The organism is Kaistella chaponensis (genome assembly GCF_900156725.1).
In the GTDB taxonomy this organism is placed as follows: domain Bacteria; phylum Bacteroidota; class Bacteroidia; order Flavobacteriales; family Weeksellaceae; genus Kaistella; species Kaistella chaponensis.
This window is the reverse complement of sequence record NZ_FTOI01000010.1, coordinates 57,672-115,342: the sequence shown is the minus strand read 5'-3', so window position 1 is coordinate 115,342 and position 57,671 is coordinate 57,672. Positions and strand designations below refer to the sequence as shown.

Genomic DNA, 57,671 nt, shown 5'->3' with positions numbered 1-57,671 from the left:
TTATTTAAAATCTCAACGGATATTTTACATTTTTGTAGGACTCTAAACTTGCTTTCAAAGAACCAACGGCAAGTTCTGCTTTTACAGCAATTGGGATCAGGTTTTTATCATTGCTCACCCAAAGTGTTACACCTTCTTTATCTTTAAAAACACGACCACTAATCACTTGGGGAACGATTTTTAAACAATTGATTGTTCCAAATTTGGTATTTACATTTTCTGTTCCTACCACTTTGAGCTGGAAAGGAAATAATTCATCATCAATCCAAACTTTTAGTTTTTTTACATTTCCCACTTTTAAATCGGTAGAATCTAAACTTCTTAAATAATAAAAAGCAGAAAGCATGTCTTGAACATCTTTTACAGATTTTACAACTTTCGACGTATTTTTTTCTTTATCACTTAAGATCAAAGTATTATTGTCATGATTAAATGCAGTTTCAAGATGCTGCGTGTATGAACCTTCTTGCACATTTCGCACATAAAAACTTGGCAATCCAGTATTGTAATTAATGAAACTTTCGTAATTATCTTCTACCTTAAAAAACGCACGAACTGCGCCGGATGTTCTTCCGTATCCTTTAACATAAAAATGGGGTTTTCCTTGGTAAGTGGTTTTCAAGGTTGTTAAAGTTGCGGTTCCAGCATTCAGAAATCCGTAATGAATTCGGTAATTCAAGACTTCCCCAGATTGTATATTATCCAGTTTTTGAGCATGACCCCAACTAAAAAATAAGATGATGAATAAGCTAAAAATATTTTTCATGGCTTTCCTTTTACAAAAATTTTGCCACAAATATAAAACATAGATTTTAGAAGCATCTAAAATGATATTTGTCACTATTATGCAATCCGCTGTTCTTTTATTTTTCTTAAATTTGTGCAACTAATTTTGTAAATAAATCATCGAATGATTACAACCGATATATTGATCATAGGAGCGGGACCAACAGGACTTTTTGCAGTTTTTGAAGCCGGTTTACTTAAAATGAAATGCCACTTAATTGATGCTCTTCCGCAAATTGGTGGACAGTTGACCGAATTGTATCCGAAAAAACCTATTTTCGATATTCCGGGATTTCCATCGATAAACGCCGGAGAATTGGTGAATAATTTGATGGAGCAGATCAAGCAGTTTCAACCTGGATTTACTTTAGGTGAAACCGCTCAAACGCTAACCAAACTGGAGGACGGAACTTTCGAAGTAATCACAAATAAAGGAACAGTGCATCGTGCAAAAGCAGTCGCAATTGCAGGTGGATTGGGAACTTTTGAACCTCGAAAGCCTACCATTGAAAATATTGGCGACTATGAAGAAAAAGGCGTAGAATATTTTATTAAAGAACCGGAACATTTCAGAAATAAAAGAGTAGTAATTGCCGGTGGTGGCGATTCTGCCTTAGATTGGAGTATTTTTCTTGCAGAAATTGCGAGTGAAGTAACCTTAATTCATCGGAGAAATGAGTTTCGTGGCGCTTTAGATTCTGTGGAAAAAGTGCAGGCTTTAAAAGATCTGGGAAAAATTAAAATGATGACGCCCGCTGAAGTAACAGGAATTAAAGGAGATGGAAAGTTATCTGCCATTACGATTGAAAAAGATGGCGAAACATTTGATCTGGAAACCGATTATTTTATTCCCCTTTTCGGACTTACTCCGAAATTAGGCGACTTGGCAAATTGGGGACTCGAAATTCAAAAAAATGCGATCGTAGTGAACAACGCGTTGGATTATCAAACCAATATTCCGGGACTTTATGCAATTGGCGATATCAATACCTATCCGGGAAAACTTAAACTTATTTTATGTGGCTTTCATGAAGCAACTTTGATGTGTCAAAGTGTTTATAATCGATTGAATCCTGGTAAGAAATTTGTCTTAAAATATACCACTGTAAGTGGAGTAGATGGTTTCGACGGCAGCAGAAAAGAAGCAGAAAAAGCAGTCGTTAAAAAAATTGATTAAAGAATGTAGAGCCACGAGCAAAAAATAAAAAAATGCAGGATATTAATTTAAAAATCACCGACAGAAACGGAGCAATTCATGAAGTTCTTGCACCAACAGACATGTCGATGAACTTAATGGAAGTCATTCGTTCCTATGAACTCGCAGATGAAGGTACGATTGGAGTTTGCGGTGGAATGGCGATGTGTGCTTCTTGTCAGGTTTATGTGATCGCAGGTTCGGAAAAATTGCCAGAAATGGGTGATGAAGAAGACGCGATGCTTTCTGAAGCGTTTCATGTAAAGGATAATTCCCGTTTAGGTTGTCAGATTCATATTACGGAAGATATTGAAGGTTTGGAAGTGATCATTGCGCCTTATCCATAAATGATTGATTCTCCTAAAAACGGTAGAAAATTCACAAAAAACTTTGTATAAAAAATAGTAATCCCGAAATTAGTTCCGGGATTTTTTTTTAATGTCGTTAAAACATTAAACCCTTAAAACTCCGCGAAAACCTCTCGAAGCATAATACGATTCGGCACCATTGTGATAAACGAAAACAGTATCATAACGAAAATCTGCAAAAACACCACCGCCTAATTTTCTGATATTTTCCTCAGTTTTCAACCAACTTGAAGTTTTCGTATCAAAATTTCCGAGCGTTTGTAAATATCGGTATTCTTCTTCCATTAAAATTTCTATTCCCATTGATTGAGCGGCTTGAACCGCATTATTCTTAGGTTTATTCTCTTTTCTTTTATCGAGTGCCGCTTGATCATAGCAAAAACTACGGCGACCTTTGGGACTTTCCGCTGCGCAGTCATAGAAAAGATATTAACCAGAGTTTTCATCAAATCCAACCACATCAGGTTCACCGCCACTTTCTTCCATTTGTCGTACTGATTCTAATTTCTTCTTATTTTCCTTTAATTTTTTTTGAATTTCTTCCCATTTCAACCCTTCATGTCGGTGCATATAGGTTTTGAAACGTTCTTTTAAGAGGTGAAGAAGATTGTCGTAATTATCTTTTGAATCCATTTTTCTAATTTTATTTTATTCAAAATTTGATGCGCTAAAATTAAAGTTTTTTATTACAGCAGGTTGATGTGAAGTACAAAATCTTACTCAAAAAGATAATTGCATAATAATTGATACTACTTGCTAGAATAAAAAATAAGTAAAATGAATACGATACAGCAACAAGAAAAAACTTTCAGAGTACTCACCGGAAAAACAGTAGTCATCACCGGCGGAACAAGTGGCGTCGGAAGAGCAGCTGCCGCAGCTTTTGCTTTAGAAGGTTGCAATGTAGTAATCGGCGCAAGAGGACAAAAAGGGCTTGATGAAACCGTTTCTCTTTGCCACGATTTAGGTGCAGTAGCATTGGGTGTTTCTACTGATGTTTCCAATATGGAAGAAGTGAAAAATCTCGCGGAACTTGCCTTACAATTTAATGGAAGAATTGATATTTGGGTGAATAATGCGGGTGTAATGGCCAGTGGAAAATTTGAAGATATTCCCGTAGAAACTTTAGATCAGGTTGTAAAAACAAATCTTTTAGGATTTCTCCATGGTTCGTATGCAGTTCTTCCCATTTTTAAAAGACAAAAAGAAGGTGTTCTAATCAATAATGTTTCGATCGGTGGTTGGATGCCTGCTCCGTATTCTACCGTGTATTCGAGTACAAAATTTGGAATTAGAGGAATGGTTGAAGGTTTACAGGGCGAAGTTTCCGATGAACCCAATATTCATATTGTAGGGTTGTATCCTGGAATTCAGCGTTCTACAGGAAATATGCATTCTGCAAAATATTCAGGGCTCGATTTTAAAATTCCGCCTTTCTCCTCAGATCCGCAAGAATTAGCAGCGCAAATGGTTGAAGCCGCAAAAAATCCGAAAAAAAGCATCATTACTGATGGTTATGCGCGCGTTATGAAAGTATTGTACGGTTTGTTCCCAAGAACGATTATCAACACCGCTTCTGCTGCAATGAGATTAGCAATGAAACCAAATGGTGAAACCGATACCGATGGAAACGTGAAATATCCTTCTGAATCTCCAATGAGAATATATGGTGAATTAGCAATTCCTGTTCCTTCGAAAAAAACCCAAACAGTAATGATGATGGTTTTAGGAGTTGGACTCGGATTTTTATGCACCGCTTCATCAAAGAAAAAAAGTAAAAAGAAAATTGATAAATAAGCGTTTTCGATCGCTAATAATTTTCTCCATTCATCATAAAAAAATATCCAAAAAACAAATTTGCTTTTTGGATATTTATTTTCTAATTAAAGATTACTTCGCCGGAATATTCGCCAGAATTTCTTTCAAAAATCCCCAGAATTTCTGAACAGAAGGAATATTCGCCTTTTCATCCGGAGAATGAGCGCCTCGAATAGTAGGACCAAAACTTACCATTTCCATCTCGGGGTAATTGGCACCAATGATTCCGCATTCCAAGCCAGCGTGGCAAGCAACAACCATAGGTTTTTCCCCGAAATCTTTTTCGTAGATTTTCTCCATTAATTGCACGATTTCCGAACCTGGTTTCGGTTTCCAACCTGGATAAGATCCGCTAAATTCAACTTTCAATCCTGCCAATTCAAAAGCAGATTTTAGCTGTTCTGCAACCGCATTTTTTGTAGAATCTACGGAAGATCGCGCGAGATTCATTAAGGTTAATTCACCGTTTTGTAATAAAACGCGTGCGATATTGTTTGAGGTTTCAACCAGATCTGCAACATCGGGTGACATTCTGTAAACACCATTATGAGCAGCTTTTAATGCTAAAATTATTTTTTTGGAATCTTCAGTAGAAATCGCCATTTCCGGTGTGCTGAAAGTTTCAATATTAATATGTAAATCCTTTTCAACACTCGCAAATTCTTCCAAAATTGAAGCTTTCAAACTGTTGGCTGCCTCGATAAATTCAACCGAATTCCGAACAGATAAAATAGCATTTCCTTCTCGCGGAATCGCATTTCTTAAACCACCGCCATCAATTGAGATCAGCTGAATATTTTGGTTTTCAATCCCGTGGTAGAGAAGTCTGCCGAGAATTACGTTCGCATTTCCGAAACCTTTGTGAATATCCATTCCAGAATGACCACCTTGTAAACCTTTTACTGTAATTTTTACTGTTTGTCCTTTAGCACTTTCTACATTATAGGTTTGAGAAGCGGTTACATCAATTCCTCCTGCACAACCGATATCGATTTCGTCATCTTCTTCGGTGTCAAGATTCAATAAAATTTTTCCGTGAAGTTGCCCAGGTTTTAAACCCAATGCACCGGTCATTCCGGTTTCTTCATCGATGGTGAAAAGTGCTTCTAGAGCCGGATGTGCAATGTCATTGCTTTCTAAAACACTCATAATCGAAGCCACGCCAATTCCGTTGTCTGCTCCCAAAGTGGTTCCCTTGGCTTTTACCCAATCGCCGTCAACTTCCATTTGAATTCCCTGCGTTTCGAAATCGAATTCAATATCGCTGTTTTTCTGACAAACCATATCGAGGTGAGATTGCAAAACAACCGCTTTTCGGTCTTCCATTCCCTTGGTTGCTGGTTTTTTGATGATGACATTTCCAACTTCGTCAACGGCGGTTTCTAAACCGAGATTTTCGCCAAATTTTTTGATAAATTCAATTACTTTTTCTTCCTTTTTTGAAGGTCTTGGAACTGAATTTAATGCGGAGAAATTCTTCCAAATCAATTGAGGTTTCAATTGTGATAATTCCATTTTTTGATATATTTATTTCAAATTTACAAATAAAAAAACGCTCTCGAAAAATTCTTGAGCGCTAATTCATTTTTTTATTGGATTGTTCTCCTTATTTATTTCGGGGCAAATTGTATTCACCATTTATAATTTAGGTAATAAACATTCAATATCCTTTTTTGATTGTCGATAAATGCTATTAACCTCTTGCTCTTTCCAAAAGTACCATCATTAAAAAACTCAAAACAATCAAGGATTCGTCTTCATCGGCAAGGTCGTACAATCGGTCGAGTTGAAACCTTCTACCAATTAAAGAAGGCATTTTCTTTAATCTGAAAATTTCCTTTCCAGAATTGTCAACAACGGTGTAGGATGGATTCAGGAAATAACCTGTAAACATTCCCACTAGTGGGATTTCGCTCACAAAACCGTCCAGAACTTTGGTCCACGCATTGTCTTCATTGATTTGATATTTTGGTTGGTCGTTTTCATCTAAAATATTGTATTGTGATTTCCACAATGAGCGCATTCCTTTTCTGGCAAGTCTGCCAAAATTTTTCTCCTGTACCAAATCGGTGATGGAATAAGAGGCATTAAAATCGATCCATTGATTGGCTTTAATCCGAAATAATTCCTGCGATTTGCTTTCATCATTGAAAACAATGACGTCATCTTTCAGTTTGAATATTTTTTGTCTCACATAGGCTACATAATTTCCGTTTTTGTCGGTAATATTAAAGTCACTGGAGAATGTTGTGATTTTAAATTTAAAATCAAGCGGATAATTGAGGTTTTTTAAAATCATGTTTTTACTTTTTTCAAAGATATTATTTTGAAAGAAGCTCGGCAAGGAAATTTATTCTATTAATTTTGATCGAATTCCCACAAAGTAATTTCGATGAAACTTTACTCATCCAGCAAAAAATTTTGAATATTACTTCTCGAACTCTATCTTTGCTTAATGGATTACCCGAGTAAAGTTTTAGGCAAAGCAGTAGAAGAAATTTCTGGTCTTCCCGGGATTGGCAAGAAGTCAGCATTGCGACTCGCTTTGCATCTCTTGAAGCAGCCCCAAAGTCAGGCAATTGCTTTGGGTGATTCTTTGAAAAAACTCGTCACCGATATTAAATATTGCAAAGAATGTTACAATTTTTCAGATTCTGAAATTTGCGAAATCTGTGCAAATCCCAAAAGGAATGATGAAATTTTGTGCGTCGTAGAAGATGTTCGCGACGTGATGGCCATCGAAAATACAGAAAAATTTCGTGGCAAATATTTGGTTTTAGGAGGTAAAATATCACCCATGGAAGGAATTGGTCCGAACCAGTTGAATATTTCTTCCATTGAGAAAAAATTGGAAAATAAAGAAATAAAAGAACTGATTTTTGCGCTCAGTGCGACTATGGAAGGTGATACAACTGCTTATTATATTTATCGGAAATTCAAAAATTTTGAAGTTAATTTCTCCACCATCGCACGTGGTATTTCGGTTGGTGATGAATTAGAATATGCCGATGAAATTTCTCTCGGACGCTCTATTCAGAACAGATTACCTTATAACGAAAAAGATTAATTGCAAAACGAATTTCCTATTTTAGCAATTGGTTAAAAATATAAAGATTTAAAACACGTGATTTCTGTAATAATTCCAGTTTATAATGCCGAAAAGAGCATTGAGAAATCTTTAATTTCCATCAAAAATCAAACTTGGGAAGGTGTTTTTGAAATTATTTTGGTGAACGATGGTTCTTCAGATCGCAGCAAAACGATTATAGAAAATTATCAGCAAAATCATCAAGATCAAAATATTATTTTAATTAATCAAGAAAACAGCGGAGTCTCCAAAGCGAGAAATGCGGCAATGAAAATAGCGCAAGGTGATTATATTGCGCTTCTGGATTCCGATGATGAATGGCTTCCGGAAAAAACGGAAAAGCAAATGAAATTTTTAGAAAATCAAAATATCGATTTTATCACTTCTCTTTGGAATAACGAAAACATAACCTTTCCTTACAAACTGCACCCACCAAATAAACTGGTCAAAATCACTTTAAAAAAATTATTGTTTAAAATTACAGGGCAAACATCAACGGCGATTTTTAAAAGGAAAATATTTGAAAATACAGGTTTCTTTGATGAAAATCAGAATTATTCCGAAGATGCAAATTACTGGATGAGAATTTCTGAAAAAAATCAAATGTACCTTTTGCCAGAGAAGTTGGTTATTGCAGGAAACGGTAAAAAATCTTTTGGTTTTTCTGGTCTTTCTGCCAATTTAAAAGAAATGGAAAAAGGAATTCAGAAAAATATTTGGGAAATGTATCAAACTAAAAGGATTAACTTCCCAGAATATCTTTTTTATTTTGTAATTTCAAAACTCAAATTTGCAATACGGCCATTAAGAGCAAAATTATGATCGAAAAAATATTTTGGGGATTGAGAGCACTTTTATATGCGCCATTTTTTGGAAAATTTGGAATGCCTTCTTATTTAGGAAAACCCGTTTTTCTGAAGGGAATTCGCAATGTATTCATTGGCAATAAAGTTCGAATTCTACCAAATCTGCGGATGGAAACACAAGATGGAGGAACAATTCATATTCAAGATGACGTTATAATTTCACAAAATGTACATCTTACTTCGGCAGGAAACTTAATTATCGGAAAAAGTTCTCTCATTTTAGCCAACGTTTTTATTACCAATATTGATCACGGTTATAGTGAAATTGGGGTTCATGTGGTTAAACAAAAAATTACGGTTAAAGAGACCCGAATTGGGGAAAACTGTTTTATCGGAATGGGAGCTGCAATCATGGCAGGAACTATTTTAGGAAAGCAATGTGTCGTTGGTGCAAATTCTGTAGTCCGCGGAAATTTTCCCGATTATTGCGTCATCGTCGGGTCTCCCGCAAAAATTGTAAAAAAATATAATCCCGAAACGCACGTTTGGGAAAAAATAAAAGAGCGAAATTGAAAAATATATTAATCACAGGAGGCGCCGGTTTTATCGGAAGCAATTTAGCTTTGAAGCTTGTTGATAAGGGATATTCTGTGACCGTTCTCGATAATCTTTCGGAACAAATTCATGGCAAAAATCCAGAGAATCATTCGTCTTTATTTTTGAGCATCAAAAGTAAAGTCCATTTTATTAAAGGCGACATTACAAATAGAAATGAGGTCGAAAAAGCGATTGAAGGTCAAGATGCGATCATTCATCTAGCAGCAGAAACCGGAACCGGACAATCCATGTACGAAATAGAAAAGTACAACCATGTGAATGTTTACGGTACTTCTTTGCTTTTAGATATTTTGGTCAATAAAAAAAATTCCGTAAAAAAATTGGTATTGGCTTCTTCCCGTGCAGTGTATGGCGAAGGGAAATATGAAAATATCCTGTCAGAAATTGCTTATCCAAAAGAGCGGAATGTTGAATTAATGCAGAAGGGAACTTTTGAAATGACCGATGAAAAAGGAGCGTTTCTAAAACCACTTCCGACCGATGAAAATTCACAACTTCATCCCACTTCTTTTTACGGCATCACAAAACTGCAACAAGAAGAAGTGGTAAAACACGTCTGCAAATCCATTCCTCTTGATTTTGTAATATTGCGTTATCAGAATGTTTACGGAGTGGGACAATCGCTTTTGAATCCCTATACTGGAATATTGTCTATTTTCTCCACTCAAATTGTAAGTGAAAAAAATATTAATGTTTTCGAAGATGGTTTGCCGAGTAGAGATTTCATCAATATTGAAGATACCGTTGAAGCCACGATCAGATCCTTGGAATTGGATACTGCAAATAACAAAATTATCAATGTCGGGACGGGAATTGCGACTTCGGTTTTGTCTGTTGCTGAGCTTTTGAAGAAAAAATATGGAAAGGATACTCAAATCAATGTTTCCGGAGATTTTCGAATAGGAGATATTCGCCATAACTTTGCTGATCTTTCAAACATGAAAAAATATTTGCAATTTGAACCGAAAATTAGTTTAAATCAGGGAATAGAAGCGTTTGCGAAGTGGGTTTTACAACAACCGATTCAGGAAAATAATTTTGACGAATCTCTTGAGGAATTGAAGCAAAAAGGTTTTTTGAAATCATGAATTTAGTCGGTAAAAAAATACTATTCTTATCTGCCAATTTTTTTGGTTACGAAAAAGCGATCACCCAAAAGCTTTTGGAATTGGGAGCCGAAGTAGATTTTTACAACGAAAGACCGTCGGATTCTATTTTTACGAAAGGAATTATCCGTGTTAGAAGAAAGTTTTACCAAAAAAAAATCAACCGTTATTACCGGAAAATATCCGAGGAAATAATTGATAAAAAATACGATTTTCTTCTACTTATCAAAGGCGAAACAATTCCGTTCTTTTTTTTGGAGGATTTTAGGGAAAGAAATCCAAGCGCTAAAATGATTTTTTATTCCTACGATAGCGTTCAAGAATATCCGAGATTTCTTCAATTGTATCTCTATTTTGATTTAAATTTCACTTTTGAACCTGCAGATGCGCTGCAATATAAGCTCTACTTTCGACCACTATTTTTTTTAAATGAGTACGCTGATTCCTCTGATCATTTAGATCGAAGAAAATATGAGGTAGTTTTCATTGGAAGTGCTCATACAGACCGGTATTTGATCGGTCAGAAGATTCGTGAATTGTGCGATCAATTAAAACTGAAATCCTATTTTTATTATTATGCACCGAGCAAACTTACTTTTTTTTTAAAGAAAATTTTCGATAAAAATCTGCAGGAATTTGATCATAAGAAACTGAGTTTTCAAAAATTGAGTCACGCGGAAATCGCCGAGATATACAAAAATTCTTTTGCAGTCTTAGATATCAATAAACCTTTTCAGAAGGGGATTAGTATGAGGACTTTTGAAGCTTTGGCAGCCGGAAAAAAAATATTGACCACCAATTCAGATATTCAGAATTATCCTTTCTATAGTTCAGAAAACATTCATATTTTAGACCGCAATAATCTTTTTATTAATGAAGCGTTTTTTCAGACTCCTTTTCAAAACATAGATGCAGATATTCTTGAAAAAATGTCTCTAGATAGTTTCATTTCTTGTTTGTTTGTTAAACATCAAGAAGATTATTGGAATATTGCCGAAAAAAAGTTCATTTAAAGACATAAAAAAACGGCTTAGAAAATTTCCAAACCGTTTATAATTTTTATTTTTAAAATCCTCTTAGTTTCCTGCTGGAAGTGGAGCTTTAATAGGAGCTGTAGTTGTACTGTTAGTTCCAGGAGCGGTTTGCGGAGCCGGAGCTTCTTTTTTCGCTGGAGCTTGTTGCAAGCGTGAACTAGGTTTTGCAGTCAAAATTACACTTAATAAAATGAGAACAATGATACTTGCACCTAAAATCCAGGTCGCTTTCTCCATAAAATCATTCGTTCTTTGCACACCAAACTGCGCCGAAGAAGTTCCACCAAAAGTTCCTGAAAGACCACCTCCTTTTGGGTTTTGTGCCATTACAATAATGATGAGTAAGATACTCGCAATCATGATAAGGATCATGAATAAGGTAAATATTGTGTCCATTTTTTATTTCAAAGTTTTCGAAGTGCAAATATAATCATTATTTTTAAATATTTATAACTTATGTGAGCATCGACGAAGAATATTTGAATAATATTCTAAATCTTTTCTTTAAATTTATTAATATTTTATTTGAGTGGGTGAGGGATAAATTTTATGTGCTATTTAACATAATTTTTTTTAAATTCGTGCTTATGAAAAAATTTTTGGAGACCAACATAAGTTTGGAACTGCTTACTTCACTTTTTAGTCAGGCACCGGTCGGACTTGCAATTTTAATGGGAGAAACCCACATCATCGCCAATGCAAATACGCAGGTCTTGGAATATTGGGGAAAAGGTGATCATGTTATAGGAATGCCTGTTTTAGAGGCTTTGCCAGAGATTGCAGATCAAGAATTTCCCGCGTTTTTAAAAGAAGTTTTTGAAACCGGAAAAACCATTAAAGGAAATAAAGTGAAAGCTTTGTTAGAAAAAGATGGGGTCTTGATAACCTACTATTTTGATTTTATTTATGCTGCCGTTCGCGCAGATCAGGAAATTGTGGGAGTTTCGGTAGTTGCAATTAATGTTACAGACCAAGTTTTGAGCGAGCAGAAATTGCAGGAAAATGAGCTGCGTTTTAAGGGTCTTACAGAAATTTCAGATTATTCAACCGCTATTTATAGAGGAGAAGATTTGGTTATCGAGTTTGCAAATGATCAAATGCTCAAATCTTGGGGGAAATCCAGATCAGTTATTGGTCAAACATTAGAAAAAGCAATCCCCGAATTACAAGGACAACCTTTTATTCAGATCCTTCAAGATATTTTTCGAACCGGAGAACCTTATTTCGCAAAAGAAGACAAAGTAGATTTAGTTGTAGATGGGGAACTCCAAACTTTTTACTATAGTTTTTCTTACCGACCTATTCGCGACGTGAATGGGGAGATTTATGCAATTTTAAATGTAGCAGTGAATGTTACAGAATTGGTTAATGAGCGCTTAAAAGCACAAAATAGCGCAAAGGAATACCGCGCTCTTGCAGAAGCAATGCCACAAATTGTTTGGACGACAGATAAAGATAATCAGATACAATACTTCAACGAAAATATGTTGAAATTTTTGAATGTTGCTAAAAATGATATTACCAATTTCGATTTTTCTAAAATTATTCATCCCGATGATTTTGCCACTTTAAAAAGAGTGTGGAATAAATCAGCCTTAGATAAAGTGTTTTTTGAATTAGAATTTAGATTTTACGATGCCGTAAATGATAGATACATGTGGTTTCTCAACAGAGCAACTCCTGTTTTGGATGATGATGGGAACATTAAACAATGGATTGGAACAAGCACCAATATTGATGAATTTAAAACTTTGGCGGCACAAAAAGATACGTTTCTCGGAATTGCAAGTCATGAATTGAAGACACCACTCACTTCGCTTAAATTATACGCGCAGGTTTTAGAACGAATGTTGCGTAAAACCGGCGATGAAAAAAATGCAAAATTTGCAAAAAAAATGGATGTGCAAATCATCAAACTAACATCATTGATTGGTGATTTATTGGATGTGACGAAAATTAATGCGGGAAAAATTTATTTGAATGAAGTTTCTTTTGATTTTGAAAAATTAGTCCTAGAAACTGTTGAAGAACAACAAATGTCCACTGTTTTTGAAATTGAAATCCACTCGCAAAAAGTAGGTATGGTTTTTGCAGATAGGGATCGTGTAAGTCAGGTTATTACCAATTTTATTTCTAATGCAATCAAGTATTCACCGAATACAGACAAGATTATTGTAAGAGTTGAAAGGGTTGAAGAGAATGTTCAGTTTTCAGTTCAAGATTTCGGAATTGGAATGCCTGAAGACAAAAAAGATAAGGTATTTGAACAATATTATCGCGTAAGTGGCGATGAACAGACCACTTTTCCTGGATTAGGTTTGGGATTATTTATTTCTTCCCAAATTGTAGAAAGATCGCACGGAAAAATATGGGTAAACAGTATTTTGGGAAAAGGATCTACCTTTTGTTTCACCTTACCTGCTGTTGAATAATAAAAAGTAAAAAAAAATGAATTCAAAGAAAATAGTCATCGTTGATGATGATGTTGCAATTCTAGATTCTTTAGGAACAATGCTGGATTTTGAAGGTTTTGAAGTGAATACCTTCATGCGTGGTTCAGAAATTTTCCGGTTAATCGAAACAGAAAACAAACCGAATCTTATTCTTCTAGATATGTGGTTGTGTGGAGAAGATGGAAGAGATATCTGCAAACAATTAAAATCAAACGAACGCACGAAAAATATTCCCGTAATCATCATGTCTGCAAGTCGTGGATTAGAAAATACAGCTTTGCAATCTGGAGCCAATGCTTTTATTGCAAAACCCTTTGAAATCGATGATGTGGTGAATAAACTGCATCAACTCATCGCCTAAAAACAAAAAAGACAAGCTCCTCAGTTTGTCTTTTTTTTTCTTAAAATTTTAAATGCGTTTCACCTCAAAATTAAAACCGTTTGAGAAATGGAGTTGGAAATTAGAATCCAACCTGAATTTTAATTTCTTCGTTATTTCGGTGAGTTGATCAATATCGTTGAAGGAATTATTTTCCATTTCGGTTGCGATTTTAGAATTTTCATTGGTTTTAATTCCATTTTCATCCAACCTTAAACAATTTAAGCCGAATTGCGAGTGAAGAATTTCTAAAAATTTTAGATCTTCTATGGTGAGTATATTTTCAGACATGGTTTCTTGATTTTTTTGTAATTGTTGAGATATTTACAAGAATTGTGCCTTCTTTTTTCGGTTCTCTTATTAATTTTCTTTAATGATGACTATTCTTCAATACTTATTTTGCTCGCCTTTTCTTTAAATTTTTCCGTAAATTTGAGCCTCAATTAAAGATACGAATGGATTACTTAAAAGGATTAAATGAAGCACAGTTTGAAGCCGTAACTACATTAGAAGGACCACTCATGGTTCTTGCAGGAGCAGGTTCCGGAAAAACGCGCGTTCTCACCATGCGCATCGCACATTTAATCACCAATCTTGTTGATCCTTTCAATATTTTAGCACTTACTTTTACCAATAAAGCTGCAAAAGAAATGAAAGTTCGGATTGCAAAAGTAGTAGGTGACAGTGAAGCCAGAAGTCTTTGGATGGGGACTTTTCACTCAGTTTTTGCAAGAATCTTAAGAAGCGAAGCGCATTATTTGGGATTTCCGTCCAATTTTACAATTTATGATTCTCAGGATTCTTTAAATGTCATCAGAAAAGTATTGAAGGAACTCAATATTGATGCTGATTTGTACAAGCCTAAAAAAGTTCAGGCAAGAATTTCGAATTATAAAAATAATCTGATCACCGTAAAAGCATACTTCAATAATCCCGAATTAATCGAAGCGGATGAACGAGCAAACATGAAGCAAATCGGTGTAATCTACCAGAAATATGTGGAGGTTTGTTTCCGAAACGGTGCAATGGATTTCGATGATTTACTCTTAAAAACCAACGAATTATTAACGCGTTTTCCCGAAGTTTTGGCGAAATATCAGGATCGGTTCCGCTATATTTTGGTAGATGAGTACCAAGATACAAACCATTCCCAGTATTTAATTGTAAAAGCTTTGGCGTCCAAATTTGAAAACATCTGTGTTGTAGGTGATGATGCCCAATCGATTTACTCTTTTCGGGGTGCGAATATTTTGAATATTCTCAACTTTAAAAAAGATTATGCCGACGCTAAAACGGTTTCCCTGGAACAGAATTACCGATCCACGCAGAATATTGTGAATGCGTCAAATGTGGTGATTTCTAAAAACGTACAGCAGTTTAAGAAAAATGTTTTTAGTGAAAATGAAGAAGGCGAAAAAATAAAAGTCTATCGATCTCTTTCTGATGCCGATGAAGCAAATTTCGTCGCCTCCAATATTTGGGAAATGCACAATTCTGCACAGCGGAAATTCACCGATTTTGCCATTTTATACCGAACCAATTCGCAAACCAGAGCCTTTGAGGATGCATTAAGAAGAAAAAATATTCCTTATCGGGTTTTCGGCGGATTGTCTTTTTATCAAAGGAAAGAAGTAAAAGATCTCATTGCATATCTTCGGCTTTTGGTGAATGAGAATGATAGCGAAGCTTTAACGAGAATTATCAATTATCCCGCACGTGGAATTGGTGAAACGACTCAAAATAAACTCATCGTTTTTGCAGATTCTCAAAATATTCCCGTTACTCAGGTTTTAGATAATCTTGGATTTTATGCGCCAAGAATGAGTTTAAACAACGGAATCATTACCAAACTTTCTGATTTTTGGGGCATGATCAAAGCATTTCAGGTGATGCTGAAAACCGAAAACGTGTACAGCGTCACGATGGAAGTTGCCAAGAGAAGTGGTCTCATCAAGTTTCTGAAAGATGACCAAACACCGGAAGGTATTTCGCGCCTGGAAAATGTGCAGGAATTGATGAATTCCATGCAGGGATTTTTGGAAGAACAAATTCAGTTGGAAGATGGCGACGCCTCTCTTTCTAATTTTTTAGAAAATATTGCGCTTTCTGCAGATACACAAACCGACAAAAATGAAGACGGCGACCAAGTTTCATTAATGACGATTCACCTTTCAAAAGGTTTGGAATTTCCGATCGTACATTTGGTGGGTTTAGAAGAAAATTTGTTTCCAAGTTTTATGAGTTCGTCAACCAGAGAAGAAGTAGAGGAGGAACGGCGGTTGTTTTACGTGGCTTTAACGAGAGCCGAAAAACAGGCATTTTTCACCTATGCCATTCAAAGATTTCAGTGGGGGAAAATTACAGATGCGGAACCTTCGAGATTTTTAAGTGAAGTCGATGCGCAGTATTTAGAATTTATAAATCCCGCGATCGAAAGCAGATTTGTCAACCATTCTGGGATCACTTCTAACATTTTTGATGATCTACCGAGCGAACCGAGATTCTATAAAAAGAAAGAAGAAAAGAAAACCATTCAGCGAAATGAGCCATTGGAGGTTCCACAAAATTTAAAACCCGTCGCAACAGCAAGAATTATTAATCCAAGTGGAAATTCTTCCCAAGATATTGAAGTGGGCGACAAAGTTCGTCATGACCGTTTCGGGGTGGGAGAAGTAATTTTTCTGGATGGAACAGATGCGCAGAACATCAAAGCGAAAGTGAAATTTCAACATGAAGGCGAAAAGAATTTGATTCTGAAATTCGCGAAACTGACGAAGATTTAATTCTGTCTCCTTACAGAAAGAGTATTCTTCTTCATTTTATTAGACATTTTTATGGTTTAGAACCGCAAATTTCCGGTCTTAAACCCCCGTCGTTGCGGTTTGGAACCCTGCCATCACGGTTCGGAACCACAAATTCCCGGTCTTGAACCCCGTCGTTGCGGTTTGGAACCCCGACATCACGGTTCGGAACCGCAAATTTCCGGTTCTGAACCCCGTCATTACGGTTTGGAACCACAAATTTCTGGTCTTTAACCCCAAATTTTAGGTTCAGAAGGTCATAGAAGATGAAGCCGAATAATGAGTTGATAAAAAAAAAGAGCCTTTGCAGACTCCTTTTAGTTATTAGTTTGTACCCCAATGTGGATTATTTATTCGATCCTGTCGTTATTGCAGAAGAATTTTTTTGGGTCTCATCAATAGGCGGCAGTTTTACCGCAGACATTTTATCAATTTCAGTCTTCCGAAAGAAGATCAACATCATATTGCATCATTTAAATGCGGAATTAGAAAATGCGAACAAAACAAAAATGCGTTTTTTCGGAATTTTAAACCACGATCTTCGAAGTCCAGTGGTGGGTTTGATCCATTTTTTAAAACTCAAAAAAGAAGCACCAGAACTTCTAGACGAGGAAACAAAAAACCGCCTGGAAAATCAAACTTTTAAGTCTGCAGAAAATCTTTTGGTTCAGATGGAAGATCTTTTATTGTGGAGCAAAGGTCAAATGGATCACTTTCAACCCGAGAAAAAATTGATTTTCGTAGATGAGGTTTTTGAGGACATTAAAGAAAATTTTGGATGGGAAGATCGCGTTCACATTTCATTTGAAAATCCAGATAATCTGCAAATCTTTACCGATAAAGAATATCTAAAAACGCTGACGAGAAATCTCACCAATAACGCGCTGAAAATTTTAGAAAAAATAGAAAATCCGACCATCATCTGGAAAGCGGTCGCTCAAAAAAAATTCGTAGAACTGTCTATAACTGATAATGGAAAAGGCGCTGCTCCTGAAAAATTCCGGGCTTTGTTTGATGAAAATGTTTCAATCGGAATTAAAAGCGGCTTAGGAATGCATCTTATTCGAGATCTTTCAAAAGCCATCAATCCAGAAATCATCGTGAATTCAAAAGAAAATACCGGAACATGTATTTCAATACTCATCGAAAAACCTTCCTGATTTCTTATTTATGGAGAGGTGAATCTGACAATGATAAGGTGAACAATTTTCTTAGTTGATCACCGCATTTATTTTTTGCCATAAAACATCGTCAAAATCTGAAAGCGCAGCATTTGCGTTATCTGCGGCATTTCCCATTCTAATGACTACCAATTTTTTACTGGGAACAACATATATTTTCTGGTCATTTTTTCCTAATGCACAATACATATCTTTCGGCGCACTCGGAATAAGTGAACCCGGAAATTCAAACTGAGATTGTGGGAGATGATAACTGGTTTTGCCATTCAACCACCATAAATAGCCGTAAGAATTATTGATGGTTTGCGAACTATTGGTTGCTTCTTGAAAAAAAGTTGGATTAATAATTGTTGCACCGTCCCAATTTCCATTGTTCAAAGCCAATAATCCAAAACGCGCCATACTTCTTGTGGTACTCCAATAAACCACATTATTGTCTGCGAGAATCCAAGATCCGCTCATTCCAATTTTATTTTTTAATCGGGTGCTGAAATAGTCGTCCCAAGTTTTTCCAGTCGCTTGCGAAACCACATCTTGTAATTTCACAAAAACATTGTGATACGCCCATCTTTTTCCTGCATCGGCTTTATATTTTAGGTTTGCTGGTGAAACATCATCACCCAAAGTATCGTCTAAACCTGAAGTCATGGTTAAAAGATTTTTGCAGGTAATGAGATTTTCTTTTGCTAAAGGTGCGCTCGTCCAACCATTTCCGATATAAGTAGAAACTTTATTGTTGATGTTGATATAACCTTCTTGTGCTGCAATTCCTGTAACAGTAGAGGTGAGTGTTTTTCCTGCACTTGCCCAATACCACGGAGAAGTAGCGGTATGTCCGTCGAAATAATTTTCCATCACGATTTTTCCATTTTGCAAAATCATGAAACTTTTGGTATTTTTCAGCTGAAGATAATCCAATAAATCCTGAACTTTTCCAGCATTCCAATTCAAACTTGAGATGGATTTTGTTTGCCAATCATTTCCGGAGAGCGGAGGGAAGTACATAGCTTCCGTTACCGGATTGTTGTCATCAACTGGTGAAGAATTGCGGTCTGTCTTACAAGCAGCGGTAAAAGCAAGCAATAATAGCAAGGATGTTATTTTCAGTTTCATAGAATGGAGTTTTGATGATAGCTTTAAGATGTAAAAAAGCGGGTTTAGTTAAATTGTAAAAAACTGATTGCAAGTTGTTTTTCGAATTTATCTTACCAATTCCTCAAACAATCTCTCAAAAGTCTCATCCAAATTTTTTGATTTTCCTGGATGTGGTCGAGAAGTTTGCACGACCGAACTTCTGACCGCGGTTAACCAGCGAAATCTTTCGGGAATTTCTAGCTTTGCGATTTCGCCGCCGTCTTTTGCGCCGTTTGCTACTTTTTCGAAACTTTCTAGATTTTGTTGGATGTCTTCGAAATCTATTTTACAGTGCATTACTTCAAATTTTTTCGGACAAATCGCAAATTCGATACGGATATACTTTTCTCTCTTCGAAAACAAAACGAGTCCGATGTTGAAAAATTCTTCCCGCTCCACCTTTGGAACCAAGCGGATTACAGCGTATTCGTATAATTTATCTTCTTGCATTTTCGGCTTCATTTAAAAAGATTTCGGAATTCGCTAATCGGGTTTTCATGAACTGAAAATAAACCTGCCGTATTTCGTCTGGAGTTTCATCGGTATCGTTCCACTGCAGCCATTCATCGGGAATTAGATCGACTAAATTTCGGAAAAATTCGTCGTTTAAATGTTCTTTTGCAAACAAGTCAGCTTCTCTTAATTGGGTCGCTTGGGAAAGCAAAACATAGTCTTTTACATATTTGAAAGGAGTTTTTGCAGCGGCATCAAAATTTTGCCAAGAATGATGAAAATAAAAGGAAGCGCCGTTATCAATCACCCACAATTCTTTGTGCCACATCATCAAATTGGTGTTCTTGAAAGTTCGGTCGATATTGGTAATAAATGCATCCAACCAAACAATTTTTGAGGCCAAAACCGCATCAATTGTAATGGAAGAATCATAAGCAATCGCCCCCGACAGAAAATGCAATCCTAAATTTAAACCTTCGGAAAACTTGAGTAAATCCTGAATTTCTTCATCGGCTTCCATTCGTCCAAAATCGACATCCAGATTAGCGAAAACAAGTTCCGGAATTTGTAGTTCTAATTTTGAAGCGATCATTCCGCCCAATAATTCCGAGATCAGCATTTTTACGCCATGTCCTGCTCCGCGAAATTTGATAACATATTTAAAATCGTCATCTGCTTCTGCCAAAGCCGGAAGTGAACCTCCTTCTCGCAACGGTAAAATATAACGCATCACGGTTACAGTGCGTAATGATAGGTTTTTCATATCTCACAAAATTAAACATTATTACTTTAAGTAGAAAAATTTTTGACTGTTCGTAATTATTGTTAAAACAGGTTTTCTTGGTAATCTAATAAAATTGCGAAGGAATGTTAATTTCTATCAAGCAATAAGTTTCTTAGAAAAATGAAGGTGCGATAGGATGCAGTTTTAAAAGGTTTATTAATGTTTTGTGTTGCAACTATTTCACTCTTTTCTGTTGAAACTATTTCACTCCTTTGGAGTTTGATCAATGGTGTACTATTTCTGTTAGAATCATTTCATTCCTTCGGAATTCCATTTCACTTCTTAGGGATGCCATTTCACTTCTTAGGGATGCCATTTCATTGCTTAGGGATGCCATTTCACTGCTTAGGGATGCCATTTCACTTCTTAGGGATGCCATTTCACTTCTTAGGGATGCCATTTCACTCCTTAGGGATGCCATTTCATTCCTTTCAAATTCCTTTTATATTCCTTTGAAATCTAAATTGATATAAAATACCCAAACACTTAATCATTGTGATACGGTTTCCCCTGAAGAATTTGATCGGCGCGATAAATTTGTTCTACAAAAAACAAACGAATCATTTGGTGGGTAAAAGTCATTTTCGACAAAGACATTTTTTCGTTCGCGCGATCATAAATTTCGGACGAAAAACCATAAGCACCACCAATAAAAAAGGCAACTTTTTTCACAGAGGAATTCATCCAATGGTCAATTTTTGCGGAGAACTCCCGACTTGTAAACTGTTTGCCTTTTTCGTCAAGAAGAACGATGAAATCTGAATTTTCACTTTGATTCAGGAATAATTTTCCCTCTTCTTTTTTCAGCAATTCCGGGGAAAGGTTTTTCGCATTTTTCACATCTGCAATTTCTGTCAACTCAAAATTCCAGTGTTTCGGCAAGCGATTTTGGTAATATTTAATAAGATTTTGGATTTCCTTCTCATCGGTTTTGCCAATACATACTAAATTGATTCTCATTTGTTATCTTTGTGCTGCAAATATAGATTAATGGGTATTAAAACTCCTAAATTCCTCCTTAAAATCCATGAATTTCTTGATGGTATTCATATTCCTTTTTTAGGAATATCACTTTGGAAAATGTTCGAAATATACGGAAAGGGTGTTTTCAAAATGCAGATTGGCAGAATCGCTGCGAGTATTTCTTGGAGTTTTTTTTTAAGTCTTTTTCCTTTCATCCTCTTTCTACTCTCACTTTTGCCCTATTTACCTCATTACGATAAGCTCCAGTTTTATATTTTCGAGGTTTTGATGCACAATGTTTTTCCGTCGCATATTCAAAATGATGTTTCTGGTTATATCAAGGATTTTATTATTCCAAATATGAAAAACATTAGCAATCTGACCATTATTTTTGCAATGATTTTTGCGGTGAATGGAACTCATTCTTTGATTAATGGTTTTAATTTGAATACCAATTTGCAACGCGGAGTAGTAAAGGAATATTTTGTCGCTTTCGGTATTACGATCGCTTTTATATTTCTGATCATAGCCTCTTTACTCGGAATTTATTACAGTGAAGTGGTTCTGAAACTTTTTACCCCGCAAATCAATATTTCTTGGTTTGTAGATAATATGGCAAAAATTATTGGATTTATTTCTTTTCCTATTTTTTACTTTATTCTGCTTGCTTTGTTCTATTGGGTGGGTTGTCTGAAGATCACCACTTTCAAACAAGCGATGCCGGGAGCGATTTTAACCACGGTTTTGTTTATGTTACTGACTTATTTCTTTGCGATTTATGTTAAAGATTTCGCCAAATACAATGTGCTTTATGGTTCTATTGGCTCGATTATTTTGGTGATGGTTTGGGTAAATGTAAATATTATTCTAATTCTTCTGGGGAATGAATTAAACATCGCTATTAAGAAAGTTCGGGTAGAAAAAATGATTTCAGATGAAATGAACGCGAATATCTTGGCTGATGATTCTAATGTTTCACCTGATTTAGATTGAAGAACGTAGAATCTTTTCGAACTTTATAAAGCCATTAAAATTGGTAATGTGGTCAAAAATAGTTGGTGTTTTTCACAAAAATAATTCGTAATATTTGGCGGTTGATTGGAAGAGGAAGTAAGCAATGCTGAGGAGCAACTTACCAGCAATACAATCAGCGCTGTAAACAATAGTTTAGAGGGATGGTTTTTGCCATCCTTTTTTAGTAAATTATTGGAACAGCTTTATGGCTAAAAAAACCTTTTACGACTTTAGATTTTTATAAAAAAGATACCATTGAATAAACTTTTTTCTCCGACTTTTGGTAAGCCCTCGATGAATATTTAGATTGCCTTTCAAATGACCAAAAAAAGACTCTATTCCATTGGTTGTTTTTGGGATTTTATGATTTTGCAGGAAAGTAAACATATTTGGTAAAGCCTTTCTGATAACAGAAAAACATCTTCTCACCATTTTATGGGTGTACCAATATCTTCCGGTTTCCAGACTGTAGGATTTTTCATTCAGAAAGTCTTTATGCTTCTCAAACCAGTCCAAAAATTCTTTGATCCAATATTGCTTTTTAACTTCACTATCAATAAAATGAAGTTTGCAGACAATTTCACGCAACTCAAAACCAGCTACAGACTTTGGATAAGCAGAAAGCCATATTTTGCACATCCTCTGAATATGAACCAAACATCTCTGAACAGGAACTTTCGGACAAACTTTACGGATTGCTTTCAATAAAGACTTGTCGCCATCGCAGGTTATACCGCCAATTTTTATTCCTAAATTCAGAATGTTTTCCAAATCCTCTTTTAGTTCTTCATAATGCTCTCCGTCAGTAATTCTGTAAAGTTGGGTTTGTTTAAAAACATTGTCTCTATATACAACCAAACAGATTTCATTGGAAAAATAAGTACCATCAATCAGCAAATAAACCTCTTTGTTCTGGCTGTAACTGAGTTTTGGAGCTTTTACAAGCATCACATTAAAATACCGTTGAAGAGTGCTAACCGAATATCCCGATTCTGCTGAAATCTGCTCATAAGTTTGTTTTCCAATAATCCATTTTTTGAACCAAATTTCTTTGTTTTTCAAACCCACAGATTTATTTTCCGCAGTAAAATAAATGCCACAATTTTTACATTTAAAACGCCGTTTACCATTTTGCTTTCCCCAGGAAATCACATCCAGACTTTTACAACTCCAACAACGATTTTTTTTAAATTTTCAGTCATAAAAAAAGTTTATTGAAACAAAGTTCAATAAACTTTCTGTATCATCAGTAATAATAGGCAATACAAAGAATTTTACCAACTATTTTTGACTATTAAACCAGAAATTTTTAGTTATCTAAATCAGGTTTATTTCTTTTACGAACAGAGAGATCTTACGAAAGAAGTAGTATAGAATAAAATAGAATATCTTACTAAAATTAAAGGCGTTAGATTTTAATGACTGATTTATATAAATTAATGAACAATAATTATCTCCTATTTGATATCGCATATAAGAAAAGCCCTGCTGAAAGCAGGGTTTAATTTAATTATTTTTTATTTAGATCCATGGATCTAAAACCACCTTTACACAGCCATCCTCTTTTTTGTCAAAGATGTCGTAACCTTTAGCTACTTCGTCTATTGACAGTCGATGTGTGATAATATCGTCTAGGACTACTTTTCCATCTTTTACATATCCTATTAATTCATCGATAATGGCATGTACGGGACACTGTCCAGCCTGTATTCTTAATCCTTTATCGAATATTTGACCGACTTTAAAATTATCATAATTGTAGGGGTAAACTCCAAGAATGGAAACCTTACCGCCTCTGCGAACTGCACTCATACAAGCTTCTATCACTTTAATTGAACCTTTCTCCAAGTTAATAACAGCTTTTGCTTTATCTATTAGATTTCGATCTGGCTCGAATCCCACAGCATCAATACATAAATCTGCACCACGACCATGGGTCAGGCTTCGTATGTGTTCAATTACCTCTTTACCATCTTTCCACAAAATCGTTTCACATCCAGTTAATCTTTTAATTTGGTCTAAGCGATATTGTTGAGTATCCACTACAATAACCTGCCCGGCATTTTTTAGAATAGCACTTTTTGCGGCCATACTTCCTACGGGTCCTGCACCAAATATTGCTACGGTTTCACCTCCTTTTAACTCTCCCCACATCACCCCAGTATACCCTGTTGGAAATATATCTGTTAAGAATAATGCTTGATCATCCGTTAAATTATCTGGAACTACTCGTGGGCCGAAGTCTCCATATGGAACTCGTACATATTGTGCTTGCCCGCCATCATAACCCCCGTACAAATCGGTGTAACCAAACATTCCACCACCTTTTTCGGTCATTATTCCCCCTTCAGGTCCATAATTTTCTTCATTACTATGCTCGCAAGCCCCAGGTAGATCGTGATTACAAAAATAACAGCATCCACATGCTACTGGGAAAGGAACAACAACACGATCGCCCACCTTTAATTTAGTCACTTCGCTACCGATTTCTTCGACTATTCCCATAAATTCGTGACCCATTGTCATTGGTCTTGGTTGAGGAATACCTCCGGAATACATATGTAGATCACTTCCGCAAATTGCTGTAGATGTTACTTTCAAAATTATGTCAGAGGGCTCTTTAATTTTTGGATCGTCTACCGTATCACATGTTATTTTTCCGGGACTGTGAAAAACTGCTGCTTTCATATAGGTTGTTTTTTAGGGTTTAATAAAAAAATTACATCAAATTTTTAGCCATAGAAATGAAATTGAATCAAATATTTAAAGTATCAATAAAAATAAACCGCCTCTGTTGTGAGACGGTTAATAATTCAATGCAAAAATTATCGCTTAAGCGGGTACTTTCGGATTTTCTTCTCTATTCCAAAATCGATGTTTTTTAATTGCGTCCACAAACTCATCCAAATTGCCTGAAGTGGTTACTCCTTCTTGTGGTAGTTTAACATTTGGTAACGCCTTTTGTATTAAATCACTACCATTAGAGTCTGCTCCAATTGGTTTGCAGTGTTTAAAGGCTTCCATAATAAAATGAACTGCATCTGGATTTTCTAAAAGAAGATCAATGTTTTTTCCTCCTGGAACGTAAACGGCATCAAACACAACGGAAGCTGCGGTCAATAGACTATCATCTACAGGATAAAGATCGGAATTTTCCGTACTCACGAATCCATGATCAGGTGCAATTACACATACCACCGCGTCCAATTCTTCAAGTTGTCTTTTAATTTTCGTAAAAGCTTCATCTTTGACACCATCCGCCGTTAACAAGGCAATTTTCCTGTGTTTAATATGATCTACCAATTTCGTAGCCATACTTAAGGAAGGAGCGTCTTCGATTGGTAAGTCATTTTTAAAGGAAAAATAATGTTCCAAATTTCCATCAGCAGGAATACTGTCAGTGATAGGTTGTGGTAGTCGCTCTGTTATTAAACCAAGTTTTTTTGCAACAATATTTGCCAATTCCTCATTAACTTCTAAAAGCATATTTACCATACGCTGTCGAATTGGTACCGTTTTCACCTTTCCTAATTCAAAAGCGAAAGCATTTTGGATATGCCGTTTTTCATGATCAGTCATGCTATTATAGAATAACGCTGGCTGACTAAAGTGATCGAAAAAGCTCTTACTTCTCTTTCGAATTTTTGTAGAATCTATACGTTCTTCATATGATGTAAATCCGCCTTCACTCATTTTGGCCTGAAATGGACAGCCGCCCCCTAAAGAATTAGGGTTGTAAGCTACTTTCCCTTTATTTATTTGCATTCTGTGCATGCCGTCCCTCTGATTATTGGTAACTTCTGGAATAGACTTATTAATAGGGATCTCATGAAAATTCGGACCACCTAATCGCGAAATTTGAGTATCTGTATATGAAAATAAACGACCTTGCAGTAAGGGGTCATTTGTAAAGTCGATACCAGGGACGATGTGTCCAGGATGGAAGGCGACCTGTTCGGTTTCTGCGAAGAAATTATCAGGATTTCGATTTAAGGTCATCTTGCCTATAATTTCTACCGGTACCATTTCTTCCGGGATTAATTTGGTTGGATCTAGCAGATCAAATGGGTACTTATGCTCATCTTCTTCAAGGACTATTTGCACACCTAATTCCCATTCCGGATAATGGCCCGCATCAATTGCTTCCCATAGATCACGACGGTGGAAATCACTGTCTTTACCTGAAATACGTTGCGCCTCGTCCCAAACCAAGCCCATGACGCCTTGTAATGGTTTCCAGTGAAATTTAACGAAGTGAGACTTCCCATCTTCGTTGATAAATCGGAAGGTGTGTATACCAAAACCTTCCATCATTCGTAAACTTCTTGGGATGGCGCGATCGCTCATAAGCCAAAATATATTGTGCATCGCTTCGGGCATCAGTGAGATAAAATCCCAAAACGTATCATGAGCAGATGCTGCTTGCGGTATCATATTATCAGGTTCCGGTTTAACTGCATGCACCAGATCTGGGAATTTTGTAGCATCCTGTATAAAAAATACGGGCATATTATTTCCCACTAGATCATAATTACCTTCTTGAGTATAAAATTTTACAGCGAAGCCCCGAACGTCTCTGGGAACATCGGTAGATCCTTTACTTCCTGCAACTGTTGAAAAACGTGCAAAAACTGGCGTCTTAATTGAAGTCTCGTTTAAAAATTTGGCTTTTGTATATTTTGCCATTGGCTTATACAATTCAAAAATACCGTGTGCGCCAGAACCTCTCGCATGTACGACCCTCTCCGGAATTCTCTCATGATCGAAGTGAGTGATTTTTTCTCTTAGTATAAAATCTTCTAGAAGGGTGGCACCTCGTTCCCCCGTTTTTAGTGAATTTTGATCATCATTAATTTTTAATCCTTGATCGGTGGTCAGAAATTCTCCTTGATTGTCCGTAGTAAACTTCCCTAGCTGTTCTTTTTTAGGATTTGCTCCATTTTCAAATGGTTCTTGTTCATTTATTTTCATGTTGTTAATTTTTTGAATTACTTAAATTAAACGGCATTTAAATCTTTAGACTGGAAATCTTCCGAGTTTGCTTGAGAATTTAAATTAGTATCTGCTATCGTACTTAGTAAGCAATCAGATTTCTTTTCTTCTCCTAGTGTTCTCAATAGTAGATCAAGTGCAGTTCTTTCATTTAGAGTTTTAGCAAAAGCTGCTAAGGTTCCATAAGTGGCAATTTCGTAATGTTCTATTTTTTGAGATGCTGCAATGATACCCGCATCTCTCACTGGACCCGCTTCAGTTTCTTGAACAATTTCGTCTCCTTCTTTGAGTAGTCCTTCCATGGCTAGGCATTTTTTTCCTTCAGCTTTTTCTCCCATAGATTTAAAGGCAGCATCCAGTCTTGTTACTTGAACCTTTGTTTGATCCAAATGATTTTTAATGGCTGTCTTCAACTTTTGATCCGTAACATTTTCAAACATTTTTGGCAGTGCTTTGACTAAGGCGTTTTCTGCCCAATAAATATCTTTCAGCCCATCGATGAAAAGCTCTCGTAAACTTTTTGCTTTGTCGCTACTCTCATTTTGGTTAGTAGTCTTTTTTTTGTCAGTTCCCATAATATTGAATTTTATTGATTTGTTTTATTTTCATTTTTAAGACATTTATAAAGATACTTCTCGTCAAGAATGTTTTGAACCCAAAGCTCCCAGTGAATTTTACTCAATCCAAAAACTCCACCCTTTGCTACAAAAAAGTTTCTGATTTTATCTATAACTGGTAAATTTCTGTAATTAACAATTTCATTTCGTCCGTGGACTTCCGCAACAATTTCTAAATTGTACTTTTTAATACTAAAGTAGTTTTTTGCTTTGTTTTGAAAGAAATGCGCTGTAGTTTGAATTCCTGGTAGGTGCGTAGGACTTACTGTGATAAGATAACTCTCAACATTATTCTCGTCTACCAATTTAATTTCTACAATTTGAACCCAGTCATATCCTTTTCCAGTTTGGTTGGAAGGTCCAGGAATTTTAATCTTAATAAGATTGCCAGGAGCTGGAGGCAACAAGATAACGTCACCATTTTTATCGACAAGGGAGAATTTGGTGGCATTATTAAATAAATGCCCCCATCTAGAAACATTAAAAAAAGTTTCCTTTACATTTTTGAAAAATTGAGTGCATTCTTCTTTAGTGGCAAAGGTTTTAGTTTGACTGGAATCGTGATGGCCTCCTTCAACTTGTAAATCCATTTTTAATAATGTTTTTATAACATAAAGCTACAAATTATCTGATAAAGTGCGATTTATATTTTAATTCAATCCATTTTAAATTTATCTTTATAGAGACAGAATTAACAAAAATTAAAAATCTGAAACATTTCATTGAACCCTGTCGGGAACATTCCATTTATTCAGACTTTTAATTTTGTTTTTCACTCATTATTGTATTTTCTTCACGCTTCAAAAACATTTCCCTACCGCTTTGCTATCGCTCAATTCTTTTTCAGCTAAAAATTAAATACTTTCGGAAAAAGTGCCATCGCTTTGCCCACGCTCAAAAAATTGCAGATTTTAAAAAGCAAATAGATCTAAAAAATTCTGGTTCCCGCCATTTATTTAGACCTATTGCTTTTATTTTTCACTACCTATACTATTTTCTTTACGTTTCAAAAACATTTCCCTGTCGCTTTGCTATCGATCAATTCTTTTTTAGCTAAAAATAATATAGGTTCGGAAAAAATTAAATCGCAATTTTTCTTGCCTCTACTTTGCCCGAGCTCTTCCATTTTGAATTTCTGTTTTGTTTGAAAAATTTTCTACGTACTGGAAAGTTATTTATAGCGTTTTAGAGCATTCCAAAAAACGTAGAACTCATCTACTTTTCTTTCATCCCATTTCTGGTGTTTTTCTGTATGCAAAATTAAAAATGGAAGTCTTCCTAAAAAAATGAATTTGGGAATCCATCAATATTTACTCTTCGATTAATTTAAATATTGACGAACCCACCTAAACCCTTCGGGCAAATTCATTTCCTGCTTCCACGTTGTTTCAGTTTTAGAAATCATTCCATTTTTAAAGTCATTTAGCAAAGAAAAAGACACCTCAATTATACGAATAAAGATAAAAGCAGTGAGTTCTTTGACATTTTCAAAACCCCTAAAACCCTTTAGATAATAGTTCTTTCCAGTCCGCTATAAAATCTTTCAGTTTAAAAAAAACGTGTCCTCATTACCAAATAAATAACTAAATAAGTTTATAACTAAATAAATAATTAAATATTATGAATGCAACAGCCCCCAAAACCCACAGTTCAAAAAGTAAAAAAAATCAGATTTCTAAAAAAGGTGAAGATAAATTTATCTCTAGAATTATTGAGAATTTAGATAAAGTAAAAGCCCAGGATTGGGAACTTTACACCACATATAAATTTCAAGCACCAAAAAATCTATTTAGTCAGAATACCTATAAAGGATTCAATTTATTGACCTTATATATTGATACCCTTACAAATGGTTTTACCTCTAGTTTATACGCAACATTCAACTCAATTTCAAAAGCAGGCGGAAAACTTAAAAAAGGATCTAAAGGAGTTGTTATTGAATTTTTCAGTTTTGTATATAAGCATCGGGAAACTTTAAAAACATATACTTTGGAACAGGTTAAAAATATGAGTTCCGCAGAACTGCAGCAAATAAATAAATATCCGGTGATTAAAAATTATGTTGTTTTTAATTCAAATCAGATTGAAAATTTAGAGGAATTAAATTTGAATATTGATCTCCATGAAGCCCAAGAGTTAGAATTTGTTGATCAAATAAATTGTGAAAATTTCGTGCAAAAGTTAGTTGAAAATGCATCTTTGAAAATTAAATTTGAACAGATTTCACATGGTAGTTACTCTCCAATTTTTGATCATATCAAGATGCCTTTAAAAAAGCATTTCGTTTCAGAAGTGAAATTTTACACTACTTTATTTCATGAAATTATTCATTGGACAGGACACGAAAAAAGATTAGACAGAAATCTTCGTGAAGGATTTAATGACAAAATTAAGTATTCATTTGAAGAACTAATTGCCGAAATGGGTTCAATGCTTTTAGCACTTCAATTTGGAATTACTGATGAACTTTTAAATTCCATCAGGTATCTTAAAGGGTGGTCCGATACCCACAAAGAAAATCGAATTGAAGATATTAAAAATGCTTTCATCCAATCAAAAAAAGCGAAGAAATATTTAGAACAATTTTAAGAAATTAGCCTCTCATTTTATGGGAGGTTTTTTTTGTTTACAGATCGGGAATTTAAAAAATATTCGGAAAAATTGGATGCCAATTTTTCATTATAAGCAACCTGTTTTTTTAAATAGTAGATCGCAATTAGAAGTAGATAAAATCGAAATGTATTGTTGTAGGTTTTTAAATTTATACAATAATACGGGAGATATTTTGTTCAATATAGGAAGCCGATTTCTGGCTCATCTCACCCACCCGCATTTTTTGAAATGTTTTTTCCGACTATGGAAGTAGGGTTTTTTCCTAAAACTGATTGGTAAAAATCAGAGGTAAAGAAAGGAAAGCAAGAGGAAACGTGTCCAAAATGGACAACGTTTGGAAACACAAAGTGTTATGTTTATTTTAATTTATAAATGTGCCACAGATATGGGGTACAAATAGCTTTAACTTTTTGTTTAACAAGTATTTAATCTAGTAAAATGTGGTACAAATGAGTGGTACAATTTCAAAAATTAGAATTTCTAAAGATAATTTGGAAAAATTACGAATTTTAAAAAATAGCTTGAATTTGAATAGCTATGAAAAGGTTATTGACTTTCTAATTGACTTCAATCTTAAAGGGAATTCGGAACTAAACTATCTGGCAGAAATTAAAAAAACACTGGAGGATGGATTATCTTCTAATGAAAAAAGAACGGAGGCTATTCATAAAAGACTTGGTCATTTAGATAAATATTATTTCACTAAAATTCTAGATACGCATCATCTTTTGAAAGAATTTTTAGCGGTCAATTTGAAGGAAAAAACATTGAGTTCTGAAGGAGTCAGCGAGGCTAAAAATACTGAAGAAAAATCATTCGATGAACAAAATTTAAAATTAGAAAAAGAAGTAAAAGAGGTTTGGGAAAGTCATCGCGAAATTGAAGAGATTAATCAAAATTTAATTTCACAGATTAATAATTTAAAAAGCAAATTTAAATTCGAAAGTGGTGCGTTTTCCAAAAATTATAAAGCCGTTTTGAGTATTCAGGAGTTTGACGAAATTTTTAAATAATGCATATTTCTTTTACAAAACACAACCCAGAGATTTCACAAAGTTGTAAAGCGGTGACAGAATATTTGGAAAAAGAAAATTCATCTAGAGAGAAAGAATTTGAAAATTTCATGGATGAATTTCAGAGCCATAAACTGTCAGAATTCGACAAACAAATTGAGAAGCAAAACTTATTTTTTACGACGGATGAAATTGATGATGAGAAATATTTAGATCAAAATACTGCCACAGATTTAATTGACAAAAATTTTTCCTCAAGAGCAAAAGAAAGCGAAAGCAAATTTTTTATTTTAAATATTTCTCCAAGTAAAGAAGAACTTGAACATTTAAATCAGATTATTGATTTGGAATTAAAGTCCAATGGATTCAACCAAAAGGAAATTGATATTTTGAATCAAACTGTAAAAGGAGAGCAGCAATTAGAACTGATAAAGAATGATTTAATGCATCAATGTTTACGTGAGTACGCAAAAGAGGTAATGAAAGAATATGCAGATAATTTCAATCGTGATGTTTATTCTAATCCTGATCAGCTCCCCAATCGTAGGGAAGAAGTTCAAATTAATAGCGAAACAAAAAATGAACTTGAACGATTAGGAATTAATCGCAAAGATCCTGAATACGCTCAAAAATTTCAGATGATTCGCGAACAGAAAGCGGCGGAATTAGGCAAAGATTTATCAGTGAGAAAAATGACGGATAAGGATTTGGTATGGGTCGCTAAAGTTGAAGAGCAGAGAACTTATAAAGCAAATGATAAATGGGTTAGTGATAATAGGAAAATTAATAGGGAAATAAAATTGTTAGAATCTGAAAAAGGTAATAATAGTGGTAAAGTAGACGAATTAAAATCTAAGTTGCATAAGGATAGAACCACTGGTGAAATTGTGAGAGAAGGATTAAAAAAAGGTGGTCAGCAGTATCATATTCACGTCATCGTTTCTAGATATGACAACTGTCCTAATGCAAGATATAAAGGGTCTATATCCCCTTTAGCAAATCATCGAAATTCAAAAGTAGCAGGAAAGAGTGCACAGGTTGGATTTAATAGGGATCAATTTTTCAAGAAGGTAGAACTGAATTTTGATCAAAAGTTTAGATACGATCGCACTCAAAGTTATCAGAAATTTAATGAGCAGAAAAAGATTCGAACAGGGAAAAAAGTACGCATAGAAAATTTAGGAAAAGGATTTAGTTCAGCGATTACGAAACCGATAAAAAATGAATTGTATAGAAATTCAGGTCTGTATGAACTACAAAAATTAAATCTTAATAGTACCATCAGCAAAGAACTTGGTTTCCGAGTGCCTTTAAGTATTCCTAAAACTCCATTAGAAATTGCAGTTAAAACTATAAAGTCAGTAATAACTAAAATTAGTGATGTTTCAAAAGGATATTAATATGAAAATTCTAGATCTTACTTTAAGAAATTGGTTAATTATTATTGTAGGAATTGCGGTAGTAAGTTTCCTTTTTACGATTGCATTTAAATCAAAAAGCAAAAAATTTAAATGTATCCTTCTCCTTTTTTTGGTAGGGTTAGTCGTTTTTGGCAGTTTTAAATTAGGGAATTTTATCTTCATTCTGCTTTACCTTATCGTTCCCAGTCTTATCATTAGTGGTCTTATTTATTTATGGACTTTCGAAAAAAAAGCAGATCCACTTTGGGATGTTGAATTCAATACTTCCCAGGGCAAAAGAATTATTCGGGGCATTCAGCGTGGAATTGCAGTTTTTGGTGCCGCAGGTTCTGGTAAAACGATTTCTATTATTTATAATTTGATGATTCATTTTGGCAAAGCCGACTTTGCAGGGATTATTTATGATTTCAAAAATGGAGAGCTTACAGAATTAGCAAAGGCGATTTTCAAAGAAAGATTAAAAGTAATAGCCTTGCATAATCCTAACTCGAGCAGTCGTGTAAATCCTATTTCACCTGATTATATCAAAGGGGAAAAAGATGTCAATCAAATTGTAAAAGTCATTATTGACAATTTAATTAAAAATGGAGTTGGAAAAGGAGATGATTTTTTTAAAGATAGTGCCTCTTCTTTATTAGCAGGAGTTATCTTGAAATTTACTTTCGATCATAAGGAATTATGTACCCTACCCCACGTTATTGCTTTTATACTTGGTGTTGATTTTAGCGTTCAAAATCCGCGATCCGGTTTAGGTGATGATGCAATGGATAAGTTTGCAAAACTTAAAGAGTTTCTTACGTCCAATGAGCGTGTTGCCATTCAAGGAAGTACTTTTATCTTGGGACTTGCTTCTGCAAAACAAACTGCTTCTGTAATTTCGACGCTAGCGAATGCTCTTAGAAAAATTGCATTCCCTGAAGCGTTCTGGATTTTAAGTGGTAGTGATTTCGATCTCAATATTAATACTGCCCAAAATAATTTTGTGGTTTCAGTCATTAATGAACCTAGATCTGCTGAATTTTTAAGCCCTATAAATGCTACAATTATTCACACCATTTCTAAACAGATGATGGTGCGAGATCGGAAACCCAGTTTTATTTTACTTGACGAAGCACCAACAATTAAGCTTCTTAATATGGCACAGATTCCCGCTACGATGAGAAGTTTTGGTGTTGTAGTGGTTTACTGTGCGCAGGATTTTGTTCAGGGAGTTGTTCAGTATGGCAGAGATGGTTTTAAAGAAATTGTTGCCAATCTCTCTACTCAGTTTTTTGGAAAATCAAATGATTCAGAAACATCGAAATTTTATGAAAGCTATTTTGAAATGGTTAATATCAAAACCAAGTCGGTTTCAAAAAAAGGGGGCGATGGCAATTTGTTGGCGTGGGGTGAGACTTCTACGACAACCGGAGAAAGAGAAGTTCACAAACACAGAGCCAATGAGTTTAATAGACTTAGCGTGGGTGAGTTCGCTTTTCTTTCCGATGGGAAGAATGAAATTGTTAATATTATTCACCCTCGAATTGTAACTGAGAAATTTGAAAATCAAAAGGTCATCACTCAAAAAATGTTAGATGCTCATTTCGAAAAAATACTTCGGGAAGCAAGAAATATTCTAGATTAACATAATATTTTAAAAATCACAGCGTTAAAAGTAGTGTATATTAGGAAAAAATTTTTTTGAAATTCCCAAAAGTTTATGCTTATGAAGAATCTAAAATTAAAACTCTCCAGTTTCACACTTTTAATTTTCTCGTTGACTTCTGCGCAAAGCATCAACTTGAAAGGTCCAGCACAACAACTGGCAAATGAAATTAAAGGTATCTTCCCGTATGTTGCTGTGAGTATATTCATCGTCGTTATTTTTGTCAATCTTGGACATTTTGTTAAGGACAATGGAGACTGGAAAAAAGGAGTAACCAACATCGTTATTTTCGCCGCTATTCTGGGTGCAGTTGTCGGCTTGGTTAATTACGTAGGAAGTATAAGTTTATAACGAATTAATTTAAATTGAGGAAAGTAAAGAATCTAAAAGGATATCGTCAACGACCTACAATTTACGGACTAAACACTACGGGCTTTCTAGTAACCGCTATCATTTCAATACTCGCTCTTTTAACCTTTTTAGGAGGTTTTACCATTAAAAAAATTATAGTGGTGACGCTCGTTATTGCCGTCACGTATTTTACTGCGCTTCTGCTGACGAATAATTCCACCATCAAAGAATGGCTCTTTGACGAGAAACTCCCTGAAAAATTTTCAGATGATGAATAATTTATTTTTACATATCGATACCAATAAAGTTGTGGGAACAAATGGCGCATTTGCAATGGGCTACGAGTTTGACTTGATTGAAAAATATTCGATGGGTCAAGAGGATTATGAATCTGTGAATGATTTATGGAACAGAGCTTTAAAGGATATGCCATCTGGTTCTATATTTCTTAAACAGGATATTTTTCAGGAGTCTGAATTTGACACGAATAATTTCCTGCAGGAAAATTATTTACAAAAAGAAACGAAGGCCTATTTTCATAAAAGGCCTTTCCTGTCACACAAGTGCTTTGTTTTCTTTATTCTACCTGCCGGAGATACTTTTACCAGTAAAATAACCAATCCCTTTAAAAGATTAAATCGAAAAAATTTTGAAAAGTTTGATGATAAAATAAATGCCTTTATCAATACCGTAGAGCAGATCATTAATTTTCTTAGCAATGGAAAAATTAATAGTGGAAGAGCTTTTCAAATTCGAGAACTGGAATCGGAAGAAATGAGAAATTACTATGATTACTATTTTAATAATTTCCAAAACGACTTCGTTACTGACAGGGTTTTGAAAAATGGCTATATGCAAATTGGAGATCGACTATTAGGAGCCATCTGTACGAGAGATGAAGAACATATGCCGGAGAGTTTTTCATCTTTACAAATTGATAAAGATTTTACCACTGCAAAATATAAGTTTTATCAAAACATTGGTGATCTATTTGGCTTTTCGTTGGATTTCGACCACGCTTATAATCAGGTTATTTATTTTGAAGATAATCAGAATGAGTTAAGCAGTCTGAGGAAAAGGCAAGATCTGTTAAAAAAGTCGTCCACCTTTGATCCTAATAATAAAGTAAACGCCGGAAAACTAGAAACATTGATAGAAAGTATCGCAACGGATATCGATAGTGAAAGAATTATAAGAGGCCATTTTAATATTCTTTTTTATGGTGACAATGAAAACGAGATTAAGAACAGAAGAAATCAAATTACAGAGCGGTTTAAGTCAGTAGATATTAAGACCAGACAACCGATCGGAAATTTTCTTAATTCCGTTTTTTGCAATTCCTTCTATTTGTTTTCCGCTAATTTTTCTGAAAAACAAATGTTTTATGGGAATTTAAGTTTAGCCACCTTATTTTTTAATAATTGTACTAATTATAAGAATGATAAAAAAGGGGTGCTGCTTAATTCCCGTATAGCAAACATACCAGTAATTGTAGATACCTGGGATGAAGAAAAGAAATATGTAAGAGCCAGAAATTTTATGATTTTTGCACCGACTGGTTATGGGAAATCATTTTTAGCCAATCATTTATTTCGCCAATACTATGAACAAGGAGCAAGAGTAGTTTTAGTGGATTTAGGAGGATCTTACCGTAAACTTTCTGCACTATATCCAATAGACACTGTATTTATTCATTATAAAGAAGGCGAACCAATTGGTTTAAACCCATTCGATTTGCAAGGTGAGGAATTAACAGCTTCAAAAATTGAGGATTTAACAGAATTCGTTATTACTCACTACAAAAGAGATTCTAAAGCGACGGAAAACGAAAAAACCGCCCTTAGGAAAATTATTGAGGCTTATTTTATTCAAGATGGTGAGCAAAGTCTCTTAAAATTTATTCAAGCCATACGAGAAAATAAAGACACCTTACTTCCAGAGTTAAATATCAGAAATGAATTTTTCAATATTGAAGAGTTTTTATTTGCCATGAGCGAATTTGAGAAAGGCGGTATTTATGATTTTCTATATGCTGATGAAAGCAATGATAATTTAACCAGGGTAAAAGACAAAAAAATTATTGTTTTTGAACTGGATGAAGTCAAAGACAATCCTCTCCTACTTTCTATTATGTTGCAGCTAATATCATCTGTAATAAATGAAACAGTATGGAAAGATAAATCTACCAAAGGGTATATTTTCTTTGATGAAGTTGCCAAGCAGTTTAAGTTCAAAGGCGTTTTGGAAAAAATAGAATATTTCTTTCAAGCAGTTCGAAAGCAAAATGGTGCAATTGGAATCGTACTGCAGGCAATAAGTCAACTCCCGGACAGCGGAGAGTTTGGTCAAATTGCGAAGACAATTATCGAAAATACGCAAGTTCTTTATGTTTTAAACGCAAAGGATTATTCGGCTTTACAGAACAGGTTCGGAATGAGTGATCATGCTTACCATCAAATGAGTTCTCTAACATCAGATTTTGAGGGGCAACATAAATATTCGGAAGTCTTCATTATGAGAGGTAATCAACATCAGGTTTACCGTTTAGAAGTTCCGGAAAAAGTTTTTTGGGCATACCAAACCGAAGGGGCTAAAAATGAGGAACTGATGAAGATTTATCACGAAACTGGAAATATGGAAAGCGCAATTGACCAATATATTAAATCAGACTAAAAATGAAAAAATTAATCTTAACATTATGCCTTTTGGTAGGATCGTATTCATTTGCACAAATGGCTGTAGTGGATGCAGGAGCCAATCAACAAATTGCGAAACAGATTACGCAATCTGCAGCCCAAATAAAGCAGTTGGAAAAATCCTATTCTCTGTTGAAAGATGCACAGGAAAAATATCAGAAAGTCAATGGTTATATCCAGCAAATGGGACAGCTGCAGAATATTATTAATATGCAGAAACAAGCCATTAATAATTCTAATAAAGTTTTAGAGAAAGCACGCAAAGGAAAATTTGATGTTAGCGGTATTAAGAATCAGTTGGCTCAAATTTCTGGCAGCATTAAAACAGTTCAGGCATTACTTAATAATGGTATGTTTAATATGAGTGATAGTGAACGTATCACTTTATTGGAAAATGAATACAGTAAGGTAAAGAGTGCGAATGCTAAAATTAGTGTTAAGCTTATTAAATTATCTTATTGATGGATTACTCGTGGCTTACAGAACTCAATCAGGTTATTTCCCAAACCAAAGTTTTTTCCTTTACCATTATTGGAGCGAAATCTTTGGCTATGACCTTATTGTTATTCAAAGTCATTGGTAATTTTTTACAAACAGGAGAAAATCCGGAAGCACCGAAAATTGGGGGGATTATTAGCATTATAGGATATGGACTTATTATAGTAGGGAGCGACTGGGTTGTAAATGCAATTGAAAGTATGTTTTCCTCCGTTGATGTTTCTGTTGCAGCGCAACATCCAATAAAAGACGATGCATTAAAAAGGTATTTGTTGGAATTAGATAAGATTGCTGATCAATACAGTGGATTAGATTATATAGGCTTTTACCTTTCATTAATACCATTATATCTGACTGCAGGTTTGATGACGTTCACCAAAATGTTTTTAGATATTCTTGATATGGCGGTTGTAGGAATGTATTTGATTCAAAGAGTTTTTCTAATTCAATTGTTCAAAGTTATTTTTCCATTTGCCATCGCACTTTCTACGACGAAAGGATTTGAGGATATGCTTTCAAGATGGATCAAGATATACATTGGTTTGTTCGTTTTAGGGATCGGATATATGGGAATTATGAAATTTTCAGATATCATCTATGATTTTGTTCAGAGTAAAGCGAATGTTCAAATGTCTGATATCGGTTATGATACTGATTTAGGGGTTATTTTCGCCTATACCGTAGGTGCATTACTAATTTCCTTTATGGTTAAGTTGGGTTTGTTTGCGATTGTTACTAAAGAAATTAGAGGATATTTCAGTTAAAATATGAAAAAGGAGAAAGCAGAAATTACCGTTGGAAAAGATATTTACTCGGAATTAAAAAAAAATAGCCGGGTTGTCTGGGGTGTCGTTGCAGTTAGCATCATCTCAATTGTTGCTGTACTTTATTTGGCATTGGTCATTTACAGTGATAGTACGTCAAAAATATTTACAGTCAATAATAACGGTGATTTAATTCCCTTAAGTCTGATTTCCGAAAAAAATGACAAAGTAAAAGTAATCAAAGCTAATGCAGATTACTTCACCAAACAGTTCTACGATTTAGACCAATACTCTATCAAAGATAAAAAAGAAAATGTTCTTTGGTTGGTTGGTGAGCAACCTACCAACTTGATAAAAGATAAAGACCGGAAAGGCTATTATTCTAATTTTCTTTCCATTAATGGATTGGTTCAGAAATCTGAAATACTTCCCAACACTTGGCGAATTGACAATGTAGATGGAAATCCAAATGTCAGTTTTTCGGTACTGGTTAAAAGAATAAATGGTACCGTAGAAGATTATTTTCAGGCAGATGTGCAGCTAAGAATGACGAAGGTTAATATCAATTATCCTTACAATCCTTTCGGTTATCTCATTACGAATTTCACCGAAAGTCTATCAAAGGTTAATGCACCTACTGATCAAGAGATCAGTATACAGGATAGTATAAAAAGAGAACACATTAACCCGACAATTGAAGTTAAGTAATGGAACAGTTAAAACAGTTTTGGGAGATTAAAAGCAATGAAGAGCGTCGAAAAATCATTGTTTATTCTATTGCGAGCTTACTTGCAGTCTTTCTTCTCGTGGGGGTTTATGTTTTAAACGGTGGAGATAAAAAAGTTGCAGTAGATGAAATATCAAATCCCGATGCAAAGGAAGCCCAGAAGTATAATAGCAGAACGGAAGCCAACCAATTAGGAAAAAAAGACAGCAGTAAATTAAATACCGCAATGGATGATCTCTTTGGTAAATCGGGAGATTCACCAATTGAAATTATTTCAGAAAGTGACGGAAATGATAAACCTACGTCCACCTACGTGGAGCCTGTGTACACCCAACCAAATTATAATAATTCACGAAGTGAAAAACGAAATAGAGGGAGCAGTTACAACAGTCATTCGACTTATGGAGATTATTCGATGTGGCAGGCGGAAGAACCCAAAAACAATTCAATTGCTTATACAGAAGTGAAAAATTATCCGAAAAGTTCCAGATCAAAAAATGAAAACGCATCCTCAAATATAGACTATACCGAAATTTTCGAACCTGCTTATGTGCAACCAAGTTATAGCGGTTCATCTACCAACCAAAGAAGCATAAATGAAGGGAAGCAGATTAGAGCTAAACTGCTTTCCAAAGGATATGCGAATTCGGGAAGAACGCTTTCTTTTGTATTGCTTGAAAGTACAAAAATTGGAACGTTAGAAACTCCCAAAGGACAAATAATAAAAGGAGTAGCCTCAGAACAAAACAATCGTTTACTCGTTAATTTTTCCACGATTAAAGTGAAAAATAAAATTGTTCCGGTTCAGCTTCAATTATACGGTGCCGACGGAATGGCAGGACTTCCGATATCACCAGGAACTCAAAATTCAGATTTAGAGAATAGAGCTTTAAATGAAAGCAGCAGAATTCCAGTAATTGGGGGAGTCATCAATTCCGTTGGAAATGCAATGAGCAAACAGTCGGATAAACGAATAAAATTAACCTTTAATGTGGAATGTATCATCGTTAATTTCAATTAAACAATAATATGAAAAGAGTACTAATAGTAATAGGTATGCTGTTTGGCATTTTTGGATATTCTCAAAAGAGTAACCAAAAGAATTATAAAAAACCTGTAAAGAAAAGTCTTAAGAAAACTGTTTCAAAAAATGCAGCAACTCCTATTGTTGTTAAGACTCCGGTTGAGCAATCTATTGAAAAAGTTGCAGAAAAAAATGAACAAGAAGCAGAGAATTCACAACAATATGAAATAATCGCTCAAAAAATCATTAAAAAAAATGGTTGGATCAAAAATCGAAATTCTGCTTTTGTACGGGGAATTGAAGGTTTTGTAAAGGGTGTTTATGTAGGAGGTGGGAAACTTTATGTTCTTATAGAAGTGGCTAATCGAACAAATATCAACTATGATGTAGAAAGTATTTCTTTTATAACAAGTCCTGTACAGGTTAAAGACCGTCAAATTGAGGCGGAAGAAAAAATCTTTTCACCCATCTACGCTATTCAAACAGAAAGTATAGCGAAAAAGTCCCGAGAAAAATTACTATTTGTCTTTGATAAGTTCACCATTTCCGACAACAAAAATTTACTTTTTATTATGAGTGAAATTGACGGTGAACGGACTTTGTCATTAGACATTAAGCCTAAATATATTGTAGGAGCTGAATATGTAAAATAATAATTTAAAATGTAAAATAATATGAAGAAGAATGTTTTGATATTATTCCTGGTTTGCTTTTGTATTCTCGCAGAAGCTCAAGGGCGAAGAAAAAACCAATCTGCAGTTCATGCAGAATATGGTTATGTGATGGAAAAGGCAGATCTCAGTGCTGGATTTATGGTAAAGGGAGGCTATATTAAGGTTTTCGGTGAAAAAGGGTTTTTGGGAAAAGTTGAGGGTTTTTATCAGGATTATGAAATTTCCTATTTAGATAATCAAATCCTACCCTATCATAAATATGGTCTTAATGTAAATGCGGGGTACAGCTATGAAGGTCTTGCTCCAGTCTATATAAACGGATGGTTAGGCGGATACGCAGGATATGAAACGGTGAATGATGGTAATTCTAAAGATCCAAAATACAATGCCGAAATTCCGGTTCCCGTTAAAGGTTTTGTATATGGTATTTCCGGCAGTGCTGAAATAGAATTTGCCTTTGCGAGGAAATTCTCATTTCTGGCCAATTACACCCAGTTTTATGATTTAAAAAGTGAGTTTTCGAAGTCTAATTATGGCCTTTTCGGAGGATTTAGATACTACATTAATTAATAAAATCGACCTAATATGAGAAATACAATCATTATAATACTATCTTTTTTCTGCATTTTACTATTCAACTCTTGTCGTGAAGATGGAGACTGGGGAAATGACAATGATGGACAATTTGGATTTACTATCGAAAGAGATAATAATTTTATTGAAAAAGCAGTTGGAGAGATAAACCAGTTAAAATTTAATGTGCGGCCATCTTATGATTTTCAGTCAATTAAGACTTCTTTTAAATTCACTACTAATTTAAATGGCACACTTAAATTAAATGGAGAGCTTCTTACAGCTAATCAGGAATATAATTTCACTACTGAAGAAAACATTTTTGAGTATGTTGGAAACGTTTCTGGAGTCCACGAATTAAAAATTGTTGTTAAAAATGGAAAGGGAGTGTCTAAAGAAGAAGTTTTCTCACTGCCCTACTCTGTTTCAGAATTTTCGCATACGTATAATGGTGGTACAGGTTCCATTTATCAAGGCGATGAAACCCAATATCTGATGAAAATTGTTCCGGGGTCTGGGCAACCATCAACAGGTTATCAAATTAAATTTGACACCTATTCAGGGCAAGTAAAACTAAACGGAGTGACTGTAAATTTAGATACTTGGTATCCTATTAATAATATTGACAGTTTTACAACCTCTCTCGCAACGAACACAGCCGGACAGGGTAAATTAACCTATTCAATAAAGAATAGAACTTTATCAAAAGATTATGAGGTACAGCAAAATATCATAGCGAGAGAAGTTACAATTGAAAGTATGAACTTTAGTCCGGCAAACATTTCAACCAATACTCAGATTACATTAACTGGAATCGTTAAAAAATCACCGGTTAACACCAATACTACCATTCAATATAAAACTTGGATCTCATCTGCATCAAACTCAAATTTAAATGGTATTCAGAACACCAACAATACCTACACTAATTATGCTTTAGGATCAAACGGTTCTTTCTTATCCGCTATTAATGCTTTGGTAGCAGGAACATATACTTACAATATTCAAGTAAAAGATGAATATGGAAATGAAAGTGAGGTAAAAAGTTTTGAGATTAAAGTAACTCCAACAATTTTCTTTGACGATAGTGTTGTGAAGGAAGGAAATATTGCATTTAAAGTTCCAAGCCCTGCCGGAGGATGGAGAGTATATCAACAGAATTTTTCAAGAAAGTTTAAACTGATTTCTGGTGGTAGTGCAACAATTACATCTGTAAAGTATGAATTGAATTATGATGTTACTACCACAACTTCGTCCGTTCATGTTACTAGAACTTATAACGAAAATGTTGTAGTGGGAACGACTGTCTTTGAAAAAAATAATGATATTTGGCCGACCATCGGTGATCAAGTTGCTTTTTTAGGCGGCACAAACGTAAACATTAGTAATTTGACAATGAAAATTACAGGCACAGCGAGTACGGGAGAGGTTGTTGAAATTACTTTTACGCCAACTGGAAGTATTGTCGTAAACTAGATTCATATAAAGGGTTTTTCATCTAACATAAACGATTGAACCTTTCGGAATAATTTCGGTCATAAATTGAGGATTTGCGAACTTTAAAATTTTATAATCAAATCGTTTTGATAAATTAGTAAAAGTGGTAGTCTGACTAATCTTAATTGTTTTTAGATCAAAAAATGAATACCTAAAATATTTAGGTTTCATCTGATGTTCCTTGTAATAATTGAAAAGGTAATTGACAGCAATAAAGCTGGGGACATAGGCTTGTGTTTCTTTAGGAAGATACTTTCTGAGTTTCCAATAGTTTTTTGTTCCCGCTTTTTTAATTGCTTTATTTACATTACCAGGTCCGCAATTGTAAGCTGATATTGCCAAATTCCAATCGCCGAATTGACGGTATAAATCCCTCAAATATCGTGCACCGGCATCTGCATTGCTTACAGGATCGTAAAATGTATTGATATATTCGTTTTTGCGTAAACCATATTGGTTTCCTGTAGCAGGCATAAACTGCCAAAGTCCACTTGCTCCTGCCCAACTTCCTGCACGTGGGTTTAAAGCGCTCTCAACTACAGCTAAATATTTGAGTTCTCTTGGAATTCCATAATGATCTAGTTTGCTTTCGAAAAGTGGGAAATAGTAAACAGACAATCCTATTATTTTAGGATACCATTGGTAACCGAGAAACTTTTTTACGTAAGTATAAGTAATATCATTGTAGTCAATATGAAGGTTGGTATTAGCATCTAAAAACTTAAAGCGATTTTTATAAGTAGTTAGATTAAGGGTGGTTTCAAATTTTTCGCTACTGTTATTTAGTTCCCCTAAATGATGAATGTACTTTTCATCAATTTGGATAAAGTACTCACCATAATCTCTCGTCAGTTGACTTTGTGATTGAAGTGCTTTAGTACTGATAATGAGTGTTAAAAATGTTTTGAAAAAGACTTGCTTCATGTTTTTTTAACAAATTATTAAATTAAATTGGTGGAATTAGTTCTACCTTTGATCAAGATTTGCAAAATGAAAAAAGTAATAAAATCAGTTAAAGAAAATTACACGCATCGAATTTTTCAAATTTGGCTTAAAGATTTCTATAATATATTTGTGTCGATTAGAAATGAGTTTAAAAATTCGAAAAATCTTTAATATTAAAGAAAACTTGCAAGAGTTCACGCAATATATTGGGTGTGATCCTAAAGGTATTTACTACATCGAAAATAATACCTTTTCGAACAAACACGTCAGATATTTCCTGTTTTTGCGTAAGAAAGGCTATAATATCAACGATATTATGGACAGAATTATTGAGGAAGAATGTAGAAATTCCATAAAAAATCCTGATTTAGAAGCGTAGCTTCGGTAATTTGAGTATTTCTACGAGGTAATATTTCGTCCAATTCTAGACAAAAGATTTCTGCACCAATGTTTTTTCCGACTATTGTTTTCCGCAATTGCACTTAAAGTCTTCGTGGAGGCGTTATAATATCTTGAATAACTCCCTCTTTTTAGACCACTTCTAAAGGTTTCTAAAAGCCACAAAAAAAACAGTCCTTCTAAAAAACTGCTCTAATGATCTCTATTCTAAAATCGATAGCTCGATAAGATTACCAACTGGGGAGGAAAAGCCACCGGTAATGATGCAACATATCATTCGAATTGCCAGAAATCAAATGGTTTTCACGAGTTTAGAACAGAGTATTTCTGAAAATAATCCGGTTCATTTTGTTGATGTTTTTGTGGAGAATGCTTTATGGGAGTAAGTGGAGTAAGTACTTTTTTACGAAAAAAATATATTAATCCAGTATAGATGACTGCAAACAAACAACCTCTGTTTATTGATTGGCGCTAAAAGCACTCGTTCTAATACATTTTTTTCAACACAAAAAATAAAAAAAATCTTTTTGCCCAAATTCACTTACTAACTTACTCCCTTTCCGGATTCTCTATTTTACTTTCAATTGACTAATAACTTTTCTCTAACCTGTTCAATAAAAATTGATGTTCAGTGACACTGAACATTGTGATTGTGTGAACAGGTTTTTACTTAGTTTTCTACTTTTTTAATACTGTTTCAGCAAAAAAAAACAGTTTTTTTTGTTCATATTCCGTAATATTTTACTTGAATCCTTACGCATAATCCCTTATTTATTACATTTTCTAATTTCATTTCCAGTTTGTATCTTTAGGGTTTTTATAACTTGTGGCTGATAAACTGGAAGTATCTGAAATTTTTCATACACCAGGTGTCAGTTACATCTCTGCATAGTTACTATAAATATGAATTTCACCCCAGGCCAACGGATCACAAATCGTGACGAGGACTTTATTATAAACGACATAGAAGACAACAATGGTAATTATATACTGAAGGTAGAAGGGATCTCCGAATTAGTAAAAGGGAAAACTTTCATTTTTGACACTCAAATAGATTCTTCAATACGCGTTCTGGATCCCAAACATACACGCTTGGTTCCCGATACAGATTACGGCTACCGTAAAACCAAACTGTTTATTGAAAATCAGATCAGGAATGCCTCGGTGTACAGTGAGCAGATAACCATAGCACACAAAGCAGCTTTCAATCTCGCCAATTACCAGTTAGAACCCACACTCAAAGCTTTCCAGTTGCCACGTCCACGAATTTTAATTGCCGATGGCGTTGGATTGGGTAAAACCGTTGAAGTCGGCATTTTCTTATCAGAAATGATAAAGAGAGGTAAAGGCAAACGCATCATGGTACTGGCCTTGAAATCTATTTTGGGGCAGTTCCAACAGGAAATATGGAATCGTTTTGCGATTCCTTTAGTCCGTCTGGATTCAGAGGGGATTTCCAAAATTAAAGCAGAACTTCCTGCGAACAAAAACCCTTTCGACTATTACGATAAGACGATTGTTTCAATCGACACACTCAAGAACAATGCTAAATTCCAGCATTATATAGAAAACACGCGTTGGGACATCATTGTAATTGATGAATGTCATACCGTAGCGAACAGCAATTCGCTCCGCGGTAGTTTGGCCCAGTTATTAAGCACCAAGTGCGAATCTTTGGTGCTTACTTCTGCTACTCCTCACAATGGTAAGAAGCAGAATTTCGCCAATCTGATTAACATGATCGAACCCTTGGCGATCAGAGACGAACAGAACTACACCCAGCAGGATATTTTACCCTACTATGTTCGCCGGTTCAAAAATGACATTGATGATGAAGCCGTGCGTTCCAACTTCCAGGAGCGGAAAATAGTATCGATTCACGCAGAATTAACCGACGCTGAAAATGAGTTTCTGGAACAGCAGCAAAAAATTAAATTCAATGCCTTAGCCAGGTTGGAGGAGGCAGACTTGCAGACCGATCTGTTTGGCAGAAAGACGCTGAAAAAACCAAAAAAAGATTTATTATTCGCCATAGGTTTATTCAAGTCTTACATGTCTTCTCCGGAAGCAGCTTTCACTTCTGTTGAAAATAGAATCCGTAAGCTGGAAGCACTGAATAATCTGGATGATCTGGTGGAGGATAATATCGAAATTCTTCAACAGTTAAAATCGAAACTGCAAACAATTATCTCCGGTAAAAAAGATGCAAAATACAATGCCTTAAAAAACGAACTGATTCGCTTGAACTGGAATGGGCGCAAGAAGGATTTTCGGATTGTGGTGTTTGCTGAACGCATTGAAACCTTAAAATCCTTGAAACGAAAACTGACCGCTGATTTTGGTTTGGAAGACAATGTAATTGCAGATTTTCATGGATCGTTAACCGACATGGAACAGCAGCGCATTATTGAAGATTTTGGAAAAGCGGATTCGGATTATCGTATTTTACTTACTTCAGACGCGGGCTCTCAGGGAGTAAACTTGCATTACTACTGCAACCACATGTTTAACTACGACATCCCGTGGTCATTAATTACATTAGAGCAGCGCAATGGTCGTATTGATCGATACGGCCAGACTAAAACGCCATATATCCATTACCTAATTGCCAAATCTGATTTGGAGGGATTAAAAGACGATCTCCACATCGTAAACAAGCTAAAAGAAAAAGAAGAAACAGTATATCAGTCCTTGGGCGATGCCGCTTCTGTTTATAAGCTGTACGATGCAACAGCGGAAGAAGAGTTAATTACCAAGGCGTTGGCAACCAATAATGCAGATCTGGTAGAGGCCGCATTGCCGGACAGTGTAAGTGATGACTTCTTTGATTCTTTATTTGACGATGCAACTCCGAAATTAAAAGTTGCGGAACCCATTATGCCTTCATTTTCATTATTTGAAAATGATAAAGCATACTACGAAGCGCTTATTCAGCAGCTCAAAACAGATCACTACCTTAAAAATGACGATGCTCTCTTTGAAGGCGATTTGTTAGAGGTTAAACATACAAAGGAAATCGACCGTATTTTATATGATTTACCGAAGGAGGCCAAACCTTCTAAATTCGGCGAAGTGTATCAGTTATCACTGAATAAGGACGATGTTCAGAAAGCCATTGAAAATGCGCGCAAGAAAAAAGGAGAATGGGCCAGGTTTCACATGCTCTATGAATTGCATCCCGTCGTGCGGTATCTCATGACACAGCTGGAAGCTTCTGTTGACAAAGATGTCGCCTTGGTTAACAAACTTACGAGGTTACCACAAAACTCAGCATTTTTTCTTATCCAGGGTATCGTAGCCAACAATCTCGGCCAGTCCGTATTGTCAGACTTCTTTGTCATACAGATGAAAATAGATGGTGGAATGGATAACAAACCTATCCCTTTCGAAGAGTTTCTCACAGCCTATAACCTAACTCAAGAACTGCATACAATGGCGGTTTCTGATCAGGATATTTCTTTGCTGCAGGAACTTCTACCACAGGTTATAGAATTTGCCCACCAGCTGCATATGGACCAGGAGCAGCAAAAACTGCAGTTTGAAATGGAAAAGAAACTGGCCATTTATGAGGAAAAAATTAAAAACTGGCATACAAGCAAAGTTCAGCAGATGGAATTGGAGTTTGGGGACACACCGGAGTACGGTTTTATTAAAAAAAGAAAACTGGACAAAGAGTTTGAAATAGAAACCATTTTAAACAGTTCAAGTCAGTATTTTAAGAACCTGACCAGTCTCAACGGTGATCCATACCTCAAAGTACTCGCTGTTTTTTATAACCATTAGTAGCAGATTATATGATTCACTTCATTAACAACATAGGAGATTATTTTGCGTCCAATTATTTCGATGAAGATTTCTCTAAAAAAGTTATCGACAAATCCGGTTGCAGCAGCGATGCGGTTAAAACATTCAGCCAGGCCGTCGCTCGCATAAAGCCAGACTATTTCAAACTCAAGCAGCGCTTCATCGAAAATCACCTGCGAACCAAAGATAAAATCAATCTCTCGCACGACTTTCACACAAAGATCCTGAATGCGTTAGGTTACAATGCTGCGCAAAACAACTACACCGAACTGTATCCCATCAGCGATAAGGCAGTATTGCCTGTCCGTCATATCTTATACCGTGGCACCACTCCGCACCTCATGGTTATGGAAATGCACGCCTTAATTAAAACTTCCGACGAAGAACCGGATGGACTCTTCGAGCAGAGCTACAATATTGCCCATGATCCGGAAGACAGAACAGCCAAAGAACAGAAATATCACCGCTCCCAGTGGGCTGATGTATTTACCGTGCCGGAGGGCGTCAGCATCTCACCGATGATCATCAATCAGGCCATCAATGAATTGTTCTTATTGCCGCTGAACAGGCGGCCGAAATACATTTTGTTGTGCGGTGGCAATAAATATTTTCTGTTGGAATCCGAAAAATGGTTCCGGGGTTCCTATCTGGAGCTCGATCTCGAAGCGCTTTTTGATGATGCGGCGATACTCAAAGATTACTACGCGGTCTTTTATCTCCTCCTGGGCAAAGATCTTTTGGCACCCACTGCCGATATGGTGCTGATGGAACAGCTGGACGAAGATGCCCACAAAGCAGCATATCAGGTAACACAGGATTTAAAGGAAGGAGTCATCAATGCGGTGGAAAATCTCGCCAACGAAGCCGTCCACGATTTGGTGCAGCAGGGTTATGCTTATGATGACATTGATGCCAACCGCCTCAAAGACGATTGCCTGAACATGGTCTATCGCCTTTTATTTCTGTTTTATGCCGAATCCCGTGAAGATCTCGACATCTTACCTTCCAACGACGATGTGTACGAACGCGGCTATTCCCTGGAGATGCTTCGTGATTTGGAACAGGTGCCCTTAATTACGGAATCAAGTAGGAACGGATATTTTTTTCATAAATCTTTGTTTCAGTTATTTGAACTGTTAAACAAGGGATATAAAGAACAGGAAGGGCAGACAAAAAGTTTCAAAATCCGCCATTTGGATTCACCCATGTTCGAAGGCGCAAATCTGAATTACTTACAGGATGTTCAGATCAGAAACGCAGTTTGGCAGGATGTGATCTGTGAACTGTCCCTCTCCAAAAAACAGAACAGAAAAAGCAGAGGCCGGATATCCTATGCCAACTTAGGCATAAACCAGTTGGGTTCCGTGTATGAAAGTCTCTTGGCTTTCCGCGGTTTTCTAGCCAAAACAGATTATATCGAAGTACACCGCAAACGCAAAAAGGACGAGTCTTCAGAAAAAGTAACGAGAACTGATGGTTCTTACCTCGTACCCCGCGAACGCCTTGATGATTTTCACGACAGTGAAATCTATAAAGATCAGAAAGCAGATGGCTCTGAAGAAATGAAAGTCATCCCGCGCGGTCGGTTTATTTACCGACTCAGTGGCCGCGACCGCCAAAAATCCGCCTCTTATTACACCCCGGAAGTATTAACGCAGACCACCGTAAAATACACCTTGAAACCAATCCTGGAACGGTTGGAAAAGGGCGAGATCAAAGCCTTGGATTTGCTGGATCTGAAAATACTGGAACCTGCCATGGGTGCCGCGGCTTTCCACAACGAGGTGATTAACCAGTTGGCGCAGGCCTACCTTACATATAGCCAGCAGGAACTGAAAACCCGGGTAGATCCTAATAAATACCAGGAAGAACTTCAGAAAATAAAAGCACACATCGCCCTGAACAATGTCTATGGCGTCGATTTAAATCCTACAGCGGTGGAACTGGGCAAGCTGTCACTTTGGCTCAATGTGATCCACAAGGACATGCAGACCCCTTTCTTTGGCTACCGGTTGGGCGTAGGAAATGCCGTGGTAGGCTCCTGGCTGAAGGTTTTTAAGCATAAAGAATTTTCATTCGAACCGAAAGGAAAAGGTTGGGTAAAGAAAGAATGGTGGAGCACCGCGCCCAAACATTTGCAGTTCAGCAAAAAAGGCATCCTGCGCAAAGAGGACGAAATTTACCATTTCCTCTTACCCGATCCCGGCATGGCAGCTTCAGGGAATATTAAATTACTGAAAGATGCTTACACCGATGAAGCCAAACGAGTAACCGAATGGCGCAAAGAATTCTGTTCTCCGGTACGCAAAGACGAATATAATCTGCTGCAGAAAATCTCCGCTGCCATTGATGCTTTATTGATGGAGCATTATGCCATACAGAAAAACATTGCCTTGATTACCGAAGTCAGAAGCGACTTCTTTGGGATTCCCGCCGAAGTTTCTGCCCTCGATTTTCAGGAATATTCCTACGAAAAAAAGCAGCAGTTTGCCCGCGAGCGCCTGAAGCCCAATGCACCCTATTACAAACTGAAACAGATCATGGATTACTGGTGCAGTTTATGGTTCTGGGATGTGCGCGATGCCAAAGATTTGCCCACCCGCACCCAGTGGTACGAAGATATCGTCCAGATTCTCAACATTGACTTGGCCGTAAATAAAACTGCAGATGAAGAGGTAGAGGTAGACGAAACGGTGCGCGATTACCGCAAAGACAAAAAAGAAATTGAGCAGCAGCTGATCGCCGCTTTAAAACAGTCGCCCTCCTCATTATTCGAAAATGAACGCGCGCTCTTGGTGAAGAAGTATGCCGACCAGTACCGCTACTTCCATTATGAGCTGGAATTTATTGAAGTCTTCCGCGAACGCAACGGTTTTGATATCGCAGTCGGAAATCCGCCTTGGCTGAAGATTGTGTTTGAGGAAAAAGGCCTGATGTCAGAAATCTATCCGGAGCTTGAAATACGCAAGGTCACCGCGCCGCAGGTAAAGAAATTACAGTCAGATTTCTTACTGCAGGAAGACAGAAGAAACATTTATTTTACCGAGAATATAGAACACGAAGCATCAGCTGTTTTTATGAATGCCTACCAGAATTATCCGCTACTCAAGGGGCAACAAACTAATCTTTACAAATGCGTGTTGGAAAACGGTTTGCACTGGATCTCTGAAAAGGGTTTTTTAGGTTTGATACATCCTGAAGGAATTTACGATGATCCTAATGCTGAAAAGTTGCGTAAGGAAATCTATAAAAGACTAAAATTTCATTTCCAGTTTCAGAATGCCTTTAATCTATTTGCTGAAGTAGCTCATAGATCAAAATATGGAATAAACATATATGCTGGTAAGATGAGTGATTGCGATTTCATAAATATTAATAATATTTTTCACCCGTTTACCATTGAGAGTTCTTTTGCTTATAATGGTTTAGAAATCTGTCACGGTTTAAAATTCAAAAACAGTATAGGAGCATATGAGTGGAATGTTACAGGGCACTCGGACCGTATTGTGCACATTGCACAGTCGTCCTTAGAAATTCTAGGTAAATTTAGTGGTTCAAATGCTGATTCTCCTAAGCTTTTATCAATTCATAATGTAAACTTAATTCCGGTAATTGACAAAATTGCGAAAATCGGAATTAGGATTAAGGATAAAAAATTCCAAGTAAGTGAATGTTGGCATGAAACGAATGATATTAAAAAAGGTAAATTAAGAAAAATAACGAAGTATCCGGAAAATAATTTTCAGCTAATTTATAGTGGTCCACAATTCTACGTTGCAAATCCTTTATATAAAAACCCACGAGAAAAATGTACAGATAAATCACATTACGATATCATCGATGTACCTCGCCTTCGTTCTGATTTTAAGCCTCGGACAAATTTTGAACTTGTGGATTTTTTCATGCAACCAGTTAATTCCGATGATAATAACTGGTTAAAAAAGCTTAAGTTGTTATTTCCTTCACTACTAAATCAGGCAGGAGAAAGAACTTTTCAAACTTCCATAATTCCTGAATATAGTTCACATATTCAAGCGGCGACATCTTTAGTATTAGAGTTTGATAAGGACCTAATTTTATTTTCGGGCTTATCCCACTCGATCGTTTATGATTTTATTGTCAAAACCTTGTCTGTTGCTAAGATAAGTCAAAGCGTAATCGAAAACCTTCCCTTACCAGAAGTACCCCTTTGGATTGAACAGGAATTACTAAAAAGGACTATGCAACTAAACTTTATTAATGATTCGTACAAAACAATATGGAATCAGATGTTTAAATACGAATTTAGAAGAAGTACATGGTCACTTATAGATAAGCGCTTGAAACCTTTTGAGTCCCTCGCTCAAGAATGGTCGTGGGATACACCGCTGCGCAACTATTTTGAGCGCAGGCAAGCTTTGGTAGAAATTGATGTAATTACCGCAATGGCTTTAAACCTGAACTTAGACGAATTAATCTTAATGTATAACATCCAGTTTCCCGTTTTGCAGCAGAATGAAGACGATACCTGGTACGATGCAAAAGGAAATATCGTATTCACCTGCAGCAAAGGTCTCGTTGGCGTAGGCCTCGACCGTGCAGATTGGGAAAAAATAAAAGATTTACCTGCCGGCGAAACCTTTGAACACACCATCACCAAATCAGAACTCTACCACGGCGAAAAAGTAACCTACTACGCACCCTTCACCAAATGCGACCGCGTAGAAGACTACAAGCGCGCGTGGACACATTTTGAAGAAAAATTTAAAGATTAAAATAAATGGCAGAAATAAGTGAGGATGGAATTAAGAAATTGATTGCTAAATACAAAAAATCCTATATTGATAATCCAGATTTTTTGTTATCCGGCTATCGCCAGGAAAATCAAACAGTAGCTGATTATGAAGGTCGGCAGCTTCTTGAATTAATGCAGAATGCAGATGATGCGAAAAGTGAGATCATCTATATTTCTTTAGATATCGATTTGCATAAACTAACAGTCTCAAACAAGGGAGAGCCTTTCAGTTTAGGAGGGGTTAAATCTTTGATGTTTCCCGGTCTAACCACAAAAAACAGAGTAGAATTTATAGGGAACAAAGGTTTGGGATTTAGATCGATACTTAACTGGGTAGATTCGGTCGAGGTTAAAACTCAAAATATTAGTTTTCGTTTTTCAAAAAATTATGTTCACCAATTTTACATGGATTATTTAGAAATTTACCCATCAGTAAAAGATTTCATAAAGGAAGAAGTTGATTCAAAAACATTAGCTGAAGACGAAATTCCTATCGCAACTTTAGCTTTCCCGGAATTACTTACTGATCTGGAAACAGAATATACAACGAGCATCATTCTGCAGTTTAAGCCTGAAGAACTGGATTCTATTGAAAAACAGATCGGGCAGATTCAGGAAGAAACCTTGTTGTTTCTTCCGAATATTCGCGAAATCATCGTCTTAAAAGATGGTGAAACGACCAAATCCTTTAAAAAAGAAGTTGATGAGCAAGATCTTATTAGAATCAATAATAAAACATGGAACATTTACAGGAAAAATGATCAGTTCTACAGTGAAAAATTAAAATTTAATTACGCCATAGTGTGGCAGGATGAAGGCTTGGAAAATGGGTATTTTTATAACTACTTTCCAACCGATGTAGAAACACATTTACCGTGTATAATCCATGCAACTTTCGATCTTACCAATAATCGGAAAGAGATCAATAGCAATGATGCTAACAAATATATCTTGCAGCAGATTGCAGAAAGTTTAGGGAAAATAGTTTCGAAGAAAATAAAAAAAGAACTTTCAGATTGGACAGCTTTTAAATTTCTAACAGCAGAACTAGGTAAAAAACGTGAAGTTTTATCAGGTTTTTATAATTCTCTAAATCAGTTTAAAGAAGAATTTGAAGTATATCCAACGGTGGATAATAAATATGTGACCAAGGAAAAAGCGATTTACCACGGTGTTGCATTTTCACATTGGGTAGCACTGAATGGATTCGGACTTTATTTCCCTAACTTATTGAAGGTTCCTGATCAAGATATTTACTTACCTGAATTTGCATTTAAGAAATATTCAGGTTCAGAACTGGTCGGAATTTGTAAAAGGATTTCTTTTCAAATAAAAGATCATACGTGTAGAGCTGAACTTATAAAACTCTTTACACAAGAAAACTTTCAAAACCTACATTCCAGTTCTGAATACCTTCCGCTTTTAATTAGTTCAGATTATAAATATGAAGATAATAGTTATGACGAAACAGTATTTGCGTTAAACATAGCTAATAGGAATTTTGTGTTTCCGGAAGAGTTCAAAATTTCATTTATTGAACCTTCTTTTTATAAAGTACTCGGAAGCATTTTTGAAAACGAAATCGAAAATACCAGAGAAAAAGATGAAGACCGATCCAGAACACTTAAAAAGATTTTAAAAAATGTAGTGGATTTAGGATCCAATGATATAACAGACGTTGTGAGATTTGTAGTATCTCAGACAAACAATATAATTAATGAAAGCGTAACAGAAAATAAAGGAATTGTTCTGAAAATGGTAAAGTCTTTATTTTCTGTATTCGATCCTGAAAAGAATGCAGGTAATAAAACAGCGGTAAATAATATTCCTTTGCTCAACCGTAATAGCGTGATTAAGAGATCGGATGAATTATTTTTTGGCAATGATTATTTGGTTGATATAAATACCGAGGATATTTTTAATGGAATTTATACTGCGGATCATTATTTATTAAGTGCTAAAGAAATGGGACTTGATGATATGGAAGATAATGCTGTACTTTCATTTTTTGAATGGATAGGGGTAAATAGGTTAATTTCAATTTCGAAATATGAGGATTTAACAGGAAATGATTTACATGGATATTTTGATTTTTTATTCGATCAAAGAAGATTAATCAAACCAGATCAGGCAACAAAATATAATTCTTCTCTAAAGGCGATAAAAATTAATAATATTGATGCAGTAGGAAAATTAGCATTGAACGAATTAATAATTTTACTGGAGAAATCATCTGAATTAAAAAGAGAAATCAATCTGGGTTTAGAGAATAATTCTGCCAAAGTATTTTTTAAATATGGTAATGCCTATGCGAAACAGATAATTGTCCCTTATAGTTTTATATATTTTCAGATTTCTAAACTAATAGATTTTTCCGAATATACGGTTTCAGAAGATGCTGAGTTCCAAATTATGTTTAAAAGGATTGACTTGAACGATTCCTTCTTTACTGATAAGTTAGATAAAAATCAGTTGGATTCTTTAAAACATACCCTTAAATATTTGGGAACTTCCGAATCAATTAGTGATATTTCGGAAGATCGAATAAAATATTTGCTCCGAAATCAGCAAATAAAATTTCCTGATGGAAACAATAGCCAGAGTTTCTATAAAAAATGTCTCGAATTTTTTCTGCAAAAGCATTTGGATAATAATATAAAAGATAAGGAAATCTTTAATCTGAGTGCAGAATATTTTTCAAGAAAAGGTATTGATAGCAACGCGATTGAGCTTATAGAAAAAGAAAAAGTTTTCTATTCGGATAATCTTTTATTACCTAGAAAGATTTTAGAAAATTTCTATTTTATCAATTTGCCAAGAAGGATTGGTGAAGAAAATGTAAAACGAATTTTTGAGGTTAAACTAATTAAGGACGAACTATCGAAAATTCATTTGGGAAAAGAGGAACCAAATGAGATACTAACTCTGGACCTTAATAATTATCTCGAAAAACTAAAACCTTATTTTCTTACTTATCGTTTAGAACAAATAAAATTGGCTAAAAAAGCTGAAGCTCAATTAATAAAACCTCTAAGGTTGAAAGTAGTGACAGATTTAAGCTATCAATTTGATGGAGGAGAAGTAAATGTTTTGGAAAAAAATGAGTTTTTACCGCACAAAGATTGTTTTTATATCAAGACAAATAAAATAGATTTGAACAGCGTAAAATCGGATGCAGATTTTTGTGATCTGATTGCAGAAATTGTAGGAATGACTTTCAAGGTTGCAACTTCAAAAAACATCTTTCGACGAATATTTAAGGATGGCGTAAAAGATTCATATCATATTATCAAATCTGATGGAAAGGAGTCGGTTTTTGAAGAAGCCAAGAAATTACTCGGTATTAGTGATGCTGAAAAAATCTTTTGGAGTAAAATTCTACAAAAAGATTTTACTTTTTTAGATGATGCAGACCTTTTAAAGGAAGAAATAAAAAGGAGCGTACAAATTGACTTTCCAGATTACTATCCGAAAATAGATTTTTCCACTCTTGGAGATAATCACGGTGTTTCTTTTTTGAATTGGCTTTCTGAAATTATTAATTTCGATTTAAAAACTGTAATTACGGAAAGTACATTGGAGAACTGGCATCGAACAGCTATAGAAAATTGCATAAACAATGAAACGAATAAGTTTGAGAAATTATTGTGGAAGAAGGCAAGTGAATCACCATTGGAAGAAGACCGAGAATCTTTTTTTGAACGGTTAATGGCATTTGATTCTGTACCAATTGATTCACTTAAAATATTTACAACAGAAAACGCTTTTAACTTGCACCCGGATTATTCCGCAACTTTGCGTAAGTGGACCCTTGAAAGATTTGAAATAGACTTAAATCAAGAAGTATCACAGCGATTTGATGTTTGTACTAAGTATAGAGATATAATCGAAAATTTCGAGTTTGGTAATAGCGTTGAGGATATGGAAAAAATTATTAAGAATGATAATTTTAAACTGTATAGCTTAATGTATTTTGATAATTACGGCGAGGAAATAAAAGACGAATGCATCAGGCAACAAAAAGAATTCGAAGCTGAAATTTCAAAAACCAACCTAGACGATAGTGATGAAGATATTTTAAATGTATATGAAAGTTATATTTCATTTGCACAATCGAATTCTGCTAAATCAGCTAATGTAAATAATAAAGGAGGTTCTTATAACTCAAAGAGTGATAGAAAAAAAGCTACGTCCGGTAAAATAGGTGAAGATAGAGTTAAAAAAGCATTACTAAGGAAAGGTTATCAAATAAACGATGTTTCTTCTAAAACAGATGGTAAACATTACGATTTAGCGTATCTGGAGATTGGACAGACTGAATGGAGGTTACTAGAAGTAAAGAAAGATTCTGGGGGATTTTTCTTTTTAAGCAAATGGGAAAAAGAAACGGCTTTATCATCTTTATATAGTGAAAAATATGATGTTGCTTTAGTAGATGAAAAGTCCATCCATATCATCAAAAGTCCTTTTCACTTCGTAGATGATAGTTTTGAAGATAATTCGTTATTCCATTCGGAACCCACAGAATATAAAATCAGTTTTAAATTAAACGGAATTAAAGAATAACCCAGAATGCTGAGCCTACAACAAGCCATAGAAATAAAAGAATCAATCAAATCCTATCTGCAGGCCACGTTTACCTTTCGAAAACGTCAGGTTGCCG

48 protein-coding genes and 2 pseudogenes (1 of these 50 only partly in view) are annotated in these 57,671 nt (G+C 35.3%); 33 read left to right on the top strand and 17 right to left on the bottom strand.

Annotated features, from left to right (window positions below):
• Positions 1 to 4: 4 nt before the first annotated feature.
• Entirely contained in the window at positions 5 to 766 is a 762-nt protein-coding gene (locus BW932_RS11010; RefSeq protein ID WP_076387575.1) for a DUF3108 domain-containing protein, read from the bottom strand.
• Positions 767 to 910: 144 nt separating this feature from the next.
• On the opposite strand from BW932_RS11010, the gene BW932_RS11005 reads away from it, so the two are divergent.
• Positions 911 to 1,963: an NAD(P)/FAD-dependent oxidoreductase gene (locus BW932_RS11005; RefSeq protein WP_076387556.1), complete on the top strand. Its 1,053-nt coding sequence runs from the start codon at positions 911 to 913 to the stop codon at positions 1,961 to 1,963.
• A 32-nt stretch (positions 1,964 to 1,995) separates the two neighbouring features.
• The gene (locus BW932_RS11000) at positions 1,996 to 2,328 is read left to right on the top strand and encodes a 2Fe-2S iron-sulfur cluster-binding protein (protein ID WP_076387555.1); all 333 of its coding nucleotides are present in this window, start codon (positions 1,996 to 1,998) and stop codon (positions 2,326 to 2,328) included.
• A 105-nt stretch (positions 2,329 to 2,433) separates the two neighbouring features.
• On the opposite strand, the pseudogene BW932_RS10995 reads toward BW932_RS11000, so the two are convergent.
• A pseudogene (locus tag BW932_RS10995) lies at positions 2,434 to 2,982 on the bottom strand (DUF4256 domain-containing protein).
• A 144-nt stretch (positions 2,983 to 3,126) separates the two neighbouring features.
• Here BW932_RS10995 and BW932_RS10990 point away from each other — a divergent pair.
• Positions 3,127 to 4,146 carry an SDR family NAD(P)-dependent oxidoreductase gene (locus tag BW932_RS10990; RefSeq protein WP_076387554.1) on the top strand — a complete coding sequence of 340 codons (1,020 nt, stop codon included), beginning with the start codon at positions 3,127 to 3,129 and terminating at the stop codon, positions 4,144 to 4,146.
• 93 nt (positions 4,147 to 4,239) lie between these two features.
• Here BW932_RS10990 and BW932_RS10985 read toward each other — a convergent pair whose 3' ends face one another.
• Both BW932_RS10985 and BW932_RS10980 read right to left on the bottom strand, forming a co-directional pair.
• Entirely contained in the window at positions 4,240 to 5,682 is a 1,443-nt protein-coding gene (locus tag BW932_RS10985; RefSeq protein ID WP_076387553.1) for an aminoacyl-histidine dipeptidase, read from the bottom strand.
• Positions 5,683 to 5,860: 178 nt separating this feature from the next.
• Positions 5,861 to 6,466: an LURP-one-related/scramblase family protein gene (locus BW932_RS10980; protein ID WP_076387552.1), complete on the bottom strand. Its 606-nt coding sequence runs from the start codon at positions 6,464 to 6,466 to the stop codon at positions 5,861 to 5,863.
• Between the two features lie 156 nt (positions 6,467 to 6,622).
• On the opposite strand from BW932_RS10980, the gene recR reads away from it, so the two are divergent.
• From recR to BW932_RS10955, 5 genes are read left to right on the top strand one after another with little or no spacing between them, the layout of a single operon-like run.
• Positions 6,623 to 7,234 carry a recombination mediator RecR gene (gene recR / locus BW932_RS10975; RefSeq protein ID WP_076387551.1) on the top strand — a complete coding sequence of 204 codons (612 nt, stop codon included), beginning with the start codon at positions 6,623 to 6,625 and terminating at the stop codon, positions 7,232 to 7,234.
• A gap of 57 nt (positions 7,235 to 7,291) precedes the next feature.
• On the top strand, positions 7,292 to 8,077 hold the full coding sequence (locus tag BW932_RS10970; RefSeq protein WP_076387550.1) for a glycosyltransferase family 2 protein: 786 nt from the start codon (positions 7,292 to 7,294) through the stop codon (positions 8,075 to 8,077).
• A complete protein-coding gene (locus tag BW932_RS10965) occupies positions 8,074 to 8,634 on the top strand; it encodes an acyltransferase (RefSeq protein ID WP_076387549.1) in 561 nt (186 codons plus the stop codon). The genes BW932_RS10970 and BW932_RS10965 overlap by 4 nt, the downstream gene beginning before the upstream one ends.
• Positions 8,631 to 9,767 carry an SDR family NAD(P)-dependent oxidoreductase gene (locus tag BW932_RS10960; protein ID WP_076387574.1) on the top strand — a complete coding sequence of 379 codons (1,137 nt, stop codon included), beginning with the start codon at positions 8,631 to 8,633 and terminating at the stop codon, positions 9,765 to 9,767. The genes BW932_RS10965 and BW932_RS10960 overlap by 4 nt, the downstream gene beginning before the upstream one ends.
• Positions 9,764 to 10,798: a CgeB family protein gene (locus BW932_RS10955; RefSeq protein ID WP_076387548.1), complete on the top strand. Its 1,035-nt coding sequence runs from the start codon at positions 9,764 to 9,766 to the stop codon at positions 10,796 to 10,798. The genes BW932_RS10960 and BW932_RS10955 overlap by 4 nt, the downstream gene beginning before the upstream one ends.
• 63 nt (positions 10,799 to 10,861) lie before the next feature.
• Here BW932_RS10955 and secG read toward each other — a convergent pair whose 3' ends face one another.
• Positions 10,862 to 11,215: a preprotein translocase subunit SecG gene (gene secG, locus BW932_RS10950; protein ID WP_076387547.1), complete on the bottom strand. Its 354-nt coding sequence runs from the start codon at positions 11,213 to 11,215 to the stop codon at positions 10,862 to 10,864.
• Between the two features lie 191 nt (positions 11,216 to 11,406).
• Between secG and BW932_RS10945 the strand changes: the two genes are divergently transcribed.
• Positions 11,407 to 13,251: a PAS domain-containing sensor histidine kinase gene (locus BW932_RS10945; RefSeq protein WP_076387546.1), complete on the top strand. Its 1,845-nt coding sequence runs from the start codon at positions 11,407 to 11,409 to the stop codon at positions 13,249 to 13,251.
• A 16-nt stretch (positions 13,252 to 13,267) separates the two neighbouring features.
• Positions 13,268 to 13,633, top strand: coding sequence for a response regulator (locus BW932_RS10940; protein WP_076387545.1), 366 nt, complete (start codon positions 13,268 to 13,270; stop codon positions 13,631 to 13,633).
• Between the two features lie 48 nt (positions 13,634 to 13,681).
• On the opposite strand, the gene BW932_RS10935 is transcribed toward BW932_RS10940, so the two are convergent.
• Positions 13,682 to 13,942 (bottom strand): hypothetical protein, encoded by a 261-nt coding sequence (locus tag BW932_RS10935; RefSeq protein WP_076387544.1) that lies wholly within the window; start codon positions 13,940 to 13,942, stop codon positions 13,682 to 13,684.
• A 164-nt stretch (positions 13,943 to 14,106) separates the two neighbouring features.
• On the opposite strand from BW932_RS10935, the gene BW932_RS10930 reads away from it, so the two are divergent.
• Positions 14,107 to 16,434 (top strand): ATP-dependent helicase, encoded by a 2,328-nt coding sequence (locus BW932_RS10930; protein WP_076387543.1) that lies wholly within the window; start codon positions 14,107 to 14,109, stop codon positions 16,432 to 16,434.
• 49 nt (positions 16,435 to 16,483) lie between these two features.
• Here BW932_RS10930 and BW932_RS10925 read toward each other — a convergent pair whose 3' ends face one another.
• Positions 16,484 to 16,669, bottom strand: a complete 186-nt coding sequence (locus BW932_RS10925) for a hypothetical protein (protein ID WP_076387542.1) — start codon at positions 16,667 to 16,669, stop codon at positions 16,484 to 16,486.
• A gap of 124 nt (positions 16,670 to 16,793) precedes the next feature.
• Between BW932_RS10925 and BW932_RS10920 the strand changes: the two genes are divergently transcribed.
• Positions 16,794 to 17,612, top strand: a complete 819-nt coding sequence (locus tag BW932_RS10920; protein WP_159436433.1) for a sensor histidine kinase — start codon at positions 16,794 to 16,796, stop codon at positions 17,610 to 17,612.
• A 51-nt stretch (positions 17,613 to 17,663) separates the two neighbouring features.
• Here the strand turns inward: BW932_RS10920 and BW932_RS10915 are convergent, their stop codons facing one another.
• The 4 genes from BW932_RS10915 to rlmH form a co-directional block, all read right to left on the bottom strand.
• On the bottom strand, positions 17,664 to 18,746 hold the full coding sequence (locus BW932_RS10915) for a serine hydrolase domain-containing protein (protein ID WP_076387540.1): 1,083 nt from the start codon (positions 18,744 to 18,746) through the stop codon (positions 17,664 to 17,666).
• Positions 18,747 to 18,833: 87 nt separating this feature from the next.
• Positions 18,834 to 19,217, bottom strand: coding sequence for a DUF3037 domain-containing protein (locus BW932_RS10910; protein WP_076387539.1), 384 nt, complete (start codon positions 19,215 to 19,217; stop codon positions 18,834 to 18,836).
• Positions 19,204 to 19,983, bottom strand: coding sequence for a HipA family kinase (locus BW932_RS10905; protein WP_076387538.1), 780 nt, complete (start codon positions 19,981 to 19,983; stop codon positions 19,204 to 19,206). Before BW932_RS10905 ends, BW932_RS10910 begins: the two co-directional genes overlap by 14 nt.
• A gap of 507 nt (positions 19,984 to 20,490) precedes the next feature.
• Entirely contained in the window at positions 20,491 to 20,964 is a 474-nt protein-coding gene (gene rlmH / locus BW932_RS10895) for a 23S rRNA (pseudouridine(1915)-N(3))-methyltransferase RlmH (RefSeq protein WP_076387536.1), read from the bottom strand.
• Positions 20,965 to 20,994: 30 nt separating this feature from the next.
• Between rlmH and BW932_RS10890 the strand changes: the two genes are divergently transcribed.
• Complete coding sequence (locus BW932_RS10890) at positions 20,995 to 21,960, top strand: YihY/virulence factor BrkB family protein (RefSeq protein ID WP_076387535.1); 966 nt, start codon at positions 20,995 to 20,997, stop codon at positions 21,958 to 21,960.
• A 243-nt stretch (positions 21,961 to 22,203) separates the two neighbouring features.
• On the opposite strand, the pseudogene BW932_RS10885 reads toward BW932_RS10890, so the two are convergent.
• The 5 genes and pseudogenes from BW932_RS10885 to BW932_RS10865 form a co-directional block, all read right to left on the bottom strand.
• Positions 22,204 to 23,148: pseudogene (locus BW932_RS10885) on the bottom strand (IS256 family transposase, variant Zn-binding type); the annotation flags it as partial.
• Positions 23,149 to 23,502: 354 nt separating this feature from the next.
• Positions 23,503 to 24,669, bottom strand: coding sequence for a zinc-dependent alcohol dehydrogenase (locus BW932_RS10880; RefSeq protein ID WP_076387533.1), 1,167 nt, complete (start codon positions 24,667 to 24,669; stop codon positions 23,503 to 23,505).
• 144 nt (positions 24,670 to 24,813) lie between these two features.
• Complete coding sequence (locus BW932_RS10875; RefSeq protein ID WP_076387532.1) at positions 24,814 to 26,952, bottom strand: catalase; 2,139 nt, start codon at positions 26,950 to 26,952, stop codon at positions 24,814 to 24,816.
• A gap of 26 nt (positions 26,953 to 26,978) precedes the next feature.
• Positions 26,979 to 27,548 carry a YciE/YciF ferroxidase family protein gene (locus BW932_RS10870; RefSeq protein ID WP_076387531.1) on the bottom strand — a complete coding sequence of 190 codons (570 nt, stop codon included), beginning with the start codon at positions 27,546 to 27,548 and terminating at the stop codon, positions 26,979 to 26,981.
• Positions 27,549 to 27,559: 11 nt separating this feature from the next.
• Entirely contained in the window at positions 27,560 to 28,180 is a 621-nt protein-coding gene (locus BW932_RS10865; protein WP_076387530.1) for a hypothetical protein, read from the bottom strand.
• A gap of 1,030 nt (positions 28,181 to 29,210) precedes the next feature.
• Here BW932_RS10865 and BW932_RS10860 point away from each other — a divergent pair.
• From BW932_RS10860 to BW932_RS10790, 14 genes are all read left to right on the top strand, one after another.
• Positions 29,211 to 30,179 (top strand): zincin-like metallopeptidase domain-containing protein, encoded by a 969-nt coding sequence (locus BW932_RS10860; protein ID WP_076387529.1) that lies wholly within the window; start codon positions 29,211 to 29,213, stop codon positions 30,177 to 30,179.
• A 473-nt stretch (positions 30,180 to 30,652) separates the two neighbouring features.
• A complete protein-coding gene (locus BW932_RS10850; protein ID WP_076387527.1) occupies positions 30,653 to 31,216 on the top strand; it encodes a hypothetical protein in 564 nt (187 codons plus the stop codon).
• Positions 31,216 to 32,616 carry a DUF5712 family protein gene (locus BW932_RS10845; protein ID WP_076387526.1) on the top strand — a complete coding sequence of 467 codons (1,401 nt, stop codon included), beginning with the start codon at positions 31,216 to 31,218 and terminating at the stop codon, positions 32,614 to 32,616. The genes BW932_RS10850 and BW932_RS10845 overlap by 1 nt, the downstream gene beginning before the upstream one ends.
• A 1-nt stretch (position 32,617) precedes the next feature.
• Positions 32,618 to 34,261: a type IV secretory system conjugative DNA transfer family protein gene (locus BW932_RS10840; RefSeq protein ID WP_159436432.1), complete on the top strand. Its 1,644-nt coding sequence runs from the start codon at positions 32,618 to 32,620 to the stop codon at positions 34,259 to 34,261.
• An 81-nt stretch (positions 34,262 to 34,342) separates the two neighbouring features.
• Positions 34,343 to 34,633 carry a hypothetical protein gene (locus BW932_RS10835; protein ID WP_076387525.1) on the top strand — a complete coding sequence of 97 codons (291 nt, stop codon included), beginning with the start codon at positions 34,343 to 34,345 and terminating at the stop codon, positions 34,631 to 34,633.
• Positions 34,634 to 34,647: 14 nt separating this feature from the next.
• Positions 34,648 to 34,911, top strand: coding sequence for a hypothetical protein (locus BW932_RS10830; RefSeq protein ID WP_076387524.1), 264 nt, complete (start codon positions 34,648 to 34,650; stop codon positions 34,909 to 34,911).
• Positions 34,901 to 37,306, top strand: a complete 2,406-nt coding sequence (locus BW932_RS10825; RefSeq protein WP_084566505.1) for a TraG family conjugative transposon ATPase — start codon at positions 34,901 to 34,903, stop codon at positions 37,304 to 37,306. Before BW932_RS10830 ends, BW932_RS10825 begins: the two co-directional genes overlap by 11 nt.
• A 2-nt stretch (positions 37,307 to 37,308) precedes the next feature.
• Positions 37,309 to 37,791 (top strand): hypothetical protein, encoded by a 483-nt coding sequence (locus BW932_RS10820; RefSeq protein ID WP_143745553.1) that lies wholly within the window; start codon positions 37,309 to 37,311, stop codon positions 37,789 to 37,791.
• On the top strand, positions 37,791 to 38,591 hold the full coding sequence (locus BW932_RS10815; protein WP_076387521.1) for a hypothetical protein: 801 nt from the start codon (positions 37,791 to 37,793) through the stop codon (positions 38,589 to 38,591). The genes BW932_RS10820 and BW932_RS10815 overlap by 1 nt, the downstream gene beginning before the upstream one ends.
• A gap of 3 nt (positions 38,592 to 38,594) precedes the next feature.
• On the top strand, positions 38,595 to 39,299 hold the full coding sequence (locus BW932_RS10810; RefSeq protein WP_076387520.1) for a hypothetical protein: 705 nt from the start codon (positions 38,595 to 38,597) through the stop codon (positions 39,297 to 39,299).
• The gene (gene traM / locus BW932_RS10805) at positions 39,299 to 40,339 is read left to right on the top strand and encodes a conjugative transposon protein TraM (RefSeq protein ID WP_076387519.1); all 1,041 of its coding nucleotides are present in this window, start codon (positions 39,299 to 39,301) and stop codon (positions 40,337 to 40,339) included. The genes BW932_RS10810 and traM overlap by 1 nt, the downstream gene beginning before the upstream one ends.
• An 8-nt stretch (positions 40,340 to 40,347) precedes the next feature.
• Positions 40,348 to 40,995, top strand: a complete 648-nt coding sequence (locus BW932_RS10800) for a DUF4138 domain-containing protein (protein ID WP_076387518.1) — start codon at positions 40,348 to 40,350, stop codon at positions 40,993 to 40,995.
• A gap of 21 nt (positions 40,996 to 41,016) precedes the next feature.
• Positions 41,017 to 41,586, top strand: a complete 570-nt coding sequence (locus tag BW932_RS10795) for a hypothetical protein (protein ID WP_076387517.1) — start codon at positions 41,017 to 41,019, stop codon at positions 41,584 to 41,586.
• Between the two features lie 15 nt (positions 41,587 to 41,601).
• On the top strand, positions 41,602 to 43,065 hold the full coding sequence (locus BW932_RS10790; protein ID WP_076387516.1) for a hypothetical protein: 1,464 nt from the start codon (positions 41,602 to 41,604) through the stop codon (positions 43,063 to 43,065).
• 18 nt (positions 43,066 to 43,083) lie between these two features.
• On the opposite strand, the gene BW932_RS10785 is transcribed toward BW932_RS10790, so the two are convergent.
• Complete coding sequence (locus tag BW932_RS10785; RefSeq protein ID WP_076387515.1) at positions 43,084 to 44,010, bottom strand: lytic transglycosylase domain-containing protein; 927 nt, start codon at positions 44,008 to 44,010, stop codon at positions 43,084 to 43,086.
• A 163-nt stretch (positions 44,011 to 44,173) separates the two neighbouring features.
• Between BW932_RS10785 and BW932_RS10780 the strand changes: the two genes are divergently transcribed.
• The 6 genes from BW932_RS10780 to BW932_RS10760 form a co-directional block, all read left to right on the top strand.
• Positions 44,174 to 44,410 carry a hypothetical protein gene (locus BW932_RS10780; protein WP_076387514.1) on the top strand — a complete coding sequence of 79 codons (237 nt, stop codon included), beginning with the start codon at positions 44,174 to 44,176 and terminating at the stop codon, positions 44,408 to 44,410.
• A gap of 280 nt (positions 44,411 to 44,690) precedes the next feature.
• Complete coding sequence (locus BW932_RS14450) at positions 44,691 to 44,816, top strand: hypothetical protein (protein ID WP_262493363.1); 126 nt, start codon at positions 44,691 to 44,693, stop codon at positions 44,814 to 44,816.
• 517 nt (positions 44,817 to 45,333) lie between these two features.
• Entirely contained in the window at positions 45,334 to 48,213 is a 2,880-nt protein-coding gene (locus BW932_RS10775) for a helicase-related protein (RefSeq protein WP_076387513.1), read from the top strand.
• Positions 48,214 to 48,224: 11 nt separating this feature from the next.
• Positions 48,225 to 52,988: an Eco57I restriction-modification methylase domain-containing protein gene (locus BW932_RS10770; protein ID WP_076387512.1), complete on the top strand. Its 4,764-nt coding sequence runs from the start codon at positions 48,225 to 48,227 to the stop codon at positions 52,986 to 52,988.
• A 5-nt stretch (positions 52,989 to 52,993) separates the two neighbouring features.
• A complete protein-coding gene (locus tag BW932_RS10765; protein WP_076387511.1) occupies positions 52,994 to 57,574 on the top strand; it encodes a sacsin N-terminal ATP-binding-like domain-containing protein in 4,581 nt (1,526 codons plus the stop codon).
• A gap of 6 nt (positions 57,575 to 57,580) precedes the next feature.
• Positions 57,581 to 57,671: the beginning of a DEAD/DEAH box helicase gene (locus tag BW932_RS10760; protein ID WP_076387510.1), read on the top strand. Its footprint extends 6,191 nt past the window's final position; 91 of the gene's 6,282 nt are visible here — the first part of the coding sequence; it begins with the start codon at positions 57,581 to 57,583; the stop codon falls past the right edge of the window.

Excerpts from the sequence above, each read along its gene's own strand:
- BW932_RS10915 (WP_076387540.1), bottom strand. The coding sequence starts at position 18,746 with ATGAAACTGAAAATAACATCCTTGCTATTATTGCTTGCTTTTACCGCT.
- BW932_RS11005 (WP_076387556.1), top strand. The coding sequence starts at position 911 with ATGATTACAACCGATATATTGATCATAGGAGCGGGACCAACAGGACTT.
- BW932_RS10790 (WP_076387516.1), top strand. The coding sequence starts at position 41,602 with ATGAGAAATACAATCATTATAATACTATCTTTTTTCTGCATTTTACTA.
- rlmH (WP_076387536.1), bottom strand. The coding sequence starts at position 20,964 with ATGAGAATCAATTTAGTATGTATTGGCAAAACCGATGAGAAGGAAATC.
- BW932_RS10945 (WP_076387546.1), top strand. The coding sequence starts at position 11,407 with ATGAAAAAATTTTTGGAGACCAACATAAGTTTGGAACTGCTTACTTCA.
- BW932_RS10875 (WP_076387532.1), bottom strand. The coding sequence starts at position 26,952 with ATGAAAATAAATGAACAAGAACCATTTGAAAATGGAGCAAATCCTAAA.
- BW932_RS10940 (WP_076387545.1), top strand. The coding sequence starts at position 13,268 with ATGAATTCAAAGAAAATAGTCATCGTTGATGATGATGTTGCAATTCTA.
- BW932_RS10980 (WP_076387552.1), bottom strand. The coding sequence starts at position 6,466 with ATGATTTTAAAAAACCTCAATTATCCGCTTGATTTTAAATTTAAAATC.
- BW932_RS10815 (WP_076387521.1), top strand. The coding sequence starts at position 37,791 with ATGGATTACTCGTGGCTTACAGAACTCAATCAGGTTATTTCCCAAACC.
- BW932_RS10860 (WP_076387529.1), top strand. The coding sequence starts at position 29,211 with ATGAATGCAACAGCCCCCAAAACCCACAGTTCAAAAAGTAAAAAAAAT.
- BW932_RS10965 (WP_076387549.1), top strand. The coding sequence starts at position 8,074 with ATGATCGAAAAAATATTTTGGGGATTGAGAGCACTTTTATATGCGCCA.
- BW932_RS10985 (WP_076387553.1), bottom strand. The coding sequence starts at position 5,682 with ATGGAATTATCACAATTGAAACCTCAATTGATTTGGAAGAATTTCTCC.
- BW932_RS10800 (WP_076387518.1), top strand. The coding sequence starts at position 40,348 with ATGAAAAGAGTACTAATAGTAATAGGTATGCTGTTTGGCATTTTTGGA.
- BW932_RS10820 (WP_143745553.1), top strand. The coding sequence starts at position 37,309 with ATGAAAAAATTAATCTTAACATTATGCCTTTTGGTAGGATCGTATTCA.
- BW932_RS10780 (WP_076387514.1), top strand. The coding sequence starts at position 44,174 with ATGAGTTTAAAAATTCGAAAAATCTTTAATATTAAAGAAAACTTGCAA.
- BW932_RS10810 (WP_076387520.1), top strand. The coding sequence starts at position 38,595 with ATGAAAAAGGAGAAAGCAGAAATTACCGTTGGAAAAGATATTTACTCG.
- BW932_RS10840 (WP_159436432.1), top strand. The coding sequence starts at position 32,618 with ATGAAAATTCTAGATCTTACTTTAAGAAATTGGTTAATTATTATTGTA.
- BW932_RS10785 (WP_076387515.1), bottom strand. The coding sequence starts at position 44,010 with ATGAAGCAAGTCTTTTTCAAAACATTTTTAACACTCATTATCAGTACT.
- BW932_RS11000 (WP_076387555.1), top strand. The coding sequence starts at position 1,996 with ATGCAGGATATTAATTTAAAAATCACCGACAGAAACGGAGCAATTCAT.
- BW932_RS10890 (WP_076387535.1), top strand. The coding sequence starts at position 20,995 with ATGGGTATTAAAACTCCTAAATTCCTCCTTAAAATCCATGAATTTCTT.
- BW932_RS10865 (WP_076387530.1), bottom strand. The coding sequence starts at position 28,180 with ATGGATTTACAAGTTGAAGGAGGCCATCACGATTCCAGTCAAACTAAA.
- BW932_RS14450 (WP_262493363.1), top strand. The coding sequence starts at position 44,691 with ATGATGCAACATATCATTCGAATTGCCAGAAATCAAATGGTTTTCACG.
- secG (WP_076387547.1), bottom strand. The coding sequence starts at position 11,215 with ATGGACACAATATTTACCTTATTCATGATCCTTATCATGATTGCGAGT.
- BW932_RS10870 (WP_076387531.1), bottom strand. The coding sequence starts at position 27,548 with ATGGGAACTGACAAAAAAAAGACTACTAACCAAAATGAGAGTAGCGAC.
- traM (WP_076387519.1), top strand. The coding sequence starts at position 39,299 with ATGGAACAGTTAAAACAGTTTTGGGAGATTAAAAGCAATGAAGAGCGT.
- BW932_RS10825 (WP_084566505.1), top strand. The coding sequence starts at position 34,901 with ATGATGAATAATTTATTTTTACATATCGATACCAATAAAGTTGTGGGA.
- BW932_RS10930 (WP_076387543.1), top strand. The coding sequence starts at position 14,107 with ATGGATTACTTAAAAGGATTAAATGAAGCACAGTTTGAAGCCGTAACT.
- BW932_RS10770 (WP_076387512.1), top strand. The coding sequence starts at position 48,225 with ATGATTCACTTCATTAACAACATAGGAGATTATTTTGCGTCCAATTAT.
- BW932_RS10955 (WP_076387548.1), top strand. The coding sequence starts at position 9,764 with ATGAATTTAGTCGGTAAAAAAATACTATTCTTATCTGCCAATTTTTTT.
- BW932_RS10795 (WP_076387517.1), top strand. The coding sequence starts at position 41,017 with ATGAAGAAGAATGTTTTGATATTATTCCTGGTTTGCTTTTGTATTCTC.
- BW932_RS10775 (WP_076387513.1), top strand. The coding sequence starts at position 45,334 with ATGAATTTCACCCCAGGCCAACGGATCACAAATCGTGACGAGGACTTT.
- BW932_RS11010 (WP_076387575.1), bottom strand. The coding sequence starts at position 766 with ATGAAAAATATTTTTAGCTTATTCATCATCTTATTTTTTAGTTGGGGT.
- BW932_RS10850 (WP_076387527.1), top strand. The coding sequence starts at position 30,653 with ATGAGTGGTACAATTTCAAAAATTAGAATTTCTAAAGATAATTTGGAA.
- BW932_RS10765 (WP_076387511.1), top strand. The coding sequence starts at position 52,994 with ATGGCAGAAATAAGTGAGGATGGAATTAAGAAATTGATTGCTAAATAC.
- BW932_RS10880 (WP_076387533.1), bottom strand. The coding sequence starts at position 24,669 with ATGAAAGCAGCAGTTTTTCACAGTCCCGGAAAAATAACATGTGATACG.
- BW932_RS10905 (WP_076387538.1), bottom strand. The coding sequence starts at position 19,983 with ATGAAAAACCTATCATTACGCACTGTAACCGTGATGCGTTATATTTTA.
- BW932_RS10835 (WP_076387525.1), top strand. The coding sequence starts at position 34,343 with ATGAAGAATCTAAAATTAAAACTCTCCAGTTTCACACTTTTAATTTTC.
- BW932_RS10935 (WP_076387544.1), bottom strand. The coding sequence starts at position 13,942 with ATGTCTGAAAATATACTCACCATAGAAGATCTAAAATTTTTAGAAATT.
- BW932_RS10910 (WP_076387539.1), bottom strand. The coding sequence starts at position 19,217 with ATGCAAGAAGATAAATTATACGAATACGCTGTAATCCGCTTGGTTCCA.
- BW932_RS10845 (WP_076387526.1), top strand. The coding sequence starts at position 31,216 with ATGCATATTTCTTTTACAAAACACAACCCAGAGATTTCACAAAGTTGT.
- recR (WP_076387551.1), top strand. The coding sequence starts at position 6,623 with ATGGATTACCCGAGTAAAGTTTTAGGCAAAGCAGTAGAAGAAATTTCT.
- BW932_RS10990 (WP_076387554.1), top strand. The coding sequence starts at position 3,127 with ATGAATACGATACAGCAACAAGAAAAAACTTTCAGAGTACTCACCGGA.